Genomic DNA, 57,671 nt, shown 5'->3' on the forward strand with positions numbered 1-57,671 from the left:
AATGGTATCCACTCACCTGTGCCATTGGAATTGAATTTAGCAACGTAGAGAGTACCTTCTTCAAATAACTTACTGTTATCTTTATCACTGAGGCCCCGCAGTTTGCCCTTACTAACATACTTCCAGGTGTGACCACCCCGGCGGTCATCTCCCATGTAAGCAACTAACTTATTACCAGCCTCAGTACGGAAAGTAATATTTTCGTGACGGAAGCGTCCCAACGCAGTGTGCTTCTTAGCACGAACACTAGGGTTAACTGGATCAATCTCTACCATCCAGCCATACTTTTCACCGACCAGACCGAATACAGACCCAGTGGTACCTTCGGTGTAGCCAGTCTGAGTGCCATTAGGTAGCACAGCTTCAGTAACACCATTGAAGAATCTGGCACTACCCTGGAAATTTTCTTCAGTAGTCAAAATGGTACCCCAAGGGGTAGTTCCACCGGAACAGTTGTAAGCAGTACCGATAATCTTGTTCCCTAAGCCATCGGAACTCAGAGAAAACACTTCAGTTGCTGCTGGTCCTGTTCCCACCAGGTAGTTTTGATCCCCTTGCTGATGGCTTCTGGAGCCCCAAGAGGTAACACTCTTAAACTCATCACTCCGCTGAGCATTGATTCCTAAACCAGAAAGACCGTGAATGCGACGGTTCTTGGAGTCATCCTTAACAACTTGGTAACGTTCACCGGAACCATTGCGACGGATGCGAACAATAGAACCTCCTTGGTTGTAGAAAAATTCTCCAAGCAGTTCTATATCATTCACATTAGACGGTAGAGGATAGCCAATCACCGTCTCAAAGCTAGTGGGGAATCCAGCTAAGCTGCTGGAAGTACCGGGAGCTAGGTCAGAAAATGGAAAAGAAACGTATTCGTGATTGACCCAGAGATAGCCATCATTAGAGCTTCTACCTACAGGAACAAAGCCAGTGTAGTCGTTGTTATAGCCAAAATAATCGTCTGGATTAGGGAAAACGCGATCGCCCCATTTGACAATTACATACCGTTCGTACTCCGGCGGTACTACTACATCATCAATGACCGTGTAGGTAGCCAGACTGATGTCAGAACTTGGTTCAAGCAGTTGGCTTTGATTAATGCCAGTGGGTAAGGCACTTTTTTTAGTTTGATAAATCGGCAAGGGATGGGGTAAACGCACCGGGGTAATACCCATAGTACTGGTAGCTGCATTGGCAACACTATAGTCACCACCTAACAGTTTTTGGCCTATCTGAGGAGCCAACACAGTAGCTGCAGTACTCGCCCCAAAGAAAACTAGCAGTTTTCTGCGAGTTAGCTTAGACATTCTAGTATCTCTTTATCTCTCTACAAGAATCAGCGGAATCACAAAGTTTGAGCACCATTACCACCAGAGCTAGCTGAAAAACAATCGTCAAAAGGCTATAACAAATTCAGCCCTGTTGCTAATAATTTTATAGCTATGCTGCAGTAGAAAACCAGTCCAAGCGTGAGAACACCCCTGTTTGAAAGCATAAGTAGTGAGCCAAGGTTATTAAACCCTGATATTTGTCTACTTTTTGATACCCTGGTGTCGCTCATATGGCTAGCATTGATTACTAAAAAAAATTGCGTTGGTAAACGCTTGTACTAGTTTTTAGCTACTGATTAGATATATCTTTTTAAGGTTAAGAGCGGTTAACTGGATGGTTAAGCATGTCTTAACTTTATAGTGTTTTTTCGTTGATATTAAGATTTACCATACCTTAACTATTTATTAGTTAAGTCTTAACCTGTGAAACTAAATTGTGAAAATAATTACCTAAAAAGGATTAACACTGCTACAGTTAAGGTTAACCGTTGCCAAGTTTTTATTTAAACTAGTTAATTCAACTAGTTAATCATCTCGAAAACCTGGATCATCCTCCAATGAAGCTTCAAGTAATACTGAAGATTTAGGTGGATTTGAAGGAGCTGGAGATGAATCAGAAGCTCTGAACCCCAATAGCATTTCAGAATTGCTAAAATAACTCGCCCATCGCTGGATTATGGGGAATTGTTTCCACTGAGAGCGAGAAACTGTTGCAATCATTAAAGGGACTACTTGACCATTGCGTTCACCTAAAATCATCATAGAAATGCTGGTAATATCAGGATTTCCGGTAAATTCCTGATTTAGTTTAGTTTGAGCCAAATTCTCTGTCTGCTGAATTAGGCGTTCAAATGATTGACTGCTATCAGAGTTAAGGATGACGTGGTATTCCTTAATTTCAGCTGAGGCTGTTGGAATCTGTGTAACTAAACTACTGAATACCAAAATAGTACTCCAGAGAAGGCGGCGATAAAGATCCATCAGCTTAGCTATCCTGACGACCTGGTGACTAACTAGTTAATAGTAATAGATAATAATAGATGAATATTAAGGTGACAGTAACTTTTGGTTAAGAATGAATTATCAAGTAAGCAGTCAGCAGTCAGCAGTCAGCAGTCAGCTGTTGGGCATAGGCTGATAGCTGATACGCGACACGCTGATAGCACCTCAAGTAGCACTATCTTTAGCGCATAGGCTAATAGCTGATATAGCACTACGCGCTACTGTTAGGACATTGTCTTGATGCAGTCGCTCATGGGGGAAACCCCCAAGACCGTAATGGTGCGTTTTCCGTTGGCGAATTAAATTCGCCACGGGTCGCACCTCTGCATCGCTCCTAAACTCCGAAACTTAGTCATAGCTTACTTTTGACTTCTGACTTCTAACTTCTTACTTGCGCGTAGCGCTATAAGTGAATGCTTACATTATCAAGGATGTTCGCCCTTAGCAATTCGGTGTAGGGTAAGATTAACGATTAAGGATCTTCGCCTGATAGCTTTACCGTCGGGTAGGATGAATTATTAATTATCAAGTCAAGGATGAAGGGTGAAGGGTTCATCCTTCATCCTTCAGATTAGCGATTGTCAATGTTAAGGACTAAATCAGACTTCAAGGTTACATCTAAATCTGTGTCAGGGTCGATGACAACTACTTCTACGTCTTCCTGACCTCCTGCAAGGAGAAGTTCTGTAACCAAACCGAGTCCAGCACCAGCTAAAACTTCCCAAAACTCAAGCTTACCAAAGATTTCAGAAAGTACAGCCCCGGCAGCTGCACCAATAGCAGCACCTTTGAGCAAATCCGGATCAGTGTTTTTGGTAATAGTTTCAGTTTTGGTGACAACCTCGGAGGTGGCATCAATAGATAAGGATTGATCACTATCCCTGAGAATCAACTCTTCGGCGACAAACTGAGAACCTCTGTTAACTGGACGCACTTCACCTTCAATCTCACTACCGGCTGGAATTAGGAGGGTTCCTGAAAAGGAGACTACATCTCTAGCTACTATCACCGTTATCGGTAGAGTTTCATTACGAGTGACAATGATTCTCTTGGCGTCGTCGGATTCAACTGGTATCAAAGTCCCAGCAGGAATGATGACTTGGGTAAATTGAGCCAACTGTGGCTCGATGTAGAATCTAGACTGGGCAGTAGCTTGAGTAGCCATCAACATTGGTAACGCCACAGTTGAAGTGATCCCCAATGCTGTGAGTAGAGCGATTCTGGACTGCCAACGATGGGAAATAAACATTAAATATATCTTCCTTGAGGATGAGTATAAGCGATTAATTAGACTCAAAAGAGCATAGTTATGTTTCCCGAGGGGCAGGATACCCTACCTAAACCCGGTCACCCTCCCTTTCAAGCTGCTTGTCACCCCATCACCCCATCACCCCCATCTTCTGCTCCCGGAGCGTTCGCGTAGCGTAGCCCTTCGGGCTAATCGCATCCTGTCTCTTTTAAAACCTAAAATTTGAAAACCTAAAATCTGTAGAATTGAGGTAAGATCAGGTTTTTGAGCCCCATACAACTAAAATTAGGTCTGGGACTGCATAGAGCCACTGCGAGGTTTTACCATGAGTCTAGGCACATGGATTGGTCTACTTGCCTTTATCCTTTCGTTATACATCCTGTGGCAAATCCGTAAAGTACTGCTGCTGATATTTACTGCTGTGGTACTTGCCAATGCCTTAAATATCTTGGTGGAAAAATTCCGCCGGGTTGGCATCAAACGGCTTTTTGCTGTGCTGCTGTCAATTCTTCTGATGGTTGCTCTAACCGTAGGGTTTTACTGGCTAATTGTGCCACCCTTTGCCGACCAAGTCCTAGAGTTAACTGATCAAGTTCCTAGGGGTATAGAAAAATTAGGTCAGTGGTTGGAGGTGTTGTCAGCGCGTCTTCCCCCAGATCTGATTACTTTCCCCGAGCTCCAAATAGATCAGCTAATTCAACAGCTACAACCGTTACTTAATCAGTTATTGGGTGGTGGATTCTCCATTGCCTTTAACTCTTTGGCTGTAGTAGCCCAAGTTTTGCTGGTATTAGTTTTGACCATAATGCTACTGGCTGACCCCAACGCTTATCGTCAAAGCTTTATACGACTTTTCCCGTCTTTCTATCGCCGTCGAGTTGATGAAATTTTGACTCTATGTGATCACTCTTTACGGGGGTGGTTAGTAGGCATTCTCGTTAACATTGCTGCCATTTCTGGCTTAAGTTTTGTGGGTTTGGTCATCCTACAAGTTAAACTGGCACTGGCACAGGCGGCTTTGGCAGGTATCTTGACATTTATCCCCAATATTGGCCCTGGATTGAGTGTAGTCCCACCGATTGCGATCGCTCTACTAGATGCACCCTGGAAAGCGATCGCTGTTTTAATTCTCTACATTATTATTCAGCAGGTGGAAAGTAATTTGCTAACTCCCCTGGTCATGAAGCAACAGGTATCCCTGCTACCAGCAGTAACCCTTTTGGCTCAGGTATTTTTCGCGACATTCTTTGGTTTTTTAGGTTTACTGTTAGCTTTACCATTAACAGTAGTTGGTCAGGTTTGGCTCAAAGAAGTTTTAATTAAAGATATCCTCGATCAATGGAAAACTAGTCCGATATCCATCAGACATACCCAGACCCCTTCAGAAATCGTTGCGATCGCATCACCAGATCCTGATTTAGCCAGCCCGACTACATCACAGGATTCCCAGGATAGCACTGAATCGGACAATCACCCCAAATCCGACAAATCAGATCAAATCGAGAAGGAGGAAGAGTAAACCTTCATAAGCCTTCAACCGTTACAACGCGAGCTATGGATTTTAACAACTTAAGCATTCAGCCGTCAGCCGTCAGCCGTCAGCCGTCAGCCGTCAGCCGTCAGCCGTCAGCCGTGGGCAAAAGGTCCACGCTACTTGAGGTGCTGACGTAACTCAGCATTATTCCAATGCTTACCTGTTGTATTCAAAAGCACCTCAAGTAGCGTGCGCATTAGCTGATAGCTGATAGCTGATATAGCGGTTTTTAGCCTCATGAGGTACACATAATTTTTTACCTTTTCCCTCTTCTGACTTTACTGCTCCCTACTCCCTGCTCCCTGCTCCCTAAAACCCAAAAACTTGTACCTTACTAGCTTAAAAAGCGCTATAGCTGATAGCTGATAGCTGATAGCTGATAGCTGATAGCTGAATACTTACTTAACAACTGCCTATGATCACCCTCGGCTGACGGAGGTAAGCTAAGATACCACTGACAAGTGATATTTTGGAAAACCCTTCTCCTCATTCCCAATCCCTATGCGAACCATTGCTCAAATTAATGACAAAATCGAGGGTAACTGTGCCGTAGTGTGGACAGTGGAAGAATTAAAAGCACGGGTGGCAGACATCGGTGTGACTCAGGCGGCGAAAGAAGTAGACATCATTACTACCGGTACCTTTGAGCAGATGGAGTCTTCCGGAGCAATCATGAATTTGGGACATACTGACCCACCCGTGAAAATACGGAAATGTTGGTTAGATGGGGTTCCAGCTTACACTGGCTTCGGAGCAGTGGATTTGTTTTTGGGAGCAACTCAAGTTGTTGACTACCCAGATAACCGTGAGATTCCAGATATGGAAGAACATAGGCAAAGGGGTGGTGGTCATGTCATTGAAGACCTGATTGCTGGGAAACCGGTCAACCTGCAAGCCCTTGGACAGGTGACAGATTGTTATCCTAGAAGCTCCTTTGAGACCACGATCACTAAGGATAGGATTAATCAGTTTTACTTATTCAATCCCCGCAATCTGTATCAAAACTTCATTGTAGGGGTGAATGGAGGCGATCGCCCCTTGTATACTTATCTGGGTTTGCTGCAGCCCAAACTCTCCAATGCGGTTTACTCTAACCCAGGAGCAATCTCACCCCTAATCAATGATCCGGAACTGAAGCTAGTGGGTATTGGCACACGGATTTTTATGGGTGGAGGTATTGGCTATATTGCTTGGGAAGGGACCCAACACTTCCCACTGCAAAAACGCCTTCCCAATCAGACACCCATAGGACCAGCAGCAACTCTAGCTTTAATTGGAGATGCCAAGCAAATGAACCCCAAATGGGTGCGGGGTTGTTACTTTAAAAATTATGGCCCCTCTCTGATGCTGGGTGTGGGCGTACCAATGCCAGTACTGAATGAAGAAGTAGTGCAACGTTGTGCTGTACAAGATCAAGACATTGTTGCACCAGTGGTAGATTTTGCCATTCCTAGACGGGTGCGTCCAACCTTTGGGTTAGTCAGCTACGCTCAGCTGAAGTCTGGTCGGATCACTATTGATGGTAAATTAGTACGTGTAGCTCCTCTTGCTAGTATTTTCCTCTCCCGGCAAGTTGCTATGGAATTAAAGCAATGGATTGAGAGTGGCAAATTTACCCTAACTGAACCAGTAGCACCAATTCCAATGGACCGCTCATTTCTACCTCAAGACCTATGGGGTTCACAAATTAGTTTGGATTGATTGATTTAGTCATTGGTCATTTTAAAATTAAAAACTGAAAATTGAAAAGGTAAGCATATGCGCTACGCGCAGGCTACGCCAACAGCTATCAGCGTGTCGCGTATCAGCTTATGGGGTACATCACAGGCTAGAAGCCTGTGCTACTTGAGGTGCTATCAGCCAACGGCTGAATACTTAGATAGGCAAATCCCCAAACTTTCAATTCTTTAAAATCTCAAACTATTAAATTATCCTGTTCGATGTTTATTTTAAGCATTAGGCTGACAGCTGAATGCTGACAGCTGAATGCTTACTTGAAAAGTAATAATTAGCAATTACCAATTAGCAATTACCAATTAGCAATTACCAATTAGCAATTACCAATTATCTTTAGCTTACTTGAGCTGTGACATTTGCTCGTCTAACACAGCTAATTTTGAGCGGAGTAGAGGATTGTCCTCTACTGCAAGGATTCGACAAATGCGATCGCGCATTTTTTCGTGGTGTCTGAGCGTGGTATCAGTGTCTGCTTGTAAGCCGTAGTGCCGCTCTTTAATTTGTGTCTCTGGCAAGCAGAAGAACACCCCTCCATCAGTGCGTTGAATGCTGCCTTCAAGCAGGTCAAAGATTCGTGCGTTGCTAGTAATCGAGCCCTTGGAGTTTTCGGTCCCGTATACATGAAGGCTAAAAAAGCAGGATTCTCCGGGGTTGCCCATCTGGTGAATCATATCGTCAGCTACCGCCTTTACCTCTCCAGAGCTATAGTCCAGTCGCTTCAGGGTTTGCAGCACTCCATCTGTTAAGGTATACACGTAGTGTTCCGCCTCGCCAAAGCACTGTACTGCTCCCCATTGGGCTGTGCCGTGGTCATGAATCGTGCTGTAGTCTCCTGGAGCCCAAGACATCACCATAATTTCAAAGGAACCACACTCGTACAGTAGCTTTCGACCGTAGCTGTCGGTGATGGGATGATCAAAGTCAGCCCATCCCATCAAGTCTTCCGGTGAGATGCGTGCATCCAAAATGCACAAACGAGCAATTTTCGGTACCAATACCGACTGACTTTGGATATTACTAATTAAGCGCTGGATACTCTTGGGAAGACTTTGGTCGGATACAGAAGTCTTCATGCCAGTAATAATCTGAATCATTTTGCCATCCTCTAATTTTTTAAAAAACTTGATTCTCTGAAAATAGAGACTTAAAAATTGAAAATTAACAAAATCGGATTAACCATCCTACGAATGGATTAACCGAAATTGATAGTATTACTAGGTGGGAGAATGGTGTTAGGGGAATGCTGTTAGAGTTTACTATTCAAAGCCTAATCCCTAATACTTAATCCCTCATCCCTAGATTTACCTAACTAATAATTCCTCACTGGTTGACTTGACTGTATAAACCTTAAAGCTCTAGGCTGAGAGAAAGCTGATAAATTCCTCACTATCGTCTGAAAAAAATTGAGAAATATCTCAGCTTATTTTGATTCAGAACACATGATGATTATTCCTCATATCATCAAAGATTTATTCAAGCTATAGCAAGCCTGATTGAAACGATAAAGAAATCGCTGCACCTCTTCGACCTCCTTCCCATATTGCTATCCGTTACATCCGCTCGAACTATCCGTTGCAAGCTCCTCCCATGCTCAAAACTAAAACACAGAATGTTATAGTTCAGGACGGTAAGGTAAGATATGGGATAAAACAAGCTGCATAATAACCATGTCGTGCCAGCGTCCCTTGAAAAACCCAATTTCTTTTTGAACACCTACAACCTCAAATCCAAATCGCTTGTGAAATTCAATACTCCCTTGATTGCAGCCCAAAATTTTAGCAACGACATGGTGATAGCAAAACTCCTCAACTTTCTTGAGCAATGCTGTTTGTAAAATACTGCCGTAACCCTTACCGGTTTCCGCTAAAGAAAAATAAATCGAAATCTCGCAGCAAACACGGTAGCCTAAGCGAGGGCTATAGCGCTTGATGACACCCCACCCGATAACACAGCTTTCTCGTTCTGCAACCAGTATGGTTTCGCGATCGCCAAACTTATTCGCGAGTACTTCCATGTCCTCAGCGGTATAAAATTGGCAATCCATCGTACTGTTGCCTGCAACGATAGACTCGTTATAGATAGATGCAATTGCTTGAAAATCAGTCTCTTTATATTGCCTTACCAGAATGTTGGGATGCTCTGATAAATCTGCACAGAAATTCTCTTGTTTAGTTGACATTTTTCTGCACTTATTTTGTTGCCCGTAATTATTTGCTCTCTCTCAATTATAATTTAGAGAACTAAACACTCCTAATCCTCAACCAAAGATAACGATAGGTTTTTTCTCGGCTTTCGATAAAACTCAATCATCCAGCTAAACAATCGCTCCATTATCGATTGGTTGGTTAACAGTTCTAATCTAGCAAAGCCACCAATATTTCCTCCATTGATTTCGCTAATGCACCAGTTACCCTCATCATTCATCAAAAAGTCATATCCCAAGGTATGTATACCCCGACAGCGATAGTGTTCAAAGGTAGCGTGAATTGCTTCTTTTTCTTCAGAGCTGATATCTGATAAGAAACATTCTCCATCTACGCTGACATTATGCACCCAATGACCACTTTTCGAACGGCGGATATAGGCACCGTAAATTTCACCATCTACCACAACAATCCGCTTGTCTCCCACATCAACTCGCTGCAAGTATTTCACAAATTGTAGTGGTTTACCTGTGGAACCTTTCAGATAATTCATCACCTCGGAAAAGTGACTAAACTCCCTGGTAGCTGCAAAGGGATTATCCACTAAGAAATGACCGTTGTGATCCCAAATTTTAAAAACTCCTCTACCACCACAACTATTATATCGCTTAGCCACAATAACTTGGTGCTTTTCAAAAAAAGCCAATCCTTCCATCCAGCTACCGGTTACTATCATGTCTGGTGTAAATTTACTGGCTACTTTGAGGAAGAATTCTTGCTGAATTTGCTCATGAATTCCAGTAGGACTGTTAACAAATTTTACAAACGGTTCCCACAATCGTAGTCTATCTAGATATCCTTCAGGAAAAGGCTTTAAGGTGCGACAAAATACCAAGTCAAACTCCTCTAGCGATCGCAAATCCTGGGCTTGTGAATCTAATTCGAGAAAGGTAGTGTAAGGTAGTATTCCCTTCACCGAAGCTACCTGAATCGATTCAGTCTTCGCTCCTTGGGTGAATACGCCCTCAGTAGGGATGTGGAAGAATTCAAATCGTTCGTCGAGGGCTAGCCGTTGGTAAAATATGGGTATGTCCAGTAACGGACTAGAGTATCGAGAAGGATTGCAAATGGAAAGTAATTTCATCTTACATTACTTCTTATATTACTTCTTACTTTCATTAAATTACAAGCTGATTTTACTATGCTGATTTTACTATACCGATTGCTAACTCTTTTCTACTCCTTTTATAGCAATTATCATACTGATGAGGTACAAAAATTTTTGTCCTAATCCCTACTCCCTACTCCCTACTCCCTACTCCCTACTGGGTGCATCTCATCTTTGTAAAAAAGAAGGGAAGTGCCGGAAGTGTCGGAAGCGTGGGGATTTTAGGGAGGGTGGGTAGTGTAGGCAGTTTGGGAATTTTATTAGAATTTTTGTTTAATTGCAAAAATGAGATGCACCCCTCCCTACTCCCTACTCCCTAACCACTCCTAGTAACTACCTCACTGAATTGATAACTGCTATCTACTTACATAGAAGAGGCAGAACTTTCTCCTCTAGCTGCAATTTCCTGTATCGGTTGGGGCTTTTGTTTACTAAAGTTAGTGATCGACACTCCAATCATGATCACAATAAATGCTATTACTTGCATCAGTGAAGGGCGTTCTCCATTGAGAATTAGCGCATAAATTATCCCAAATACGGGGGATAATACAGTCCACTTACCCACCGTCTTGGAGTCTAACTTTTCCAGGGCAGCGTACCAGAGAAATTGGGTAATCACGATGATAATTAGTGCATAGATCCCCATCACCATCCAAAGCTGACCTGAAAAGACATCTCCAAAATGAGACGGACCAAACAAATAACTAGCGATCGCGAAAAATATTACAGCTGATATAAAGTTACGGCTGAAGACAATTACCGACAAACTCTTGTTTTTAGAAAGGGTCAACTTGCCGATAATCGAAGTAACTGCATACAAAAACGTTGAAGCCAGGATTAAAAGGTCACCCTGATTGATTTGATAATTACTGCTTTTAAAAACAATAGCAACAACACCAACGCCAATCAGAGAAAAGCCAATCCATTCCCATTTCAGAATACGCTTGCCAAAGAAAATTGCTCCTGCCAGAGCATAGAGTACCGGACCAAATCGCCCCAATAAGACTGCATTGGTGACAGTAGTGTGTTGTAGCCCCAGGAAAATCAGTGCAGATAGTAAGGCGGCTAAACAACCATTAATAAACAGTCCCAGAAGCAGCTTTACCTTCAACTTTCTGAGTTCATTTAGAATAGGAATCGCTCCAAAAAAAGCCACCACTGCCAAAGACGCACAGAGATTGCCAACAAACAGAACGTTACAAAACGATATTGGTGTTTCCTTCCCGCCACTAAGCATACTAGCGTTGGCAATTAGAAAAGCAATCACCGAGGGTCGCAATGCTGCCAGGGCCCGGGAGACAACTAGCAGCAATTTGGGATTAAGGTTATTGATACTATTGGCAATCATTTCCGTTATTGAGGAAGAGTGGTGTATCGGCGTTGCTGAATTAAGGAATGAATTCGCGATCATCTGGTGAAAGTTAAAGCCCCCTAAATCCCCCAACTTTGCGGTGCGACCCAAGGGCGATTTACTCGCCCTAGGAGGCGCGCACCGGAAGGGACTTTGAAGGTCTTATTCCCCCCAGAATTGGGGGGTTAGGGGGGCAAAACCATACCCAGAATAAGCAACGCCGGTGTATCCTTTCCTAGTAAAGCATTAGTCAAGTAATCATAGGAATGGGTAAATTAATGACGATAGAACACCTAAAAGGGGGGGGCAAGGATACCTAAATCTATCCTTTTCTGTTAATACATATATCAGATCATTTGTCAAATCCTAGACAAGTGTGGCATAAGGGAGGAGTGTGGGTAATTCCGTTACCCATCCGTTGCCCATCATCCCCACCTTTACTGAGTTACCAGCTCATAACTTTCCGGGTCAGCTTTGAGGACAAACATATCCCCATATTGAACTACTTCCCCAGTGATGCGGATAGGGTCAGCTACCTTATCCAAAATCCGAGAGTTAACCGCCTGGTTTTGCCGATCTACTAGGAGCAGATAAAGATTATCCCCCTGCTGATTGTACACGAAGAACACCGGAGGAACACCACCACTGATGCAGCGAATAGCACAGGAGCGATGGGTTTTAGTTTGTCCTGGTTTCATCACCCCGGGGTAGCATTTACTGTCTACAATCTCTCCTAAGAGGGAGAACTCACCAAGAGATTTACCCGCATCCGGTTTCACTGGTTCGGAAGGAGGGTCAATTGCCTCTGCAGAGCGAGCTGCTATCACCGTAAGGTTGTTGCGATAAACTGGACTACCGGTTAGCTTGACCCACTTTCCCACTTGATCCAAGACGCTGGACCTGGGTGAGGTTTTTCCCGGACCCGTCAGCAAGTAGCGAGAGTAGGGGGCTTGGAAGGAGGTATCCCCTGGACGGGGTACCAGCAAGTGAGGAACAGGTTTTCCTAAGAGCAACCCTTCAAACTCTTGAGCCTTATTGACCTTTCCAGAATTAAACTGGTCATGAATTAAGGGGAAGACAGCCCCTAGAATCAGAATCACCAGGGCTAGGACGGGAATCAATATTAACAGAAACCGTTTGATAGCGGTAGGCACCTTACCATAACCGATATAAAATTCATCGGTGTTTTGACCTTGGCTGTTGGTACTCACGTCTTTTCCTCCATGGCGATTACAGCAGGACTAACGCTGGTACCAGGAAGGTTCGGTATAGTTTTCACTAAAATGCGATCGCCCTCTAATTTAATATCAAACGTAGGGATTTTTTCTGTAAACGGTGGCGGGGAAGCACCGTTTTCTGGCAGATACTGGTAGCCGTGCCATGGACAGGTGATGCAGCCATCCACAATTTTTCCCTCCCCTAGAGGGCCATTCTGATGCTGACAGACGTTGGAAACAGCAGAAATCTTACCGTCATACTTAAAAATTGCCACCCGCTCGCCCCCGAGAGTGACTATCTTAGCTCGCTTTTCCGGGATTTCTGCGATGCTGCCCGCATCCACAAATTCTTCGTTTCCTGTAACAAGCTCCTGATTGTCCTGCCCGAACTCCCGAATCCCTGCTGCCAAATGCACTCCCACAATCCACACTAGTCCAACACCAACAGCAAGGGTCAGAACTGGATCCGTGTTAGTTTGCAGTGCTCCTAGCAGGACATGACCTGTCAGTAGTCCGTAGGCAAGATAAACGCTCATATGTAAACCTTTCCAAACCGGAGCCGTTAGGTTAGCCAGCCAGAAATCGTGGCTAGTGGCTGCCATTAGGAACAAGATCACCAGGGGAACAAATCCCAAAACCTGGAAGGGAAAGCGAATAAAGGTAAGATAGTTAGTATTGCTCACAAACAGACTGACCAGAGGTTCGAGATTGCCGAAGTCGTGGTACCATTGCAGGCCAAGGCGGGTGTGCTGGAGAGCCAAGAAGAACATCGTAACCCCCATATGACGCCGATTGTAGAGGAGGGGATAGAATTTTGGACTCAGGCGAGTTAGCGGACCAATGGATAAGATCACATGCAACAGGATGAAAGCAGCTGAGCCAAAGGCGCGAATCCTGACTCCCCTGATGTCGATGTTGCTATCGAACCACTGGGTAACATTGATGAAAAGTACAATATAAAGGGCAACTAGGCTCAGAAGGATAGCATCGTAAATAAACTTCTGGCGGTTCCACAGAACAGCTTTATAGGCAACACTCATTTTTTTACTAAAGGTTAATTGCTATTGCTATTGCTCATTATTCATTAGTTATTAGTTATTATTAACTATCAGTAAACCTTCTTTTATTTACTAAGCACTAATAACGATAAAGTCTAGTCAGTTTGGCTGGCAATGGTAGAGCTGTAATCAGCTTTTGTTGCCCCTGGCTGTATATCAGCAAATGTCCCGCTTTGCCTCGCACACTGGGAGGAAGCAAAAATTGTTTACGAGATAACCCGGCCAGATTGCCTAGCAGTATTGAGCGGACGCTAATTTCTGTGGGGGCTTTTTGCCTAGGGTCCCAATACAGCAAGGGATCGGGAACTTGGAGCAAAGAAAGAGACTTAAGTTCCATCACCAGTTTGCCTTGGTAATTGACAAAGGTTTCAACATGAAACCGAAATGTTCCATCATCAAGTTTAGTTGAGCCAATTGCCTTTCTGGGTTGGGTTTGTGTCACGAACCCTGCCTGTGTAAATAAGTTATTGCTAGCTACATCAACTGGTTCGTAACTAGGACGCAGTAAAATCCCTGCCAAGAAGCACACTGGTAGGACAACTGCTAGTACCACAAAGGAATAAAAGTGAGTTTTACGGCGAGCGAGAATCATAGCATTTCCCTTTCAGGTCAGTCGTTTGGCCGAGATACGGTGAGCATTGCGTTCAGTCGGAAGAGTTTTGCCTCTCAACAGGCGAGTGGCAAACATCGGCCAGAAGGCAGTCACACCGGGAATGATCATAATGCGAAAGCCGATCGCCCATCCCTGGGCATTGGGATCCACCCGTTGCACGCCAAAGATGACGAAAGGAACCGCAAAAATCAAACCTGCGACCAGGTAGACGCGGAACAGTTTTATGATCCACTCGACCATAGCAATGGTGAGGCTTTCCATGTTTCTACTCTTGAGGAGTTATGGATATGATTCAGTTTATACCAAGCTATGATAATGGGTATCTGTTTCTTCTTTAAGATTAGGTAATACCGGAGAATCTGTCTGCCTGAAAAAATCGTATGTTTGTGACACTCCCACCTGGGAAGCCTCTCAAGGCTAGGTTTGTTGAGATAAAGGGCGCTGACTATACCAAGAAGCAAGTCCCGAAAAAATCAGGCAAAAGCAAGCCAAAAGGCAATGTTGATGATTAAGAAAAAATGAGCTAGCAGCAAAACCCAACCCCCAAACCGAGTAGCTAATCAAAAGCTGACTGCATGTAGTGTTGTAGCATCAGCTTATATCCTGCCACCAATACCGGTTGAGCTAGTTCAACTATCGGAAATTCGATCTCTTGATCTGCGGTTGTAGAGTGTAAAGGTTGGTTCAGGCACTGGCAACGGACAAGAGCAACATCAAATCGGCACGGTAAATCAGCTAAATCTGGATGTTCTGACAGAAATAACTCAGCTGTAAGCCGGAGTTTAGCTTGCTTTTGTGGTGTAATTGCTAGCATACCATCGGCATCCCAATTCCCTCGACTGCGAGTTTTAACCTCGACAAAAGCCAATGCCACCGGGTTTCCTTTGGCAATTAGGTCAATCTCTCCCCATCGACAGCGCCAGCTATGGTTTAGGATGATCCAGCCTTGGCTTTGTAACCACCTAGCGACTAACTTCTCTCCCAGTTGCCCAACCTTAGCCATCGTATCATTGTAAAGTCAATTATATCACTGGTATCTTGATTATGATACTTGTAATCGTCATCAACATTATGCTCTCCCTCTTGTGTCTATACATTGCTTGCCAAGTTTGGCGATTGGGACAGTGGCTTTCATCTATCGCTAATCAGTTGGAAAGGGTTGAAGGCCGTATCTCTAAAACGTTACATAGTGCTCCCAAGGCAATTGTTCTTGGGCAAGTAGGTATTCATGGTTTAAGAGAGGAGTATCAACAATTACAGGTTAAGCTACACACACTCAAGCAAATTTTTCTACTGTTGGGTATGCTTCAAAAATTTGGAGGATTTAGGTGGCGCTTTAGTAATAAACCGATGAGCAAGAACAGCTTACTTCCTCAAAAGCGATCGCACTAGTATAGCACTACGCATTCAGATGTTTGACATTCCCAAACTACGAAACGTAAGTAATCGCTGACTTCTGACTTCTGACTTCTGACTTCTGACTTCTGACTTCTGACTTCTGACTTCTGACTTCTGACTTCTGACGCTAAGCGTAGCGCTATATCAGGTAGTGACTAGTATCGGGTTGTAGTATTCCCAGCATAGCCGTCACCAACCCTAAGCGGCAACTGAGATCACCCTCACCGTAGCTCCCGTGATCAACCCACACTCAAGCGCCTACTAACTACTGATTAATTATCAAGCTACTTGTAGGATAATTAATCAAAACCATTTAGTATAAAAGTTTTATCCATCCCATTTATCTAAAATTGTTGGAGGAACACAAATCAAAAGATGTCAAAAAAAAGTGCTGGAACATTTATCGGTGGCATGCTATTGGGTAGTGCCGTAGGAACAGTGGTAGGGTTACTAATTGCCCCCCGTACTGGTCGCGATACGCGCAAGCTATTGAAAAAATCAGCAGATGCCTTACCCGAATTAGCCGAAGATCTTTCTAGCAGTGTGCAACTACAGGCAGATCGCCTTTCCGATTCCACACTGCGTAACTGGGATGATACCCTAGCTCGACTAAAGGTAGCGATCGCAGCAGGTCTTGAAGCTTCTGTCCCTGAAAAAGGTTCTGTCCCTGAAAGCGTAGAGCCTCAAAAGTCCGAGTCGGCAGTTGCCGCAGAGTCCAACTCGTCCGCTAATCAACATTAGCTTTAGGCATCCCGGACGGGGGGTAAGAAGGTTTAGTGCTTTTTTTTGGTGTTACCGATTGACCCAATCTCATGGGTTTTTTCTTACGTGCCCTTCTTCCGCTTCTTCCCCCTCTTCCCCTTCTCCATAAATTATCCCCCTACAAGTGCAAAGTCCTGTTTTTGTGTCGGTTAGCCGACTCACGAATATCGGAAATGGAAAAATTTATCCTATGGTGCAAGTATTAGCCAATAATATTACTAAACGTTGTCAAATACGTTGTCAAATGTCAAGAAAACTGATAGCATACAATTGGTTAAAGTTTGGGCGAGCTTAATGGTGTTTTCTCAAGGGTGTTTTTTCAAGACTCCAAGCTTGCTATTGAATTAAGTTGACTTAAGCTTAATTACTGCAGGCGAGGGCTTGATCAAAAAAGTCGTAAACTCCGATTTTCCATTGCCAGTTACTGAATCATAGCACAGGTTAACCTGTATAATAAATCAACGGTCATCACCCCTCTCCCCCATAGACGGGGCTTCCCAACATCCTAGGATTTTTTGTGATTGATCCTCTATTTTGGCTCGGGCTGTCCTTTCTGCTCGTAGCAGTTAGTTTAACCGCTGTTTTGGTAACGTTATTGCCTGCTGTACAAGAGTTAGCGCGGGCAGCTCGTAGTGTGGAAAAATTAGCTGATACCCTAAATCGGGAATTACCACCGACCCTAGAAGCCATTCGGCTCACAGGCTTAGAAATCAGCGACTTGACGGATGATCTTAATCAAGGAGTCCAAAGTGCTGGTCACGTGGTTCAACAGGTTGATCACAGTATTAGCAGTGCTAAAAACCAAGCCCAAAAAGTCAAAGAGAATACTCGTAATGTGGTTAAGGGTGTCAAAGCTGCCTGGAAAACTTGGAGGGGTACCTCACCAAAATCTTCTAGGTCAATCGATTCCCTACCATCATCTCACAGAAAAGCTCTAGAAATTCCTGAGACTGATCAACGCTCATCAGACGTTAATCAGCCAAGGCTCGGAGATAGTAACTATAACCATAAAGAGGTCAATCACGGGACTCGTGAAACCTCTGGTAACGAAATCCATGATAATTCTATCGATGATAATTCTTTTTAGCGAAGGCAATACCAAGACTCGAACCTGAAGACTATACAGAATAAATAAAGAATAAATGTAATGGCACCCTTTAGTTTATAAATTAAAGGGTGCCATTATACCGTTTTTGTTAATGGATGAGAAATCTAGTTAGTCAGTAATTGAGAACTGGTAAACACCAGCAGATAAAAGTATAGCAATCCTATTCAAACAGGCAGAAAAATCAGTCCGACTCTCGGTAGATGCTTCCCCATCTTCCCTAACTTCGGTCATCTTGCCAATCTTACAACTGGTCAGATTAGGAAAGAAATTCAAGTCTACTGCTGACATCACTCACAGATACATCGTGTAATACTGCAATCAAATCATTCTTAAAATATAAAGCTGTGCTACCGGGTAACCCATTATCAGCGTCAACCAAATCATATTGATCCGCTACACCATAGAGCTGAATGATGTCTTTAGATTCTAAGTCATAAATCTCTGCATAATCATTGTCGCCCTTACCCTGGTAGAAAGCGCGATGATCATCTCCTAGGATAAAAGTATCTGACCAAGCTCCACCAACAAGAACATCAATTTCACCATTACCTCGGGAACCATTTCCAACTCCATTGAGAGTGTCATTACCGGAACCTCCAATCAAATAGTCGTTACCAGAGCCACCCTTAAGGAAGTCATGGTGCTGCCCACCGTCGAGGAGGTCATCACCCGAACCTCCGATCAAATAGTCGTTGCCAGAGCCACCCTCAAGACTATCATGGTCCCGGCCACCGTCGAGGAGGTCATCACCCGAACCTCCGATCAAATAGTTATTCCCAGAGCTACCTTTTAAGGTATCATGGTCACTCCCGCCATCAAGGGTGTCATCACCCGAAGCCCCGATCAAAGAGTCGTTACCAGAGCCACCCTCAAGGCTGTCATTTCCATCGTCTCCTCTAAGGTAGTCATTGCCAGAGCCACCTTTGAGGGTGTCACCTCCCTTACCTCCTCTGAGACTATCATCTTCTGTCCCAGCCTCGATCAGGTCATCACCCGAACCTCCGCTTAGATTGTCCTCACCTGAACTACCTTCTAGGGTATCGTTGCCTACATCTCCCATGATCCTATCATTGCCAACACCCCCAGAAAGGGAGTCATCTCCCTGACCACCTCCGAGAGTGTCATGACCCGAGCCACCATGGAGAGTGTCATTGCCCCAAGTGCCCCTGAGAAAGTCGTTACCGAAACCTCCCACAAGACTGTCATCCCCAGAACCTCCTGAAAGAGTGTCATGACCCGAGCCACCAATTAGTGTGTCATTATTGCGATTACCCCAAAGCCTATCATCACCATGACCGCCTTCAAGGCGGTTATCGTAACGGTCTCCCCTAATCGATTTGCTTTCCCAATTCTGGTTAAGGACTTCAATCGTGAAAATTTTATCGTAGCTTTTACCTCCGGAATCCGTGGTGCGGATTTTGATCGGGTGACTAGAGTTGACATCAAAGTCTAAGAGAGTGCCATCTTTGACTTTTAGTTGATCGTCAACAATTTTAAAGCGACCCTGAGCATCATCTAATAATTTATAAGTATGGCTATCTCCCCAATCAACATCCTTAGTAGTCAGCCTAGCAATGGTCGTGCCATTTTCACTCAATTCCTTGACACTGTTCCCAGAAAGGGTGATATCCGTTGGAGCACTATTCTGGTTTTCGAGGACTTCGATACTGAAAGTTTCCTCGTAGCTTTTACCCCCGGAATCCGTGGTGCGGATTTTGATCGAGTGACTAGAGTTGTCATCAAAGTCTATGAGGTGGCCATTTTTGACTTTTAGTCGATTGCCATCAATTTTAAAGCGACCTTGAGCATCATCTAATAATTTATAAGTATGGCTATCTCCCCAATCAACATCCTTAGTAGTCAGCCTAGCAATAGTAGTGCCATTTTTACTGAATTCTTTGACACTCCTGCCATCAAGGCTGATATCTGTCGGAGCAAAATTCTGGTTAAGGACCTCAATGGTGAAAATTTCCTCGTAGCTTTTACCTCCGGAGTCGGTGGTGCGGATTTTGATCGAGTGACTAGAGTTGTCATCAAAGTCTATGAGGTGGCCATTTTTGACTTTTAGTCGATTGCCATCAATTTTAAAGCGACCTTGAGCATCATCTAATAATTTATAAGTATGGCTATCTCCCCAATCAACATCCTTAGTAGTCAGCCTAGCAATAGTAGTGCCATTTTTACTGAATTCTTTGACACTCCTGCCATCAAGGCTGATATCTGTCGGAGCAAAATTCTGGTTAAGGACCTCAATGGTGAAAATTTCCTCGTAGCTTTTACCTCCGGAGTCGGTGGTGCGGATTTTGATCGAGTGACTAGAGTTGTCATCAAAGTCTATGAGGTGGCCATTTTTGACTTTTAGTCGATTGCCATCAATTTTAAAGCGACCTTGAGCATCATCTAATAATTTATAAGTATGGCTATCTCCCCAATCAACATCCTTAGTAGTCAGCTTAGCAATGGTAGTCCCATTTTTACTGAATTCTTTGACACTGTTGCCATCAAGGGTGATATTCGTCGGAGCAGTGTTGGTAGTTTGAGGCTCCTCTTGAACATACTGAACGTCGCTAATATTTGTTATTGTGTCCGGAATAATAATCTCTTCCCATACAGGTGCTTGACTCTCCTCCTCGAAGATAATCTTAAGGAGATCGCTTTCAGAGACTGTATGGTAGTCTTTGAGGGTAATCGAACTATCCGAGCCTAGACCAAGAATCAGGTCATCACCGCTTTGGGTTTGGGTCACACTAGAGAAAGCATAATTGGAAAGATCTAAAGTATCTAGATAGTTCCAACCTTTAATAAGATCATCACCCGTGGAAATTTCAAGTTCATAACCGCTAAAGATATTGGCCGCACTATTGGCAATGATGTAATCGTTACTGTTGGAGTTGATCAGATTTTCAAAAACTGTACCGAATGCGATCGCAGTCCCAAATTCAGACGTAACGTATTCTCTTCCGCTGTCATCGCTCCTAGCTTTATAAGAGCTATCATTGTAAGCTTCTTGGGTGGTCAGAATACCCCCCTCATTCATATCAAAGTGGTAACCTTTCTCCACAAAAGTCAGGTTTGAAAAGTCTAAGGTATTTACACCACCACTATCCCAGAGGGTTTGCTTAATCTCTTCGATCGGTTTGGTTTTACCATAATACTCACTACCATCTGTGTAGTAATTAACGCTGTCAAAGGAGTAAGTAGTATCCCCGTGGTTATACTCCCTAGCTCCATAGATAGACTGTAATGCTTGAATGTCGTAAATCATTGGGGTAATCGCTGATTTCCCAGCAAAGTTATACGACATTACTGTGTTGGTGGTATTGTCCTCGTTAAAGGGCAAAAATGGACCGTGATCATTATCCTCGTATGGATTCGGATGTTTTAACCCCAGACTATGTCCTATCTCGTGAATCACGGTCATGTAGCCATGATTCCCTGGATCGTCAGCAAATCCGTTATTACCTGTGGTGTCGTAAGCTTGGTTCAAATGCACATCCCCGGCCACATCCGACCAATTGCCAACATTGGTATTAAATCCCTCAGGCAAATAGGTATAGGCATAGCCCGGACCATCAGATACCATGTAGCGCAATAGACCATAGTCTGTTGCTGTATCTGCTACCTCATGGAAATCAACAGCAATGTATCTTTCCAGAGTTTCGAGGATGCTTCTGATATTGTCTTTGGTTTTTTCTGATATCTCTGAAACCCCCGTTTCAGGTCCGTAATAAGAACCACTATTGGCATTGTTATAGAAGCTGTAGGTGATAGTATTAGTGTCCCAATGGTGATGATCCAGAAGTGAATCAGCTGAGGAAAATGTGTTAGACATTGCTTTTAGTTAACTCTTACTGCTTGACAAAGCCTAGTTACGGTAAATGATTTGGCGCTCAGGGAAGTTCCTGATTGTTGATGGTTCATGTTTAATGGCTTATTGCCAGTTGCCATGAATCGTAGCTATAACCCCATTCTATAACTATTAAAAACCACTGAATCTCCTAGGATATTTATGTGAAAAACAATAAATCTTAGATAGTTTTTAGACTTAAATTAATCATGAATTATATATGTTTAAAGTCAAGTTTAATATGTGTATACTTTTGGTTTGGCTTTGGTTTTTTTACGGCTTATATGCCCAAAAAAAACCAAAACGTAAATCCGGACAATAATCAGTAATTAAATAAATTAAATTTAAATAAATTAAGTTAGCATTTTTAAGTATGAAATATGAATTTTTATTGAAGTTTTTGATTGTCAATTAAGCCACATTAACATCAGATAGCGTTTTTATTTTAGTTTTGAACATACTACCTTAGGTAATATACAAAATACAAAATGCAAAACGCAATAGGGGAAACAGCTCCAGCGTTTTATTGTCCACTAAAGACCTCCTAGGTTTACATCTCATTTATAAACCCTATAAATAAAGCCTAGGAATAGGGATAAACTCTCAAAATTTTCCAGTTTACGTCGAACTCCAATCCTAGTTATGTGAAGTTAGTATAAAGTTATAACAAATAGATAGAGGCTAAAATCAGTAGTTTTTCTAGGTCACCGTTTATTGGTAAGCATTCAGCATTCAGCTTAAGCTTTTTTTTGTAGGTGATGTCGCCATGATGCCCTTTTGTTCGGTTCGTTCTGTTGCCAGCATCATGAATGGCTGATAGCTGGCAACCATAGCATGGGCTTAGTTGCGTAGGGTGCGTAGGGTGTGTTATATCATGTCAGGATAATTACCCTTAATAAAAATTTCCCCCATCTCCCCATATTCCCCTCCTGGGAGGTTCCCATCTCCCCATCTCCCCACACTTCCCGCGCCCGGGCCCCAAAATTGATGGGTATTCAACCAGACTTGATATTAGGGGCGGGCTTGCCCTCATCTTCAACCTCGTAGCCAGTGTTGCGACAGCCCGCCCCGTAACCCACCACCCAAGGGCGAGCCCTGATTTTCTTGGTAGCCAGTGTTGGGACAGTCGGTCCCGTAACCCACCACCTAGTAGGCTGAAGGGTTACGTTGATCAAGCCTGCCTTTCAAACATAGAGTCTTTCATCTGTGTATTCTGATTTCTCAAGCTTCCCCTCCCTAAGTTGTTGCTCAAGTCATTGAGTGGGGTTATCTTAGAACGGAATTGTACTCACAGTATGAGTGTCATTATTTGCTAAGGCTCATAATTGAAAGATGTTCAGACCCAAATTCTGGATCAAGATAGGTTTTGTCGAACAGATAGGAGAATTTTTGGCGAAATTTAGAACTAAACCGGCTCCTAACACGGTATTTACTACTGTATTTCTAGGTTTATCTTTAGTTTTAGTCGCCTGTGCCCCCAAAGGTAGAGAAAGTAAAAGCAATACGGTTACTATCCTGGGAGTAATGACAGGGGAAGGGGAGCAAATCATCGAACAGATACTAGAACCCTTCACTAAAGAAACGGGTATCAAGGTGGTGTATGAAGCCAGTAGTGATTTCGCCACCCTCCTACCTGTGTTGGTGGAATCTGGAAATGCTCCCGATCTTGCCATGTTCCCTCAACCGGGTTTGATGGCTGACTTTGCTAGGGAAGGTCAACTGGTCCCTCTAGATACCTTCATGGACAAATCCCAGTTATCTGCTGCTTATTCTCAAAACTGGCTAGATTTGGCAACTGTCGATAGTAAAGTATACGGGGTGTGGATTAGGGCGGCGGTCAAAAGCTTAGTTTGGTACAATCGAGCTGCGTTTAAGGCAGCTGGTTACAAAATCCCTAACACCTGGAATGAAATGATGGCACTGTCCGATCAGATTGTGGCAGATGGCGGTGTCCCTTGGTGCATCGGAATAGAAAGCGGTGCGGCTACAGGATGGGTTGGTACCGACTGGATTGAGGATATTATGTTGCGCACGGTTGGTGGGGAAGTGTATGACCAGTGGGTTGCTCACAACATTCCCTTTAATCACCCAGCGGTTAAGAATGCTTTTGAGCAGTTTGGCAACATTGCCCTTAATCCTAAGTATGTGTTTGGTGGTACTGTTGGTATTATTAGCACTCCATTTGGTGACGCAGCCACACCCTTATTTGATAACCCCCCAGTTTGCTATCTGCATCGCCAAGCTAGCTTTCTTACTAGCTTCTTACCTAAAGATGTAGCCCTAGATAAGGATGTGAGTATCTTTCTGTTACCGGGTATTAAACAGGAATTGGGAGTGCCAGTGTTAGTGTCTGGTATTGCGACTGCTATGTTTAAGGATACTCCAGAAGCACGGAAGTTGATGGAGTATTTATCAACTGCCCAACCCCATACTATCTGGGCAAGTCAGGGAGATTATGTTTCACCCCATAAACAGGTTAGTTTGGATGCTTACCCCAATCACATTCTTAAACGTCAAGCGGAAATCTTAGCCAATGCGGATATGGTGCGCTTCGATGGTTCGGATATGATGCCAGGAGCCGTGGGTACCGGGACATTCTGGAGTGGCATTGTTGATTATATTGGTGGGACAGATGTGGATACAGTTCTGAAAACTATTGAGGAAAGTTGGCCAGATTAAGTATGAGGAATTAGGGATTAGTCATTGTCAAAAAAAATATTTATTTAAAATCGCCTTCTAATGTTACTTTAGCAGAATTGCCTGGGAAATCTGTAACTATAAGATACTGAAATCAAATTAAGTCAGTTATTCGCAACCATTTAGCGAAAGGGACAATAGTGCCGTTTAGGCATTAATTACGATTAAATCTCTGAGTGCAATATCAGCAATTGCGCTTCGCTCCGCTGTAACGGCAATCCCTTGGGGTGTAAGCAGGAAGGATATAGTAGGATGTCAGTGACTACTATAAATTTGGCGTTGCTGAATATTTGGGTACTGTATAGTTGGAGCAGTTACCGATTACCGATTACCGATTACCTTTGGATCTTCCATAATTGAGGAACACCGTAAGTTTAGGATTCCCCCTTTAGGCCAAACTCAAGTTTAAATAAGAAATAAGCTATGGATACTAGTCAGATTGATAAATTTGTTTCCTATTGCCAAGGTGAACAGCCACAAAGTGAAGAAGATATGAGACGTTTTTTTATAGGGGTTATTGGTTTTCCCTATGATAAGGAACTTCTATTACAGGCATATCTATTTTTCAATATAAACTCATTATTTCCAACCTGTAGTCAGCTCATCCTGTTTGAAAAGGCTCTAATCCAAGACTATACAAATTTAGGCAAAGTGGATTTTGTTTATCTTAGTAAAAACAAAAAAATATTTTTAATTGAAACAAAATATATTGATACTGAAGCAACAGGAAAACACGAAAGAACTAGAAGAAATAAGCATAGAAATAAGGTAGTGGAACAAGTCATTGATTGGAAATACAAATTGAGGGATTATTGGAATATATCAACTAACCAAATTAATTGTGGAGTATTTACAACCGATCCACAAGTAGGTGATCGTGCAAGGAGCACTGACATTATCGCTAAATCAATATCTATCTATGAACTGGAACGGTGGCAAAAAAATTATAAATTTTATAAATTAGACCATGGCAAGAAACGGGATTCGGTGAGAGATATATATGAGGTGATCAAGTGATCAAGTGATCAGGTGATGAAGTGATGAGGCAATGAAGGATGGTATTGTTCAAAATTGTTACTTTCATTCTCGCCGTTGTCATAGGCTGTGCTGGGGTGATGGCTTTGTTATATGGCATGAATGGCTTGGTAAATCAGCTACCCAATAAAACGCGATTGACCTTGGCCAAAAGGCCACGCTACGCGAACGGTCACGCTACGCGAAAGCATTTTATGGCTTGGGTATACTTAGCCCCTGCTTTAGCATTACTAACCGCTTACCTGATTCTGCCCACCCTCAATACTATCTATATCAGCTTCTTGGATAAGCGATCGCAAAATTTTGTGGGACTGGACAATTACATCTTTGCCTTTACCAACCCTACTATGCTAATCGCTTTTCGTAACAATGTCCTTTGGTTGGTATTGGTAACAGGGTTTAGTGTAGGATTGGGTTTAATTATTGCGGTGCTGGTGGATCGGGTACGCTATGAACCGGTAGCCAAGTCCATAATCTTTATGCCCATGGCAATTTCCTTTGTGGGGGCTAGCGTGATTTGGCGATTTATCTATGCTTTTCGTCCAGCTGGATCAGAACAAATTGGCTTACTCAATGGCATTATTACCCGTTTAGGATTTGAGCCTGTAGGTTGGTTAGTGGAGCGCGAACTTAATAATTATGCTCTGATTGTGATTATGATTTGGTTGCAGACAGGGTTTTGCTTGATTTTGCTCTCTGCTGCAATCAAAGGTATCCCCAAAGATATTATCGAAGCTGCACGGATAGATGGAGCTAGTGAGTGGCAAATCTTCTGGACAATTACTATTCCGATGATACGAGGGACTATTGCTGTGGTTGTGACTACTGTAGTAATAGCGGTGCTGAAAGTCTTTGATATTGTCTGGGTGATGACCGGTGGTAATCAAAATACGGAAGTGATTGCGTCTCGTATGATTAAGGAAATGTTCAATTATCGGAACTTTGGACGAGGTAGTGCGATCGCAGTTATTTTATTACTAGTTATTATTCCAGTTATGATTAGCAATATCCGTCGATTTCGAGAGCAGGAGAACAGCCGTTGATAGTAATATATAATTATTATTTGAATTGTGAACATACTCCCGCTTGGGAAAGGCAAGAGGCAAGAGGCAAGAGGCAAGAGTTAATCAAGTAGCGATGCAGCAAGGGAACAGGTGAGCCAGTGAGGCCAAAGGGGATTTCCCCCATTCGCGACTGCATCAAGACATAGAAGGATTTTGGTTAAGGTCAAAAACGGTAATTATGATTTATTATTTCTAATTGATTTAGAAATGCTATAGTATTCAGATTAAAGTTAAAATTTGATTCTGATGGCGTCACCGAGTTAAGCAACTGTTCTAGCTATGGTTGAAATTCTATAAGGCTTGGGGTGATGCGATCGCATCTTGCCCAGTTGTTTTGCCCAGTTGTTTTGCCCAGTTGTTTTGCCCACTTGTTTAACCACTGCTGTTGTGGGATTGGTTGCACAAAGCGCTTATCTTGGAAAAAAATCGACTATTCCAGACATGACTTTAACCCAGCTATGGTACCAAAACCGCTCTTTGTAGCAAAATCCCAACATCTACAGCAATTCTTCTGGAAAATCCCGATTCATCTGACCCTGATTATCATCTCTTTGATCTGGACTCTACCCACTGTTGGCTTGTTCATTAGTTCCCTACGCTACCGAGATGATGTGCTCAAAACCGGTTGGTGGTCAGTCTTCCAACACCCCTTCAATTTCACCCAATACCACCTCGGTAACTATATTGATGTGATTACCTCCGAAGGGATGGGACAGGCATTTCTCAATAGTCTGGTTATCTCGATTCCCGCTACAGTCATTCCGATTGTGATCGCTACTTTTGCTGCCTATGGGTTTGCTTGGATGAAATTTCCTGGTCGCCAAGTCCTGTTTATGGTAGTAGTTGGTTTGCTGGTAGTCCCGTTACAGATGACTCTGATTCCGGTATTGCGAGTCTACGGATATCTAGGACTTTCCGGTACATTATTAGGTATTTGGTTAGCCCACACAGGCTATGGTTTGCCCTTAGGAATTTATTTATTGCGTAATTATATTGCTAGTTTGCCTCAGGAGTTAATCGAAGCAGCAGCAGTGGATGGTGCGTCTCATCTGACCATAGTTACCCAGCTGATTGTGCCTCTATCCATGCCTGCGATCGCATCATTTGCCGTGTTTCAATTTCTCTGGGTATGGAATGACTTGCTAGTTGCTTTAGTCTATCTCGGAGTTACACCAGACGTTGCCCCGTTAACGATCCGATTAACAAATATAGTAGGTTATCGTGGGCAGCAGTGGCATCTTCTTACCTCTGGTGCATTTATCACCATGATTGTACCACTGATTGTGTTTTTTGTTCTACAGCGGTACTTTGTGCGGGGGATTTTAGCCGGTTCGGTTAAGGGTTGAAACTCTTATCTATAGCAGTTCTTAATTGGGAGAGGTACTTTCGTCCTGGGTTTTAGGGAGCTTCAACAGCTGGGAGTAGGGAGTAGGGAGTAGGGAGTAGGGAGTAGGATTCAGTTTATCGAGGGTGAGATTCAGGGCTGACCTACTTTAGGTAATTCTGTTTCATTGGAGAGAGCGAAATTATCTAAAGAAACCTTTGCTGAATAGGCAATAGCATCCCGCTGGTACAAAATTAATAGGCTATTTGCGTTTAGAACCTTGTAACCCAAAAATCTATCTACTCCACTTACTACTTCCTGATAGTCATTACCATTGTAATGGGTAAATGCTATTGTGAGCATATCATTGTTTGTTAATCTTCCATCACCATTGGTATCTTGTTTAATAAGGTGGTATAAAACTGCTATAACTGGTTTAGATTCAACCCTGTTATTAGCTCTATCATTAGTTTCTGAAATGAAGCTATCGCTAGTAATTAGATAGTCATTATTAGCAAAGATCCATTTGCTTTTCCCTGTTTCACTATCCAAAAACAAATAGTTTATAGTTGAGCGTGTCGATTTGCTATAATAGGATTGGGTATAAGATTGGTCTGAGTAAAGCGGCACCATTAGATAGGTTGTGCCATCAACCTCCCTGAGATTACCCAGCTCCCACTCTTGAGAGCTTGAGCTATCGTCATTAACATTAACAATGTTAATCCCCTGGCGCTCTCTCGTAGTGCTTTTGACTATCTCGATAGCAGCAAAAGCTAAAACTGCTATTGCTAGCAATCCAGTAGCCATAATAACAATGGCATTAAAGCGCCACACAAAACGAAAAAATTTATTGTCTTCCATGTTTGTTCACCGTTGACTATTGACGGTTGACTATTGACGGTTGACTATTGCTCTGAGGAATAAGACTCAAGATCAGGTAAAATTAGGTAATATTATTATAATAGTCAATTTTTGGGAGAATAATATGATCTCTGGAGCAATCGCTTACTTTGTAATTCTAGCTGGTGCCACTGTTGTGGCTCTGACTCTATTTTTTGGACTTAGAGCAGTTAAGTTGATCTAACTACTCTTGTTTCCAAAACAATTAAAGCAGTATGGCGGGTTGAAACATTTAATTGTTTTGAGTATAGCCGCATACTGTAGCGCTATAGTTAACCGTAAGCATTCAGCAGTCAGCGGTCAATGGTCAGCTTATTTTATTCAAAAGTACTGCGCTACGCGCACCCTGCGCAAAAAGTAGCCTAGTGACACAGGCTTCGACGTTGGGACCACCTAACCCATAAGCTGATACGCGACACGCTGATAGCTGAATGCTTACAGTTAACCAGCTATACTTACACCTAGCTATACTTACCCAGATCAACTCTCTAAGTCAAACAAGCTTCAATTGTTGCTAGCACCGACTGAGCTAGAGCAGTGAGTTCATACCCCCCCTCTAAACCAAAAACAATCCGACGAGTTAGTTGCAGACAATAGTTCGTAAATAGCCCATAATCATCTGGCTGCAAGGCAATATTTGCCAAAGGATCTGCGGCATTAGCATCATAACCAGCACTGACAATCAATAAATCTGGCTGAAATTTGGTTAAAAATGGCATCACTTTCTGTTCAAACATAGGCTGGTAATCTGCTAACGTGCTGCCTGGTGCCATGGGAAGATTGAGGACATTATTGTGAAACCCCTGTTCACTGGCTTGGCCTGTACCAGGATAGCAAGGGGATTGATGAAGGGAGATGTAGGCAATGCGAGCATCTCGTTCCACAACATCTTGAGTGCCATTGCCGTGATGGACATCCCAGTCTAAGATGGCAACCCGTTCGACTTCCGATTGCTCTAAGGCGTAGTAAGCTGCGATCGCAGCATTGGAAAATAAGCAAAACCCCATCCCTCTCTGACGTTCAGCATGATGACCAGGGGGACGGGCTAGAACAAAGGCTGAATTATTGGTAGTGAGGACTTGATCTACCGCATCTAGCCAAGCACTAACGGCGAGTAGGGCAACATCGTAACTGCGGGGGGATATCCCTGTGTCCGCATCTAACCTGCCACCATTACTCCTAGCAATTTTTTCAACTGTCTCAATGTAGCGCTGGCTATGAATTTGTTGTACTAGAGGCATCACTCGACGAGTTTCCACCGCTGTCGGTAACTGCCACTTAATTTGGTCAGCCCAAGGTGCAGCTTTGATGGCATTCACAATCGCCGTTAAACGTTCTGGTCGTTCTGGGTGAAACCGACCGTTATCGTGTTCAAGAAACTCATCGGAGTAAATGACAGGGAACATATTATAGCACGATTCAGCCAAAATTATGGAAAAACGTTTTAAAGCAAGGTACTTGTGAATAGATTAACCTTTCCGATTATTTCATCAGGTGATCCCTAAACAGACCAAACACGACACCAAAAGCGATCAGAGCTAGAGCGAGGCTGGCAGGGATTAAATCTGGTCTCAAAATGAAGGCAAAAATAGCTAAGCCGATCAAAACATAGGATAGTTTCATCAAAAACTCCTTAGTTGTTGGGAACTTCTGAGGTTTAGTCAGGGAAGGAAAACAATCTGGTGGTATAGACCGCCAGTCAACATCAGCAAGAAGAGGTGAATGTCCTAAGCTGCCCTAGGAAATTTTCGGTCTTTTTCCCATAATTTTTGCACAAGAAGCGCGAATCTGCTCATTGTCTAAGGCTTGCCCGTGGTTCTGTTACCGGCTATAGTCGAGATTTTGTGTTAAAATTTAAAAATAACCAGCCAAATTTGGAAAATAAAGGTGTTAAAAGCCTCTTTTGAGAGATTTTAACCGATTTTTTTAGCAAAATCCTCGATAATAAGGGAGTTTGTCCAACTATGAGTACATCCCAAGAACGCATTGTCCCGACAAATTTGCGGAACGAAATGTCCCGGTCTTATTTAGAATACGCCATGAGCGTCATAGTAGGTCGGGCATTACCAGATGCCAGGGATGGGCTCAAGCCAGTACACCGAAGGATTCTCTATGCGATGCATGAGCTGGGATTAAGCCCAGAGCGTCCGTTCCGCAAATGCGCTCGTGTGGTGGGGGAAGTGTTGGGTAAGTATCATCCCCATGGGGATACTGCTGTTTATGACGCTTTGGTGCGCATGGCTCAGGATTTCTCCATGCGATCGCCTCTGATTAATGGTCATGGAAATTTTGGCTCAGTAGACAACGACCCCCCAGCGGCAATGCGTTACACAGAGTGCCGCTTGCAAGCGATCGCTACCAATGCCCTACTCCGGGACATTGAGTCAGAAACTGTAGACTTTGTTGATAACTTTGACGGTTCCCAGCAAGAACCGACTGTCTTACCGGCACGGATTCCCCAATTACTGCTCAACGGCTCATCGGGGATTGCTGTGGGTATGGCAACCAATATCCCCCCTCATAACCTGGGAGAGTTGGTGGATGGCTTAGTGGCCGTGATCCATAATCCCGAAATCACTGATAAGGAATTAAGGCGGTATATCCCTGGTCCAGATTTCCCCACTGGGGCACAGATTTTAGGAACATCGGGTATTAAAGATGCTTACACCAGTGGTCGGGGTTCTATCACCATGCGAGGTGTGGCAGAAATTGAAACCATTGGGCAACGAGGTCGTCCAGACAAGGAAGCCATTATTATTACTGAGCTACCTTACCAAACTAATAAGGCAAGTTTAATCGAAAAGATTGCTGAATTGGTCAATGATAAGCGCATTGATGGCATTTCCGATATTCGGGATGAAAGCGATCGCAATGGCATGCGCATCGTAATCGAACTAAAGCGCGATGCTTATCCCAAAGTTGTCCTGAATAATCTCTACAAGCAAACCCCCCTCCAAACTAATTTTGGAGCAAATATGCTAGCCCTGGTGGGCAATGAACCCCAGTTGCTGACCATAAAGCAGTTCTTAAACGTTTTCCTGGATTTCCGCATTGAAACCATTACCCGACGGACTCAATATCAATTGCGCAAAGCTGAGGAACGGGATCATTTACTGCAAGGGTTACTAATTGCCCTAGATAGCTTAGATGCTGTGATTGCGGTGATTCGGGGGGCGGCGGATACGACTACAGCACGAGGACAATTAGTTACAGAATTTAGTCTATCTGAAGCCCAAGCTGATGCTATTTTGCAAATGCAGCTGCGCCGTCTGACTGCTTTGGAAGCCCAAAAGATTCAAGCTGAGCATGAGGAATTACAAGTTCGGATTGCGGATTTAAGGGATATCCTAGCTCGCCGAAGTCGCATCCTGGAGATTATTGAAACTGAAGCCCAGCAACTGAAACAGAACTTTGCCACACCACGCCGCACACAAATTCAACAGGTTGAAGGGGAACTGGATGATACTGACCTGATTGCTAATGAAAAAGCTGTGATTCTGCTGACTGAGCAAGGGTATATCAAACGCATGCCTGTGGATGAGTTTAGAGCTCAAGCTCGGGCAACTCGTGGTAAAGCTGCTGCCAGGATCAAAGATGATGATGAGGTAGAGCATTTCTTCACTTGCTGCGACCACGATAGCATTTTATTTTTTAGCGATCGCGGTGTAGTGTACTCTCTGCGTGCCTACCAAATCCCGGCTGTATCTCGCACCGCCAGGGGGGTACCGATTGTGCAGATGTTACCCATTCCCCACGAAGAAAAAATTACTTCTATTGTACCGGTATCTGAATTTACGGATGATGAATATCTAGTCATGTTAACTCATAAGGGTTACATCAAGAAAACTGCTCTAGATGCTTTCAGCAAAATTCGGGCAAATGGATTAATTGCTATTTCCCTCGGGGAAGGAGACCAGTTGCGGTGGGTACTTCGTGCTAGGGAAGAAGACAGCATCATAATTGGGTCTCGTCATGGCATGGCAATTCACTTCAAGTGTGACAATGATCAACTCCGCCCCCTCGGTCGTGCGACCAGAGGAGTTAAGGCTATGAAACTAAAGGGTGATGATGAATTAATCGGTATGGATATTTTGTCCGGTCAAATCATCGCTAGTCTAGCTGCTGCTGAGGATTCAGAGGAAGAGACAGAAGACCTTAGTGATTCTGAGATGGTGGAAACAGCAGCTCAAGGTCCTTGGGTATTAATTGTCACTATGGGAGGCTATGGTAAGCGGGTACCGGTATCCCAATTCCGGCTACAAAACCGTGCGGGTATGGGAGTTCGCTCAACCAAATTCCGTTTACCCAAAGACCAACTGGCAGCCCTACAGGTAGTTAATGAAGGGGATGAATTGATGATAGTCACTAGTCGAGGGATTATCATTCGTCAAGCTGTTGATGCTATTTCTCCCCAATCTCGCATGGCAACTGGGGTCAGAGTGCAAAAGTTAGATGATGAAGATGCGATCGCAGCGGTTGCTTTGGTTCCCATTTCAGATCAAGAGCAGGAAATCGAAGAGCAGGAACTCCCAGACCAGGAACTCCCAGACCAGGAAGAGTCGGTAGATTCAGATAAATAAACCACTAGAAATAAACCTACAATAGGTTTTTGTAGACGGTTAACCGTCAACCGTCTACAAAACCCACCTTAACTACACTAAGAAAACGGTTTTCTAGGAGGCAACTCAAATGATTCAAACTGCCAAAAAGTTTTACACATTTGAAGACTATCTTTCCTACCATGATGACACTGACTACAAGTATGAGCTTGTTAATGGAGAGCTTATTGCTATGCCACCTGCTAGTGGACTACATGCCCTGATTATGCTTTTTTTATTCAAGCAATTTGATAGAGAAATTGAGAGGGTTAGTTTAGATTGGGTTGTTATGCCTGGTAATCTTGGGGTTCGCACAGCTGAGAATAAATCTAGAATTCCTGATTTAGTCATTATCTCAGAAAATCAGCGGCAAGCTATCAGTTCCATGTCATCAGCGGTGCTGGAATCAGCACCACTACTAGCAGTAGAAATTGTTAGTGCAGGTAATCCCCAAGATGATTACCGCTACAAGCGTTCTGAATACGCGGTGCGGGAAGTGCCTGAATATTGGATTGTTGATCCAATTAAGTCTAAGGTTTCGGTTTTGCGTTTAGTTGATGGGTTTTATGATCTGACAGAATTTACAGGAAATAAAAAGATTGAATCACAAACATTTCCCGAGTTAGCTTTGACAGTTGAACAAGTATTTGCAGTTTAGACTAATTGTTAATGATTAAGTATTAAAATTAGCTCTTGAACCAAGTTTAAAATTTATCTGTATTTCTATCACTCATAAGTTTACATAGCAAAAAATACTATAGCTATAGTAGACTTACTATTACTTCTCAACCCGATATCCCAACTCTAATAACCGTAAGCGAGATTGTCGCCATTTCGGTTTTACTTTCACAAACAATTCCAGGTAAACTTGACCAGCAACTAACTTTTGAAGTTGTTGACGAGCCGCAGTACCAATTTGTTTGAGCATATTACCCTTTTTTCCAATTAAAATACCTTTTTGGGAGTCTCTCTCTACATTGATCGTAGCAAAAATACGGGTAATTTTTGGTTGCTCCTCTACTAAATCAATAGTAATAGCAACCGAGTGGGGGACTTCCTCACGAGTTAGGAGTAAGATTTGCTCTCGAATCAATTCCCCCATGATAAACCGTTCTGGCTGGTCGGTTAAGAAGTCAGGGGGATAATAATATGGCCCTGGTTCTAAGCGTTCAATTAATTTCTGCTGCAATAGGTCTAAGCGATCAGCTGTCAGGGCAGAAAATTTTACGACTTCCCAGCCTTGAGCAGTAGCTAGTTTAGCATAACTAGCATCGATTGATTCTCCCCTACTGTGTCGAGGTTGTATATCTGATTTGTTCACACCCAAAATTACTGGTGTCTTAGTATGGCTCAGTAGATCAACAATAAAGCGATCGCCTCCTCCCGCCTCCACCGTACTATCCACCACCAACAGCACCACATCCACTAACTCAATCGCTATTTGGGCATTTTTCACCAAGACCTTACCCAGTTGATGATGAGGTTTGTGAATCCCTGGCGTATCCACAAAAATCAACTGAGCTTCCGGTGTGGTCAAGATACCTCGCAGCCGATTTCGGGTGGTTTGAGCCACGGGCGAAGTGATAGCAATTTTTTGCCCTACCAGTTTATTCATCAGTGTGGATTTCCCCACATTCGGACGTCCTACAATCGCCACGAAGCCAGACTTAAACCCATCTGGAGCAACCGGAATAGTTCCTAGAACTGATGGCTTGATAACTTTTTCCTCTAGGTTATCTTGGGAAGAGTCTATGGTCGAATCATCTTGGTCTTGGATTTTAGAATTGTCAGTCATTGAACCAATCGTAGTTTTTATTGTTTTATTATGAAATTTATGTTAGCAACATAGATAAGGACTATGTTGAGTATGTTGTTACAGGGGATAACACCCCGGTTAATTGACCAACAATATCATAAATAGAACTGATCGTGGGCTTGAAGTAAAAAATTCCAAGTTAGTTACCCACACTCAAGCAGTTTAGACTACATACTACTTATGACCAATACCGCTACTTTCCCTGACCTGGAAAATCATTGGGCGAGAGATTGTATCAACCAACTGCGGGATCGTAAGTTGGTCAGTGGTTACCCGGATGGTAAATTTCGTCCTAATTCTAGAATTACCCGCGCTGAGTTTGCCGTCTTAATGCTGAATGCCTTTCCCTCAGCACCGATTCAGCGGGGTGGTATTCGTTTTAAGGACGTACCTAGTAATCATTGGGCCAAAAATGTGATTCAAGATGCCTACAAGCGAAGATTTTTTTCGGGCTATCCTGGCAGACGATTTAAACCCAATGAGTCCATTTCTCGAGTGCAAGCGATCGCAGTTTTAGCAGGAGCAAAGAATTTCCCTATCCCGTCAGATCCCGATGGAACTATCAGACGGTATTTTACTGATGCTACCCAGATTCCCCAGTATGCTAAAAATGCGATCGCATCCGCAGCAATTAATACTATTGTGGTTAACTATCCCAATATCAAACAGGTCAAACCAAATCAGAGTGCTACCCGTGGTGAAGTAGCGGCTTTGCTGTGTCGGGCGTTAAACATCTATGCTGTTCCACCTCAGTATATTGCTGGAGTGGAAGTTTATCCTGATGATGTTCGTAGTTTACCAGGGCAATTGGATCAGGTGCCTGTCTTTAATAGCAATAGTCCAGAACTAGTCAGAAGTGAGGGAATTTTGCTGTCTACGTTTTCACCGGAAGGGAAACAAGTTGCTTCTGCCCACCTTGACTATGGCTTTAATGGACGGTTTGATATCTTTAGCCACCATATTGCTAGAGCAGAGACTCAGGCGGAAACCCATCCCCTTTACCAAGGATTGATAGTTTATAATCCCAATGACACACCTGTTACAGTGGACGTCTTGCAAGGGGCGAGTTATCTGTCTACCCCAGATGCACCGTTTATCTCGTTGCCGGATATGGTAGATAATCCCAACGGTACAGTCTATGCTGGTCCTGGCAGTCGGACAATGAATGATGTACTCAGGGGAATTCTCAAAGAAATGTTTCCCGCTAAACTGGTGCTGAAGGCAAAACAAAGCCAGATGTTAATGAATCAGCCAATTCCAGTTAAACGATCACCAGCTTCCAATGGTCGTTCTACCATGATGCGGTTACGAAGTGATGGGATGGTGTATCTGGCTAACTTAGCGATGAAAGCCCCTCGTGATGGCAATGGAAACTATCGGGAACCTACGGTAGCAGAATGGCAAAACCTACTGGATACGGGTAGCTTAGCTCAACCCCGTGGACCGATACCCACTCCTCTCGAACCACCTCAAGAACCGACGGTGTTTGGTCGGGTGGCTGGTGTTTCCCAAGGTTCTCAATGGCAAGTGCTGATTCAAGATAATCCAAATGTTAACTATTTGAGTATTCCTCAGCTCGGGCAGGCATTTTCTTATGTGTTGGGGACCCTACATCTGATTACTCTGAGTACAGGGCAAATTCAAAGTGCACCGATGTTAAGGCGCTATCCCGATACGGCCTACTTTGCCCACAGTAATTATGGGGTAGAATACAATATAACTTTACCATTGAAGAATACTACTAATCAACCCCAAACGGTGACGGTATCGCTGCAAACGCCATTGAAGGATGAGGGGGGTACTGATCGACTGCTGTTTTTGAACCCACGGGTTGAAAACGTGTTCTTTCGGGGTACACTCAGAATAAATTATGATGATGATGATCGAAAGGCTCAGACGCGCTATGTGCATTTAGTGCAGCGACGAGGACAGCCAGGGCATCCATTGGTGACGTTGAATTTAGCCCCTGAAGAAGTTAGGCAGCTACAGGTGGATTTTCTCTATCCCCCGGATTCGACACCACCCCAGGTGCTTACAGTTCGGACTTTGGAGGGTTAGGAGAGTTGGAAATCGGCTCACAAATGCAAGGTCGCAATGGCGCGTACGCACAATCAAATATTAATCTCGATTCTAGTAGTCTGACGGATTTAGCATGAATCTGCTATTGTGTAACGTTAGCACCATACTAAACTTTATCAAAAATAGCTGATGCGAGCAAAAGCGATCAGTATTAACTATTTAGGAGTTTAGTTATTGCTGACGAAGTTTTGCCTAAGATCATCAAACAAGCAGAAATGCTGACTCTAGATGATAGAGATGATCTAGTTACGGCAGGTACTGCCTAGGGATATACCTAGAATTGCTGTCGGCACCAGAACAACTATATCACACTCAGGTTGCTAGATAACTGTTGCTAGATAACTATTGATACGTTGATCACTTATGCCTTCTCAAACCTTTATCGTGCGTGCTCATACTCGTACGATCCATACCCGTCCAGTTACCTTTTTCTGCCCGAAATGCAATCATATGACTACTCGTGAGTGCTATCCTGGTAAGCCTCCTAAATACTGTCTCGAATGTAGTCCGAGGCGGAAACGTCAGCAAGATGAGCTGTATATACCCGAAAAGGGGATGTTCAAGCCAACACACAACTTGGTTAATCTTACCAGTGGTCAGAAGACACCAGTATGTCTGGAGAAGTCCCCCCAAGCTGGGTGGCTTTTTGTGAGGACAGCCCTAGATTGGTTTAGCGGGGAAAGCATCATCAAGTATCACACAACTAAAGGGGTTTACAGCCAGGAGGTGCCGTTGGCAGATTATATCGTCGAAGCTCTACCAGCTGGCGAGATCACCACAGCATTTCCATCAGCTACCTCTGCTAAAAAGAAGATTACTCCTGCTAAATCTTCATCAGAGCTAATTTTAGTAGAACCCTACAGTGTGAAGAAGATGTGCGATCGCTTCCGGTGCGGGGACAGGTTACTCAAGAGGATGCGCACTGACCCAAACTTCAGCCAGTGGAGTCGCTCTCGGGATCCCGAGGGCATCACTTGGGAGTATCGGCAAGGAAAATATTTTCCTTTAGTTGATCAGGTTAATCAGGTTCATCAAGAATCATCAGACACCTTTGAACCTGAGATCGATGAGACTACTCCCACCACTAATGGGTCATCCCAGGGTATTTTAGTAGAACCCTACAGTGTGAAGAAGATGTGCGATCGCTTCCGGTGCGGGGACAGGTTACTCAAGAGGATGCGCACTGACCCAAACTTCAGCCAGTGGAGTCGCTCTCGGGATCCCGAGGGCATCACTTGGGAGTATCGGCAAGGAAAATATTTTCCTTTAGTTGATCAGGTTAATCAGGTTCATCAAGAATCATCAGACACCTTTGAACCTGAGATCGAGGAGATTACTCCCACGACTAATGGGTCATCCCAGGGTATTTTAGTAAAACCCTACAGTGTCAAAGAGATCTGCGATCGCTTCCGTTGTGGGGACAGGTTACTCAAGAGGATGCGGACTGAGCCAAACTTCAGCCAGTGGAGTCGCTCTCGGGATCCCGAGGGCATCACTTGGGAGTATCGGCAAGGAAAATACTTTCCTTTACTTAATCAGGTTAATCAGGAATCACCAGCCACCTTTGAACCTGAGATCGAGGAGACTACTCCCACGACTAATGGGTCATCCCAGGGTATTTTAGTAAAACCCTACAGTGTCAAACAGATGTGCGATCGCTTCCGTTGTGGGGACAGGTTACTCAAGAGGATGCGCACTGACCCAAACTTCAGCCAGTGGAGTCGCTCTCGGGATCCCGAGGGCATCACTTGGGAGTATCGGCAAGGAAAATATTTTCCTTTACTTAATCACCAATAGTTCATTAGTCTCAAACGGAGTCAGCAGATGCGTTCGCGTAGCGTGGCCGTAGGCCAATCGCGCCCCGCGTGACCTACGGTCAATCGCATCTGCTTTACCAAAAATTTTGGGTCTAAAGCCCCGTCCTTCTAGGACGGCTTTTTTCTTGGACTATTACTTTACAGTTTTATACAACTCTGCTAATATAAAAGTATATAAAATAGGGTCGAAATTCGGTGATTATTTTAGAGTTTAAAGCGAAAGGGAAAGAGTCCCAATACTCAGCCATTGACGAGGCTATTCGGACAGTTAAATTTATCCGAAATAGCTGCATCCGTTTATGGATGGACAATAAAGGGACTGGAAAAGGTGATTTGAGTAAATACTCTAAAATCCTTGCCAAGAATTTCCCTTTTGCGAATGAGTTAAACTCTACTGCTCGACAAGCTGCGTCTGAGAGAGCATGGTCATCGATAGTTCGCTTTTACGATAATTGTAAGAAAAAAGTCTCAGGCAAAAAGGGTTTTCCTAAATTCCAGAAACGCGCTAGATCTGTTGAATACAAAAAGTCGGGATGGAAACTGTCACCTGACAAAAAGTCAATAACATTTACGGATAAAAAAGGGATTGGGAGGCTTAAGCTCAAAGGTACCTGGGACTTGTGGCGCTTTGATAAGAAGCAAATTAACCGGATTCGGATAGTCAAGAGAGCTGATGGGTACTATGTTCAATTTTGCGTTGCAGTCAACGTGAAAGAAGACGTGGAGCACACTGGCGAAATGATCGGATTGGACGTAGGACTTAAAGAGTTCTATACAGACTCCAATGGTCACTCAGAACCTAACCCCCGATTCTACCGGAAGGGAGAAAAGCGACTAAAGTTTTATCAACGTCGAGTATCTCGCAAAAAGAAAGGCTCGTCCAATCGCAGGAAAGCCATTAATAGACTGGATAGGCATCACCTCAAAATAAGTAGGCAACGTGAAGAGCATGCTAAGAGACTGGCACGTTGCGTAATCCGATCTAACGATTTGGTCGCCTATGAAGATTTGAGGGTCAAGAACCTAGTTAAAAATCATTGTCTAGCTAAGTCTATTAATGATGCAGGTTGGTATCAATTCAGAAAATGGTTAGAGCATTTTGGTACTAAGTTTAGCAGGATAACTGTTGCGGTGAATCCTGCTTACACCAGTCAAAACTGCTCTGATTGCGGTGAGGTAGTCAAAAAGTCTTTATCCACTAGGACTCATGTCTGTGAATGTGGATGCGAACTTGATCGCGACCACAATGCTGCAATCAACATTCGCAATAGAGCCGTAAGTACGACGGGGCACGTCGGAACTTGGGTTATCGACCCGAACGCTTCAGGAGATTTGGCCTCTACTCTTCTTGGTTCCGGCCAGGTTGAGCAAGTCGGATCGTTGAGTGAAGAATCCCCGCTCTTATAGGGCGGGGAGTGTCAATTGGACCATCTACCGTTGGCTGGGTAGCAGTCATGGCATGGATGGTAGTCATTAACCCTTCCGCTAGCCCAAAATTGTCATTAATCACTTTAGCAATGGGAGCAAGACAGTTAGTTGTGCAACTGGCATTGGAAACGATACTATCAATACCTGGGTTATAGGTATCGTGATTGACACCCATCAACAGGGTGGGAACCAAATCAGGGTTTTTAGTAGGAGCAGAGATTACCACCCGCTTCGCTCCCGCTTGTAAATGCTTAGATGCCCCATCATAGGTGGTAAATAGACCCGTAGATTCTACTACATATTCCACACCGAGTTTCGTCCAAGGCAGTTCCTCTGGGTTTTTAATTGAGACACAGGGGATTTTCTTGCCATTGACCACAATTCCATCAGCTTCAGCTTCTACGGTACCCTTGAAACGACCATGGGTTGAGTCGTATTTGAGTAAATAGGCGATAGTCTGTGGTGGAACTAGGTCATTAATGCCCAGCACTTCGATTTCTGGGTAGTTGAGGGCAGCACGGAATACGAGTCGTCCGATACGACCAAATCCATTGATACCCACTTTGACAGTTGCCATGGACAAATCTCCTTTAAGAGGTTTACAAATTTACGTTTGTCGATAATTAAGAATCCTGATCCAGCGATGCAGCCTAGTCTTGGGGAAACCCCCACTCGCGCTCTGCATCAAGACAATGTCATCCAATAGAGAAGATTAATTCTTCCTTTATTGTTGACAGCTGGGAGCATCAAAACTATCATTAACGGATTGCAAAGCAACCAGATGTGACTCAATGATTTTTGCTAGGCATCCAAGCTATTGTTTATAGCTCACTCTACTCATTATTTGTTAATCCTTTAACTTAATTTAAGACTGTGGTAATTGGTGTCAATCTCTCCCACTGATCTGTGTTAAACTTCAAATAAATAAAAGAGAAGGTAAGCATTTATAGCGCTACGCGCAAGTCAGAAGTCAGAAGTCAGAAGTCAGAAGTAAGCTATGACTAAGTTTCGGAGTTTAGGAATGTCAAACACCTTAATGGGTAGTGCTATACATGACCGCTGATAGCTAACTGTTAAATGCTTACCAGAGAATTAACCTTTTCTTTAAACCTAGTCTTTAAATTTTTATCTAAAATTTAATTAAGCTTGTTTTGGCATTACATCTATGAAAGTCGCTGTCTTTAGTACCAAAGTCTACGACCGACAGTTTCTGGAAGCTGTTAATTCCCAATATGGTCATGAATTAACTTTTTTTGAACCGCACCTCGATACTCAAACGACTATTTTGGCATCAGGATGTCCAGCAGTATGCGTTTTTGTCAATGATTCCCTCAACGGACAAGTGTTGGAAAAGCTGGCGCAACAGGGAACTCGTCTAATTGCTCTACGCTGCGCTGGTTTTAATAATGTGGATGTCACAAAAGCGACAGAATTGGACATGATAGTAGTGCGTGTTCCGGCTTACTCCCCTTACGCGATCGCTGAACATACGATTGGCTTAATGCTAGCCCTGAATCGCAAGATACATCGTGCTTATTCTCGAGTACGAGAAGGAAATTTTTCCCTAGATGGACTCTTGGGATTCGATATGCATGGTCGCACTGTAGGCATTGTGGGAACTGGTAAAATTGGTGTTGTGGTAGCCCAAATTCTCAATGGTATGGGGTGTCAATTAGTGGCATATGATCCCTATCCCAACCCGGATTGTCAAGCTTTAGGGGTCAAGTATGTAGAGCTAGCTGAACTCTTTGCTATCTCTGATATTGTCACCCTACACTGTCCCTTAACTACTGAAAACTATCATCTGATTAATTCCGAAGCTCTAGAGCAGATGAAACCAGGTGTGATGCTCATTAATACTAGCCGAGGGGGATTGATTGATACCAAAGCCATTATCGCTGCCCTCAAGTCCAAGAAAATTGGCTATCTCGCTCTGGATGTCTATGAGGAAGAATCTGAATTGTTTTTTGAGGATTTGTCTAATGAAGTCATTCAAGATGATATTTTTCAACGTTTACTGACTTTCCCTAATGTAATCATTACTGCTCATCAAGCTTTTTTAACTGAAAATGCCCTCCATAACATTGCTGAAACTACACTATCTAATATTACTAACTTTGAGCAAGGTCTTCCTTGTCCGAATAAAATTATTAATAGGGAATAGGGAATAATATCAAGTCAGGTTTAATACCTATAATTAGAGGGAGAGTGGGAAGTGTGGGGAGATTGGGGGGGTTCCTAGGGAATGCGTTCGCGTAGCGGCTCTTTCATAGCATCCCATTATATCGAATCCCATAATTTTGAAGTTGGAAGACTTATCCAAAATAGTTCAAAACTATGATATGATTCCCTATTTTAACCAAACCTTAACAACTAGTGACCTCGGCAAAATTCAATCAAGATTTTAGTAATCGGTAATCCTAATCCAATTACCAATTACCGATTACCAATTACTAAATTGGCCTAAAACGCACTAGGAGGAGCGGTAACAAAGGAACGAGGAGGGAAGACTTGTAAATCAATATGCTGCTCTGGACTGAAATCAAGACCTGCTTGTAGTTGAGCAAATTGTTGCTCTTCAAAAGACAGAGCACCTGTAGTTTTATTGTAGGAGATTTGATCAATATCAAGTTCCCCAAAACTAACAATTTCAATCCTATCTCCCTGTTGGACATTGAAATCTGTAATCCTGTCAATTCCGCTTTCAGGTCGTGGCACTTCCGAGTCATCGTTCCTCGGCAATAGGAAACTATCAGTTATGTTGATTCCCCTTGAAAATTGTAGCGGTTGTGATGGAGGCATTGAAGGCGGGAAGATTGGTAATGGACGATTTGTAAATGTGAACTTAAAGATATCAGATCCGTGACCACCAGTCAGGGTATCGCTTCCGTTGCCACCTACTAGAGAATCATCACCATTGCCACCAATTAGATAATCATTCCCACCACCAAAGACATTTTGATCATCACCATCACCAATCAGGGTATCATTGCCAGTGCCACCAATGAGAGTATCACTGCTACCCCCACCTTCGAGCACATCATTTCCGTCTCCACCATCCAGGATGTCACGACCTGGATTATAGTTGATGGGAATTCCAGTCAAACGTCTACGAACATCACCTAAAAGGGAATCATCACCAGCTCCGCCTTTTAGGGTATCATTACCATCTGCTCCGTTGAGAGTGTCATTTCCTGTGCCACCGTCGAGGAAATCATGATCAGATGTCTGTTTAACCTCAAACAAACTCAAGCCAAAGCTAGGACCCGGTCCACCAGTAAGGACATCATTCCCTGAGCCACCAATCAGAGTATCATTACCCTCTCCACCGTTGAGAACATCTGAATCCTCCTCCCCTTCAAGACGGTCATTACCCCCTCGACCATTGAGAATATCATCCCCAGCTCTACCTTTGAGGGTATCATCCTGTGAGCCACCGCTGAGAGTATCGTTGCCACTATCACCTATGAGAATTACACTAGTATTTGTAGTATTTGTTTCCAAGTCCACTAAGTTCAAGTTAAACATTTCTTCGAGCACCTATTCCTATCCAACTCCGACCTCCTTTATTGTCTGGTCTTAGGTATGGTAAGGCTAGCCAATTTTGCAGTATTTAGCCAATTTGACCGATTTATTGGTGCCCGTTGACGCTTCTCGGTAAACCCGACCGGGGTCCCAGCGCAAAATACCATTAAAAATGCTCAAAAATTATTCACGTTTTCCGAAAATCTTGCTTCCTAGGCGAATCATCGTTGCTCCTGCTTTAATAGCCTGCAAATAATCTCCCGACATTCCCATTGACACTTCTTTTAAATTTAACTGAGTTGTTTGATTAAGCTGTTCCTTGAATTTAGCAACTTCTACAAATGCATCAAAAATTTCAGCTTCCGATAACTCCAAGGGAAGAATTGTCATTAACCCTTGAATATCTAAGGAATCGCAAGCTTCCAATTCTGGTAACGTTTCTAATAACTGCTCAACAGACCAACCATATTTATTAGGATCGGGCAATATCTTAATTTGTAAACAAACCTTAGGTCGTTTATTTAACTCATTAGCCCGCCGATTTAAACTCTGGGCTAACTTTAAATCATCAACGGAATGGATCCAGTCCATTGTTTGAACAGCTAGTTTAGCTTTATTTTTTTGTAAGTGACCGATAAAATGCCAGGAAATCCCCTCTAAATCTTTTAACTGCTCCTGCTTAGCACAAGCCTCTTGCAATCGATTTTCTCCGAAATCCCGAATTCCCGCACCATAGGCTTCCCGCATTTTTTCCACAGATACGGTTTTGCTCACTGCAATTAAACGGACATTAGGCTTTAACTGTTGAAGAATCTGCTGGATATTATCAGTAATAGGTGTAGTGATAGTTAAAGGTATTTTTTCCATAGTCTTCCTCTTGCCTTTTTCCTCCATGGCTTCACCCACCAATCACTTTGGACAAATCTTGTAGGATTACCTCAGCTGACTGGTATCTGTCAGCGAAATGATAGGTTACCATCTTTTCTATAATTTGGGCAAATTCTTCAGGTACATCTGCCAGATTACGCCAGATCACTTCACCACTTTCTGGAGAAATGGGCAATTGATAGGGACGAATGCCAGTTAATCCTTGAATCCCAATCATACCTAAAGCATAAATATCACTATTGAAACTAGGGTGTCCCGCTAATTGCTCTGGTGGGGCATAACCGCGAGAGCCAATGGCAACCGTAGCATTTTCTTCCTGACTCTGCTCTGGGCTTTTAATCTGTTTAACTGCTCCGAAATCAATTAGTACCAGTTGACCATCAGTTTCACGACGGATAATATTGCCAGGTTTGATATCCCGGTGGATGACGCCGTATTTGTGGATAAAGACAAGAATTTCTAAAATATCTTTCAGGATATCCGCGACTTCCTTTACTCCAAGCCGTTTATCTACGGGCAATTCGTCACTCAGGGACTGACCGGGAATATATTCTTCCACTAAGTAAAATGCTTTATCTTCTTCAAAATAAGCTAGTAGTCGAGGAATCTTTAAATGATTACCCAAGATTTCTAATATTTCTGCTTCAGTGCGGAATAGCCGTCTGGCAATTTTCAAGAATTGCGGATCGCTACGAGCCGGTTTCAATTGCTTGACCACACACTGGGGTGAACCAGGTCGCTGAGTATCTTCTGCTAAATGGATTAGACCAAACCCACCTGAACCAAGAACACGCTTGGTTTGGTAGCGTCCAGCTAGGAGGTTATGTTCGGGTCGGTACTCTACCGATGTGCCATCAGGGTCTGCACCAGCTGTTGGGTTCCAAATTGCTGTGGCATCTTCTTGAGATAAATCGGTTTGTGGTATCGGTATAGTTTTGGTGTTAGTGCTGGAGATGGTTTTGTTTTGTTCTTTCAACAACGCCTGTAACAAGGCCAAGTTCTGTTCCTGTTCTTGAGCTTTGGCTTCAATTTTGCGGCGCTCTTGCTCTGCTTTTATGCTCTCCTGTTTAGCCTTGTAACCGGTGTAAGTCATTACACCAGTACCCGAAAGGATTAATGCCAACGCAGGTGCCACAACAGGTATCCATCCTGAGTTGAGAAATAGCAGGTAGGATGTTCCGAGCAAAATACCTAGAGCAATACTCTCAGATAGTACTAACTGTCGAGTGTTGCGGCTTACCCCAACTAACACGCCCCCTATTAGTGTCCAACCCCAAATCCACAAGCCTTCTGTCCACTCAGACCAAAACCAAAACTGTGCTCTTCCCTCTCCAAGTGCGCCACTGAGCAGTTGACTCACGATTTGACCATGTATCATGACTCCTTGCATATGCTTGCTTTCTTTTTGAGCAAAACTGTAGGGTGTTAAGAAGTCATCATCTTTGATACTAGGAGCATTCATCCCGATTAGGACAATCCGGTCTTTGACCAAGTCCGGTTCAATCTCCTCATTCAGAACCTTAGTTAAGGTAACGGTATCGGCAAGGTGATCAGCAGAGCGGTAATTCAATAAAATTTGGTAGCCTCCCGTATCTCCCTTTTGGTAACCTCCAGCAGTAGGAGATATCTTGTTATAGACTGTTTTTCCTAGCTTCATCTGTTTTCGGGAGATGTTTTCGGGCTTGATTCCCCGCTGTTCCAAATAGCTTCGGGCTAACTGAAAGCCGAATGATAATCTGGTGGTGCAACCCACGATGCTGGTATTATCACTGGTATTGTCAAAAAATAATGGAGCCCGCCGGACGATTCCATCGGGATCTTCAAGTAGATTAACAAAGCCTACACGATGCTGAGAAATGTTTGGGGGGGCTGCAACACTGGATGCTTCTGATTGACCCCGATAGCAAATTGGGATTATGCGATCGCTACTTTGCAGTAGTTCAGAAAATTCGCCATGACCCGGTTCTACTGGACTGTCTCGAAAGATATCGACACCAATGACAGCGGGTTGATGTTGCTCCAACTTCTGTAATACCTCATACATTACAGCATCTTTGATTGAAGACCCTCCTGGAGCTGTTGTGCCTTTTAAATCTGGCTCAGTCACCTCTACTACTAAGAGGCGGTCATCGGGTGGTAAAGCTGGTCGCAGCTCTATCATCCGGTCGAAAGCCTTTAACTCAAAAAACTGTAACATTCCTAGGTGCTTAGACCCTAGCATTAAACCAGTTACCGCCAAACTCGCTACCAATGCTGGGTTTATCCCAACATATTGCCCCAAGCGTTTCAGCCGCGACCAAGCTTTCGCAGATTTTCGGGGCGGGGGGGAGGGATTTTCCACCTGGGGGCTAATAAGTTTTGATTTGTTTGGTGACTCTTCTGTCGCCACTTTTACCAGCTGAGCACTCATATATAATAGTTATTACTAGAAACGATCACCCTTGATGTTCACCCTTGATGATTCTATAAATAATACGATCAACGGTTCGATCACCCTGTAGAGTAGTGACTCATTCCTTGATTCAATGCCCTGACCTAAGTTGGAAACGTTGCTCTTTGTATTTTCCCGATCGATTTAATCGATTGAGCAGAAGCAATGGAAGCGAAGTTGCTTACACTACCATTTGGCTTTTTTTTGGTTAGGAAGCAAGTCGTGCTTATTGTGTCAAGCTATCAATCGGATTATCTGAAATTTGTCTTCAACTTCGCCGTGGTCAACCACCCTTATCCCAATTATTGATGCCCACCTGACTAATATCTTGGGTAATTCTACATTGATAGTTTTGACAGCAAAAACTGGCATTTAGCCTATACAAACAGCTTCCTGCATTTTAGCTTAACAACCGGTGGATAGTCTTCATCCAACATATCGGCAAGTTTTACTACTCACAGGATGCCCTATCGCCAACTTTTCTTTTTTTGATTGCTTTATCAACACTAGAAAATCTGGCTACTGTCATGCTTCAAGTACAGTTTCGGCTTTGGTTATCTACTTGAAAAGACTTCCAATTCGCCGTTGCTTATCTATTGTCACTTATTAGTTAGACAAAAAAAGACAAAAAACACCTATAACTATCAGCCTGGCTTCAATCGCAGGTTGATAGTTCGTACACCCCTACTGCTAATCTATACCGTCATCAACCCTGCCAAGTCATCATCCCACCCTGACCTAACCGGTTCATAGGTGGGATGAATCGTAGGGATTATTGATCACATAGTCTTCCGAGAGACAAACGTTGGTCAGGTAGTGAGGTTACTTTCCCCCGGATTCATCCGTCGGGTTTGTACTACTCCTTTCTGACACAACCTAGAGCTTTTTGGTAGATATGTCTAAATTTGTAGATATTTTCTGATCAAACCAACCCCTAGAGCCAAACCGGTTTTCTAGCGGGGGAGAAGTTTACCGGAAGCCCACGGCGGCTTGCCAGACAAAGGCTAGCAGCAAGAAGAACACAGGGATGACTGGTAGAACGTCCACCACTGGACCAAAAATAGAGTAAGCTTCGGGTAATGTTCCTAACAGGAGTGCAGCTTCCATATCTTAAATCTTCCTTTCCAACACAGATTTAATAATTGACATGTATCTTAACATGAAGTGAACAGCCATTGAGCAAATTGTGTAGTGAATTGATCACTTAAGATGGCTGCCCTGATCGCTTGAGTAAACCGAATTAGCTCAGTCACATTGTGGTGAGAGAGTAACATATAGCCTAGAGATTCACGCGATCGCACTAAATGGTTCAGATAAGCACGACTGAAATTCTGACAGCAATAGCAAGGACAACTGGCATCTAAGGGGGAAAAATCTTCCCGAAACTGGGCGTTTTTCAAGTTCCAGCGTTCCCCCTGGACTAAGGCGCTACCATGACGTCCCAGGCGAGTGGGAATAACGCAATCAAACAAGTCTATGCCAGATGCGATCGCTAAAACCATTTCCCTGTAGGTACCGACCCCCATCAGATAACGAGGCTTATGCCATGGCAGTAATGGAGCGGTTGTCTGGACAATTTGGTGAATCAATTCAGGCGGTTCCCCCACACTGACACCACCAATGGCATAACCTGGTAAGTCCAGCTCGACCAAGGATTCGGCAGCCCTTTGACGCAAATCTAGGTACACCCCACCCTGAACTATACCAAACAAAGCTTGTTGTTCAGGGCGATTGTGGGCAACAATACAGCGTTTGAGCCAGCGATAGGTTCGTTGAGTTGCTAATTCTACCTCAGTTCGCTCAGCTGGATAGGGGGGACACTCATCAAATGCCATGATCACATCTGCTCCCAAGGCATGCTGAATTTCCATACACCGTTCTGGGGTTAGATCAATCATCCGCCCATCCCGAGGAGATCGAAACCTCACCCCCTCTTCAGTAATAGTACGGAGCTGGCTTAAGCTAAACACCTGAAAGCCACCAGAATCAGTTAAGATTGGTCCGTGCCAACCCATAAATCGATGCAGACCACCGGCTTGTTTAATGATGGCTTCTCCCGGTTGCAGATGGAGATGATAGGTATTAGCCAAAACCATTTGCGCCCCAGCTACCTCTAACTGGGCTGGTGTTAGAGTTTTTACCGTTGCTAGGGTGCCTACTGGCATAAACCTGGGAGTTTCCACCACACCATGGGGGGTCACAAACACCCCAGCTCTTGCCTTAGTGTGGCTACAGGAAGCCTGACATTGAAATGAAAAATTAATTTTCTGTTGATTCAAGTTGATCTAGGTCTTGAAATATCGTTAACTAGACCATAGCTTCTAATTCGGTTAACCCAGGTTAAACTCTTGCGTCTTCGATATTTTGTATTAGATGCATCCAACTTGGAGCAAGCCAATACTTATACCCTTGAATTTCATTAATCAACCTGTAACCTTCTAACCTTCTAACCTTCTAAGCTAAAAAGGACTATCTGCATCATCATCAATTTGCACATCCCATTTCGCGCTTAGAACCTGTGTGACCATAGCTTCAAGGGCTTCCGCCTGAAGTTGATCAACACACTCTTGTTGCAAGGGATTCAACAGCGGAATCAGCCGCAACTGACGATTTTCATTAATTAGGTCAAAGTATGCTTCTTGGGTTGGAGACTGACTCAGTTGTAAATAGTCAAAACTATGGACATTGATGTAAAGTGTCCGATTGGCAATCAGGGTCGAGCAATGGGGATCAGCAAATACTTCCTGAACTAACCCTTCCCCCTGGTTCTTTAGTTGACCATCGAGAGTGTGGATGTAACGGACGCAACCTAAATCACCAAGCAAGCGTTTCATATCTCGCTTGTTGATGATAATGCCAGTTTCAATGATGCAAGGAGCTGGGAGTTGGTGTCGAGATTGGTGGTGACTCATGGATAAAAGCCTATAATGCTTTTCAGGGCTGATATTGACATGCAACTGGTATATTTAATTGATTGGCGAGGCAACCCTAAAGGTTAAACCAATTGATGAGAACATAGCTACGGCAACGGGTTAAAACCAACAATAAAGGTTAATGGTTATCGTACTTAATACCTAATCTAAGCATGCTTAATGGTTAATACAAGCGTATAAGCGTGTAAACCTACAAGCGTTTAAGGGTGTAAGGGTGCCTAGTAAGCAGCAAGAGATAATTCCAATAGATGCAGGGGATAATCTCTGTTAGGTGTTTATCTTTAAATAGTTCACAGTAAACTCGTCAAATCTAGTCAACTAGATTACTCCTGTTTAAGGTTTTACCCTTATTGAGTGAACACCAACAGCTTATATCCCAAATGGGGTCAACCCATTGCCAACTACTTTTTATTGATGCAGTCGCGCTATAGCCAGGGGCCGTGTGGAGCACATTCGAGCACCTTGTCAGCCCCGTGGAAACCACGGCAGTTGCTCATAGGGGAGACCCCCTTTGGCCGCACTGCCTCCCCGTTGTTGGCGCTGCATCGCTTCTACCAAGGAATGTTGATTGAGCCGTTTTGGTCGGAACGAACTAACTAGATTGGCAGCCCGTTGCTGTTGAGACCTAACCCATAGGGTGGAGTAACTTGCTGCTTATAACAACAGCTTATGACACCATACTATCCCAATCTTTCGATGGTGCTCAAAGGAAAATTCAGTGACATCCTCCCGGCGCTGATGCTACGCATACAGCGCGGGCTTCCAAGAATCACTTCAAGGATTTCCTGGTTGCTCCCTTGTGGGGTTTCGCCTCTGACCTAGATTGGGTTGCCCCAACCCCCGGTAGACCGACTGCACAGGCAATTTCGATTCCCGACTGTCCATCGGTACTGATCAGTTGTATCCCTCTATTTTTTATGACTTGACCGCTAGCTACATCCCTATCGGTTTTATACCCACAATCAGGGCAATTGTGAACTCTAACACTCAAGTCTTTTTTGACTTGCCCACCACACTCAGGACACTGTTGAGAAGTCCTCCTGGCATCTACTTCACCAAAAAACTTTCCACGCTTCCAGCACACATACTTAACGATGGTTCGGAATTGTCCAAACCCAGCATCAAGCATATACTTACCCAACATCCCTTTGGCACTAGTTTGATAGTCCAAATCTTCCATGAAGATCATATCTCCAGCATCACAAAGAGCATGAGCTTGTTTGAAGTGAAAGTCCTTCCGAGTGTTATCAATTTTGTGGTGAAGTCTAGCAATCTGCATCCGCTGTTTCTCGTAATTCTTAGACCGTTTCTGCTTTCTAGACAACCTACGTTGCAGCACTTTCAGCCTACTTTGCCGGGTCTTAAAAAACTTCGGCGGCTTGACGAGAGCACCATCACTTGTTGCTAAGAATTTTTCCAGCCCGACATCGACGCCAATGGGATGACCATGTGGCATAGGGTCTGGAACACTGACATCACATTGAATGTTGATAGATGCATACCATCGGTCAGCTTTCCGTATGATTCTCACTTGCTTGACCACAAACCCGTTAGGGATTGGGCGATGCAAGTTAATTGGAATCAGTCCTATCTTGGGCAATTTGATGTGCAAGTCCGTAACCGGATTGTCTTTAAACTGAGGGAACAGCAAAGACTTGAACTGCCCATGCTTTTTGAACCGTGGAAAGCCAAAACCACGGGACTGAAAGTACTCCCAACCTTTGTGCAACTGCTTGATAGCTTGCTGAAGAACTTGAGAAGGAACCTCCTTGAGCCTGGGAAATTCTTTCTTAGCGTTGGGCAGGTTGTTCAGTTGATTAATTTCGTTAGGAAACTTTGCTTCAGATGAAATGATGTACTCTTTTTCAAGAGAGCATCTGTCTATCAAGCATTTGCGACTATCACACCAATCTTTGATCTCCCGCAACGCATAGTTGTAAGCACTGCGACAAATTTCCATCGACTCAATTAATCTTTGTTCTTGAGTGGCGTCTGGGTAGATTCGGTAGCGATAGTTCAGAGTCAACATCCTAATATTCTAGAGGATTTACTGGCTGTAGCGCTACTGTTAAATGTTGTTAATTGAGGGGGTGTTTAACCCCCTCAATTAACCTGGGGGAGTCCATGTATCCCGGCGCTAACAAGATCAGATATAGCGCGGGTCTTATCGCTCCCCCAGGTTAATTGATTAGTTGAACCTCCCCACCCTGAAGAGGGATGGGGTATCCTTTGCACAACAACGCTCGTTGCTGTTCTCGACCTGGGCGTGACTTTCCCCCGCACGGTCGGTAGCTGAGTGGGGTCAATACCCAGTTTTTTTTGAGACCCTTACTTTTTATATTAACACTATTTGAGAGGGAAAAGAATACCCCGTCCTCTTAGGTCGGGGATGAATTTTCCCTCTCAAACTCTCCCACTCTGATCAATTTCAGTAACAGCAGTAACCCATGAAGTATTTTACCGGACAACAATTTAAACAATGGGGACGTCAACTTTTCTGTTCAATGAGCAGTGCTGTAACTTTTTATACCTGTATTCCCCTACCAGCTAGCTGGGGGATGGAGTTTCGGGGCATTGCCCGTTGGGCACCGATGATTGGATTGCTGATTGGGGGGATACTGGTAATATTAGATACTTTATTGCAACAGTTGGGGATGCCAGTATTCACTCGCTCTGCTGTAGTTGTGGTCAGCTGGCTTGCCCTGACTGGAGGATTACACTTAGATGGGGTGATAGACACAGCGGATGGTTTAGCAGTTCCAGATCCCCAGCGCCGTTTAGATGTGATGGCAGATAGTGCTACAGGAGCGTTTGGGGCAATGGCAGCCTGTACTCTATTACTGTTAAAAACAGCTGCCCTAACTGATATCGGGGCTTATCGGTGGGCAGCTTTGATGGGAGCAGCTGCTTGGGGACGCTGGGGACAAGTAGTAGCGATCGCATTTTATCCCTATCTCAGACCCACCGGTAAAGGAGCATTTCACAAACCATGGATACGTATTCCCCAAGATATTCTCTTGGGATTATTCGTTGTCTTAAGTTTATCTATAGTGCCAGTGTTGCTTGACCCGACAAATGCTTGGTTCTCCTTAACCATGGCCATCGGAGGATGTGCGATCGCTCTACTGACTGGCGGCTGGTTCCACCGCCAGCTGGGGGGACATACTGGAGACACTTACGGAGCAGTGGTGGAATGGACAGAAGCCCTGTTTCTGTGCTTACTGACCCTCATCCTTAACTAATTCTTTCGCTAATTCTTTGGCAAAGACGACCTGTTGGTTAATCGAGTACTTACCGACTCGACCACTAACCCCCTAAATTGGTTTAAGTCGGGTTATCTTTAATCTGAACGTGCCACCGCCCGTTGAGCCAAAGGCACGCACCCTGATAATGTACTCATCTGTCTCAGTGATGCGAGCAAATAACAAGGAGTTAGTACTCCCATCTGGTCCATCATCATTTTCCGCTACCGTAGAACCATCAGAAGCAATCACAGAGATCATCGTGTCAAAGTTGTCTGAGATCAGGTCGATGGCAACTTGGTCTCCCGCATCAAGATTTACTACATAGTCTCGGGCAAAGCCACCGTCCCCGATCGGAATATCTTTTTGAGTCAGGGTGTCAACAATTTCTTTGCTATGGGAAATCGGCTGCGGATTGTACAGGTTTTGTGCTCTGGCTACCGGTGCAGTTAAGCTCGTTGCCAAGAAAGTTGCTGCTACAGGTATAACCCAGCTAAACCAAGCAGCAAAAGCTTTACTCATCTAAACTAGATATCTTTTAGTTGCTAACATTTCTAACACTGTACCCTAACCCCCTTCAAAAAGCAGGGTCGTGTCGAGTATGGGATTGAAGTAGACCCAGGCTATCCCCTGACAATACAACCAGCTTAATCTATTGCTGACGGGATGTTCCACCGCCAAATTTTTGAGATTTTTCCTACTTTACTCTAGTCATTTTATAAGCACAAAAAAGCATAAATTCAACGCGATCGCTATTTCAACCTCACTTCGAGATAACCAACTTTATCCAGGAATTAAAAGCTTTGAGTCTGTTCTGCTCTCTCCTCAAAAAAATCGCCAATTTATGACATCAAACTGAGGTTATTTCACTCAATATTTACTTCGGAAGAGATTTTTTTTACTAGAACTTGTCAATGATTCATTTATCCTATATAATACTGTTATAGGAAGATTTAAATAAAACCGACAAATGAACAAGTGCGTTTGTACTACCGAAGCAGCATCTCTCTTAGGTATTTCTTCTCGGCGATTGCGCCAACTTCTAGAGAAGGGTCGGGTTCGGGGTGCCTATAAAAGTGGGAAATTCTGGATTATTCCCTTGTTCAACAATCTCCCCCAAATCACCAAGGGCACTAGAGGACCAAAAGGCAAATGGCGCACTAATCGTCCTCCGGCTTTAGCTAAGATCAATGTCAACCGCAATAACATTGGCTCGAATATCCACAAAAGCCCCGAAGAACGGAAGCCAGTGATTTCCGTAAAACGAAGCGGCAACAATATATACGGCAACCAGGTAGAAATCCTTGGTCCGTGTCGGATTGTCTATAATCCAGATAACCCACTATCTTGTGGTGCTCGTCTATGGATCGAGACCTTTAGTGATGTCCACTTCATTGGTGGCCGTTTCCCTGCCAGCTAATGGTCGATTTTTGAGGGTCCGCTCACCATAGTGCAATAATCGTTGGATTGCTTCCAGACGGTTGTCCCATACCTGGACTTGATAGGGTTGCTCAACCGATTGTCCAAACATCCACGTCTGAAAGCGAGTACGGAAGGATGACATGGACAATTGTGCTGATAACAAGCTCATCATGGATGGCTTGTCCGCTAGTCGATTCAGCAATAGGGAGAGGGTATCGGCTTGTTGTCCCCAGTCTGAAAGGTCTGGTTCTCCAATCACGATTTGATTATTTGCCAACATAAAACTCCATTCCTGTTGCAGAGCCTGATAACGTTCTGCTGCAGTTAGGAACGGTTGACGGTAAGGTACTTGTATTTCAGTGGTAGCCTCTTGTTCTCCTTGAGTGCGTGTCAAGATACCCCTGAGATTATCATTGAGATTTTCTACTGCAAATAGGGCATAGCCAGGAGCTGGTAAATCTCGCAGCAGTTGGATTTGGTCAACAGCTACAATATCGGGTAAATTCAATAGACGAATCCCTGGCAAAACTAACGCTGAGCTGAGGGATGATTTTTTTAGCCATGGCTGGGCTAATTTCTGTAACTCTTCCGTTTCCAATGCATAAGTCATCGGTACCATCAGGTCAATCTCACCCCGAGATGCCCAATCTTCCCAGTTTTGTTGGATTTTTTGCAATCGGTCTTCCCGAGGCATGGGAAATACAGCAGCAGATATAATCAAGTCGGGACGTTTCTGGCGCAGCATCTGTGACACTGACTTGACTAAAGTGTCAATTTGCTTTATACGGAAATCTGTCCACTGTCGCCATAACTTCTGATTCCTTGGGTCAATCTCAATGGGGTCAACACCGGTCAATTCCTGAAACTGTTCACGGGCTGCCTTACCATAGCCAAAGGTATGACCAGCTTTGGGGTCTTGAAACGGGTAGCGAATATAGTCGAGTTGAATCCCATCCACTTCATAGCGGCTGGCTATCTCTTCCAATAGCTTAGTTAGATAATCCCGCACTTCCGGATTAGCCGGGTCAAGAAATGCCTTTCTAGTTCTTTTGTGAAACACACGTTTTTCGTTATCCAAGATTGCCCAGTCTGGATTCTTGGATAGCACTGGTCCGAGATAGTCTGCTGGTTGATCTAAAACCGCATTGTGACGCTGGTTAGCTGCAGCAAACATCCAAACCCAAGCGTGCAATTCCATCCCTCGTTCATGGGCTAACTTGACTGCTGCTTCTAGGGGATCCCATCCTTCAACCAAGGGATTTTGCTCTGGTGCGATCGCACTCGGGTAAATCGTATAACTAGCGTTAACCGTTTCAAAAAAGATGGTGTGAAAACCAGCTGTAGCCAATTTGTCAAAAATCTTAGCTAAATCTTTTTCAGACTTCGCCTTAACAATAGTACCCCGGTCTAGCCAAATTGCTCGAATCTCTGACTGGGCTAGTTTACGATCAATTGGGTAGTTTTCCCACAGGGTATTTCGTGCTGTCATCCACAGCTGACTAGCCTTTTGATACTCCCTGCGAGCCACTGCTCGACGATAATTTTCCAAACCCACTCTGGCCTGATTCAATGCCTCAATAGCTGAGTAAGTAGCTGAGTCAGTTTCATCCGTTGTTTCCTCAGAGGTTTCCGACACTTGCTTAGCACCAGCAGTGACAAATTGTTCGATAGCAGCGCCTGTCGATAAATTCAGATTACTGTTAGCTGCATCGGCTCTTAGCAAAGCACTTTCAAACCGACCAATCAGATTTTCCAACTCCCGCTCCATCGCAGTAGCTTGCTTTAGGGTTAGAATTCGTCTTCTATATCTTGGTGGTGGCGCTTTTGCTGGCTTGGGTGATGGGGCTAATCGGGAATTGGTAGGCTTGGCTGAAGCATCTGTGTTATTGCCAGACTCTGCATCTTCTGTTTCCACCTGTTTCTGGGCAATAGTAGTATCAATATCCCCACAATTCTGTGGTGAGTGATCAGAGGATTGAGAAGATGTAGATGAATCACTAGTGAGTTGGGCATCAGTGACATTGACATCAGTGACTTGGACATCATAGCGACCAAGAGCCGCTCGTAACCAAGCACTATCAACTTCCGCCGGAGCTACGCGATCGATACCCCAGCGCCAACCAAAAAAGGTAGCATTATTAGAGGTTACTACAGCAGGGGGCTTGTCAACCTGACTCCAGACCGCAACAGTAGTGGAATTAAGATCAGTAGGAATCAGAGTGCCACCCTGAATGATACCTGTAATTCCAGTATCCTGCACCCATGTTTGGTTACTGTCTGGGGAAGGGTGGAGGATAGAGGGTTGGGTCATCGCAAACCCCCAATAGGCACCCAAAAGCTCACGCAATTGTTTGCGGATGTCAGGTTTGGAAAGTAACCCAGTCGGACCGCTGACAATAACTTTTCCTCCTTGTGCAATCCACTCCTGTAACGCTTGGAATTGTTTTGGGTGGAGGAACTCGACATTGGGCAAAAATAGCAAGTTAGTGTTATGGAAGTCAGAGGCTTTCTTAACTTCAGTCAAGTCAACAATACAGTAGTTAACTCCAATTGAATGCAAGCGTTCGGTAATTCCAGACCAATGCCCTTGATTATCCCGACTTTTAACTACTCCTAGCTGCACCGTTTCAGCTCTAGCAGCTGGTAACCATGGTAGAGAATTGAGCAAAAGCCCGATTAAGGTACTAACTACAATAGTCTTGAGATCGATAGGATTAGATTTGACTCTGCTTAAATCTCCGATCAAGGGGGTTAGCTGCTTGGACAAATACCACTGCCAATTGGAACTATTACTACTACTGAACACCGTTCACTCCTTAAATTAATTATCCAAATCCTAACCTCTCTTGGTAATTAAGAACGTTAGCGAGAAGTGCGGATTTAGATCACACAGATGGTGGTAGGTATAGGGCTACGCGCCAGGCAAGAGGCAATAGGCAAGAGGCAATAGTGA

Annotated in this window: 49 protein-coding genes and 1 pseudogene (1 of these 50 only partly in view); 19 read left to right on the plus strand and 31 right to left on the minus strand. The window is 43.9% G+C overall.

Features of this window, described 5'->3' with window-relative positions; translation table 11 throughout:
- The 4 genes from F6K63_RS20350 to F6K63_RS20365 form a co-directional block, all read right to left on the minus strand.
- On the minus strand, positions 1-1,307 hold the 5' portion of the coding sequence (locus tag F6K63_RS20350; RefSeq protein ID WP_287313014.1) for a PhoX family protein. The gene continues 1,069 nt to the left of window position 1, outside the view; 1,307 of the gene's 2,376 nt are visible here — the first part of the coding sequence; it begins with the start codon at positions 1,305-1,307; the stop codon falls past the left edge of the window.
- 549 nt (positions 1,308-1,856) lie between these two features.
- The gene (locus F6K63_RS20355; RefSeq protein ID WP_008177747.1) at positions 1,857-2,312 is read right to left on the minus strand and encodes a hypothetical protein; all 456 of its coding nucleotides are present in this window, start codon (positions 2,310-2,312) and stop codon (positions 1,857-1,859) included.
- A 186-nt stretch (positions 2,313-2,498) separates the two neighbouring features.
- On the minus strand, positions 2,499-2,645 hold the full coding sequence (locus F6K63_RS20360) for a hypothetical protein (RefSeq protein ID WP_154659632.1): 147 nt from the start codon (positions 2,643-2,645) through the stop codon (positions 2,499-2,501).
- Positions 2,646-2,904: 259 nt separating this feature from the next.
- Positions 2,905-3,582, minus strand: a complete 678-nt coding sequence (locus F6K63_RS20365; protein WP_008177749.1) for a TraB/TrbI/VirB10 family type IV secretion system protein — start codon at positions 3,580-3,582, stop codon at positions 2,905-2,907.
- 325 nt (positions 3,583-3,907) lie between these two features.
- Here F6K63_RS20365 and F6K63_RS20370 point away from each other — a divergent pair, with 325 nt between their 5' ends.
- Both F6K63_RS20370 and F6K63_RS20375 read left to right on the plus strand, forming a co-directional pair.
- The gene (locus F6K63_RS20370) at positions 3,908-5,101 is read left to right on the plus strand and encodes an AI-2E family transporter (protein ID WP_008177751.1); all 1,194 of its coding nucleotides are present in this window, start codon (positions 3,908-3,910) and stop codon (positions 5,099-5,101) included.
- A gap of 516 nt (positions 5,102-5,617) precedes the next feature.
- Positions 5,618-6,817 (plus strand): homocysteine biosynthesis protein, encoded by a 1,200-nt coding sequence (locus F6K63_RS20375; RefSeq protein ID WP_008177754.1) that lies wholly within the window; start codon positions 5,618-5,620, stop codon positions 6,815-6,817.
- 374 nt (positions 6,818-7,191) lie between these two features.
- On the opposite strand, the gene F6K63_RS20380 is transcribed toward F6K63_RS20375, so the two are convergent.
- From F6K63_RS20380 to F6K63_RS20390, 3 genes are all read right to left on the minus strand, one after another.
- The gene (locus tag F6K63_RS20380; protein ID WP_008177756.1) at positions 7,192-7,947 is read right to left on the minus strand and encodes a cysteine dioxygenase family protein; all 756 of its coding nucleotides are present in this window, start codon (positions 7,945-7,947) and stop codon (positions 7,192-7,194) included.
- A gap of 518 nt (positions 7,948-8,465) precedes the next feature.
- Positions 8,466-9,032, minus strand: coding sequence for a GNAT family N-acetyltransferase (locus F6K63_RS20385; protein ID WP_008177758.1), 567 nt, complete (start codon positions 9,030-9,032; stop codon positions 8,466-8,468).
- A 71-nt stretch (positions 9,033-9,103) separates the two neighbouring features.
- Positions 9,104-10,141, minus strand: a complete 1,038-nt coding sequence (locus F6K63_RS20390; RefSeq protein ID WP_287313015.1) for an ATP-grasp domain-containing protein — start codon at positions 10,139-10,141, stop codon at positions 9,104-9,106.
- A gap of 121 nt (positions 10,142-10,262) precedes the next feature.
- On the opposite strand from F6K63_RS20390, the gene F6K63_RS20395 reads away from it, so the two are divergent.
- Entirely contained in the window at positions 10,263-10,403 is a 141-nt protein-coding gene (locus tag F6K63_RS20395) for a hypothetical protein (RefSeq protein ID WP_154659633.1), read from the plus strand.
- Positions 10,404-10,529: 126 nt separating this feature from the next.
- Here F6K63_RS20395 and F6K63_RS20400 read toward each other — a convergent pair whose 3' ends face one another.
- The 6 genes from F6K63_RS20400 to F6K63_RS20425 form a co-directional block, all read right to left on the minus strand.
- Positions 10,530-11,627 carry a DMT family transporter gene (locus F6K63_RS20400; RefSeq protein WP_287313016.1) on the minus strand — a complete coding sequence of 366 codons (1,098 nt, stop codon included), beginning with the start codon at positions 11,625-11,627 and terminating at the stop codon, positions 10,530-10,532.
- Positions 11,628-11,953: 326 nt separating this feature from the next.
- Entirely contained in the window at positions 11,954-12,727 is a 774-nt protein-coding gene (locus tag F6K63_RS20405) for a hypothetical protein (protein WP_071106027.1), read from the minus strand.
- Positions 12,724-13,773, minus strand: a complete 1,050-nt coding sequence (locus F6K63_RS20410) for a Rieske 2Fe-2S domain-containing protein (protein ID WP_008177765.1) — start codon at positions 13,771-13,773, stop codon at positions 12,724-12,726. Before F6K63_RS20410 ends, F6K63_RS20405 begins: the two co-directional genes overlap by 4 nt.
- Positions 13,774-13,870: 97 nt before the next feature.
- Complete coding sequence (locus F6K63_RS20415) at positions 13,871-14,383, minus strand: hypothetical protein (RefSeq protein ID WP_008177767.1); 513 nt, start codon at positions 14,381-14,383, stop codon at positions 13,871-13,873.
- Positions 14,384-14,395: 12 nt separating this feature from the next.
- Positions 14,396-14,665, minus strand: a complete 270-nt coding sequence (locus tag F6K63_RS20420; protein ID WP_008177770.1) for a hypothetical protein — start codon at positions 14,663-14,665, stop codon at positions 14,396-14,398.
- A 295-nt stretch (positions 14,666-14,960) separates the two neighbouring features.
- Complete coding sequence (locus tag F6K63_RS20425; protein ID WP_008177774.1) at positions 14,961-15,407, minus strand: YraN family protein; 447 nt, start codon at positions 15,405-15,407, stop codon at positions 14,961-14,963.
- 41 nt (positions 15,408-15,448) lie between these two features.
- Between F6K63_RS20425 and F6K63_RS20430 the strand changes: the two genes are divergently transcribed.
- From F6K63_RS20430 to F6K63_RS20440, 3 genes are all read left to right on the plus strand, one after another.
- Positions 15,449-15,796 carry a hypothetical protein gene (locus F6K63_RS20430; RefSeq protein ID WP_008177776.1) on the plus strand — a complete coding sequence of 116 codons (348 nt, stop codon included), beginning with the start codon at positions 15,449-15,451 and terminating at the stop codon, positions 15,794-15,796.
- A 381-nt stretch (positions 15,797-16,177) separates the two neighbouring features.
- Positions 16,178-16,543 carry a YtxH domain-containing protein gene (locus F6K63_RS20435; protein WP_008177778.1) on the plus strand — a complete coding sequence of 122 codons (366 nt, stop codon included), beginning with the start codon at positions 16,178-16,180 and terminating at the stop codon, positions 16,541-16,543.
- Positions 16,544-17,081: 538 nt separating this feature from the next.
- Positions 17,082-17,651 carry a DUF948 domain-containing protein gene (locus tag F6K63_RS20440; RefSeq protein ID WP_008177780.1) on the plus strand — a complete coding sequence of 190 codons (570 nt, stop codon included), beginning with the start codon at positions 17,082-17,084 and terminating at the stop codon, positions 17,649-17,651.
- Positions 17,652-17,780: 129 nt separating this feature from the next.
- Here F6K63_RS20440 and F6K63_RS20445 read toward each other — a convergent pair whose 3' ends face one another.
- The gene (locus tag F6K63_RS20445) at positions 17,781-17,903 is read right to left on the minus strand and encodes a hypothetical protein (protein ID WP_267873721.1); all 123 of its coding nucleotides are present in this window, start codon (positions 17,901-17,903) and stop codon (positions 17,781-17,783) included.
- Positions 17,904-17,928: 25 nt separating this feature from the next.
- Positions 17,929-21,504 (minus strand): reprolysin-like metallopeptidase, encoded by a 3,576-nt coding sequence (locus tag F6K63_RS20450; RefSeq protein WP_287313017.1) that lies wholly within the window; start codon positions 21,502-21,504, stop codon positions 17,929-17,931.
- Between the two features lie 1,347 nt (positions 21,505-22,851).
- Between F6K63_RS20450 and F6K63_RS20455 the strand changes: the two genes are divergently transcribed.
- From F6K63_RS20455 to F6K63_RS20465, 3 genes are all read left to right on the plus strand, one after another.
- Complete coding sequence (locus F6K63_RS20455) at positions 22,852-24,198, plus strand: ABC transporter substrate-binding protein (protein ID WP_008177789.1); 1,347 nt, start codon at positions 22,852-22,854, stop codon at positions 24,196-24,198.
- A 441-nt stretch (positions 24,199-24,639) separates the two neighbouring features.
- On the plus strand, positions 24,640-25,233 hold the full coding sequence (locus F6K63_RS20460; protein ID WP_008177791.1) for a hypothetical protein: 594 nt from the start codon (positions 24,640-24,642) through the stop codon (positions 25,231-25,233).
- Between the two features lie 212 nt (positions 25,234-25,445).
- Entirely contained in the window at positions 25,446-26,294 is an 849-nt protein-coding gene (locus tag F6K63_RS20465; protein ID WP_008177794.1) for a carbohydrate ABC transporter permease, read from the plus strand.
- Positions 26,295-26,310: 16 nt separating this feature from the next.
- Here the strand turns inward: F6K63_RS20465 and F6K63_RS20470 are convergent, their stop codons facing one another.
- Positions 26,311-26,439 (minus strand): hypothetical protein, encoded by a 129-nt coding sequence (locus F6K63_RS20470; protein WP_267875714.1) that lies wholly within the window; start codon positions 26,437-26,439, stop codon positions 26,311-26,313.
- Positions 26,440-26,592: 153 nt separating this feature from the next.
- A complete protein-coding gene (locus tag F6K63_RS20475; protein ID WP_287248805.1) occupies positions 26,593-26,718 on the minus strand; it encodes a hypothetical protein in 126 nt (41 codons plus the stop codon).
- Positions 26,719-26,773: 55 nt separating this feature from the next.
- Between F6K63_RS20475 and F6K63_RS20480 the strand changes: the two genes are divergently transcribed.
- On the plus strand, positions 26,774-27,661 hold the full coding sequence (locus F6K63_RS20480) for a carbohydrate ABC transporter permease (protein WP_044491826.1): 888 nt from the start codon (positions 26,774-26,776) through the stop codon (positions 27,659-27,661).
- A gap of 131 nt (positions 27,662-27,792) precedes the next feature.
- Here the strand turns inward: F6K63_RS20480 and F6K63_RS20485 are convergent, their stop codons facing one another.
- Positions 27,793-28,500 (minus strand): hypothetical protein, encoded by a 708-nt coding sequence (locus F6K63_RS20485; RefSeq protein ID WP_008177798.1) that lies wholly within the window; start codon positions 28,498-28,500, stop codon positions 27,793-27,795.
- A gap of 124 nt (positions 28,501-28,624) precedes the next feature.
- Between F6K63_RS20485 and petL the strand changes: the two genes are divergently transcribed.
- Complete coding sequence (petL, locus tag F6K63_RS20490; protein ID WP_071106406.1) at positions 28,625-28,723, plus strand: cytochrome b6-f complex subunit PetL; 99 nt, start codon at positions 28,625-28,627, stop codon at positions 28,721-28,723.
- Between the two features lie 304 nt (positions 28,724-29,027).
- On the opposite strand, the gene F6K63_RS20495 is transcribed toward petL, so the two are convergent.
- Positions 29,028-29,945: a histone deacetylase family protein gene (locus F6K63_RS20495; RefSeq protein WP_008177803.1), complete on the minus strand. Its 918-nt coding sequence runs from the start codon at positions 29,943-29,945 to the stop codon at positions 29,028-29,030.
- 76 nt (positions 29,946-30,021) lie between these two features.
- Positions 30,022-30,162 carry a hypothetical protein gene (locus F6K63_RS20500; RefSeq protein WP_008177807.1) on the minus strand — a complete coding sequence of 47 codons (141 nt, stop codon included), beginning with the start codon at positions 30,160-30,162 and terminating at the stop codon, positions 30,022-30,024.
- A gap of 341 nt (positions 30,163-30,503) precedes the next feature.
- Between F6K63_RS20500 and gyrA the strand changes: the two genes are divergently transcribed.
- A complete protein-coding gene (gyrA, locus tag F6K63_RS20505; protein ID WP_044491792.1) occupies positions 30,504-33,119 on the plus strand; it encodes a DNA gyrase subunit A in 2,616 nt (871 codons plus the stop codon).
- Positions 33,120-33,228: 109 nt separating this feature from the next.
- The gene (locus tag F6K63_RS20510; protein WP_008177811.1) at positions 33,229-33,795 is read left to right on the plus strand and encodes a Uma2 family endonuclease; all 567 of its coding nucleotides are present in this window, start codon (positions 33,229-33,231) and stop codon (positions 33,793-33,795) included.
- A 120-nt stretch (positions 33,796-33,915) separates the two neighbouring features.
- On the opposite strand, the gene era is transcribed toward F6K63_RS20510, so the two are convergent.
- Complete coding sequence (gene era / locus F6K63_RS20515) at positions 33,916-34,932, minus strand: GTPase Era (protein ID WP_008177814.1); 1,017 nt, start codon at positions 34,930-34,932, stop codon at positions 33,916-33,918.
- Positions 34,933-35,133: 201 nt separating this feature from the next.
- Between era and F6K63_RS20520 the strand changes: the two genes are divergently transcribed.
- From F6K63_RS20520 to F6K63_RS20530, 3 genes are all read left to right on the plus strand, one after another.
- Complete coding sequence (locus tag F6K63_RS20520) at positions 35,134-37,011, plus strand: DUF3370 family protein (RefSeq protein ID WP_008177816.1); 1,878 nt, start codon at positions 35,134-35,136, stop codon at positions 37,009-37,011.
- A gap of 471 nt (positions 37,012-37,482) precedes the next feature.
- Positions 37,483-38,829 carry a hypothetical protein gene (locus tag F6K63_RS20525; protein ID WP_287263093.1) on the plus strand — a complete coding sequence of 449 codons (1,347 nt, stop codon included), beginning with the start codon at positions 37,483-37,485 and terminating at the stop codon, positions 38,827-38,829.
- A 215-nt stretch (positions 38,830-39,044) separates the two neighbouring features.
- Positions 39,045-40,256, plus strand: a complete 1,212-nt coding sequence (locus F6K63_RS20530; RefSeq protein WP_008177823.1) for an RNA-guided endonuclease InsQ/TnpB family protein — start codon at positions 39,045-39,047, stop codon at positions 40,254-40,256.
- Here the strand turns inward: F6K63_RS20530 and F6K63_RS20535 are convergent.
- A pseudogene (locus tag F6K63_RS20535) lies at positions 40,243-40,854 on the minus strand (type I glyceraldehyde-3-phosphate dehydrogenase); the annotation flags it as partial. The gene F6K63_RS20530 and the pseudogene F6K63_RS20535 overlap by 14 nt on opposite strands.
- Positions 40,855-41,442: 588 nt before the next feature.
- On the opposite strand from F6K63_RS20535, the gene F6K63_RS20540 reads away from it, so the two are divergent.
- On the plus strand, positions 41,443-42,441 hold the full coding sequence (locus F6K63_RS20540) for a 2-hydroxyacid dehydrogenase (RefSeq protein WP_008177826.1): 999 nt from the start codon (positions 41,443-41,445) through the stop codon (positions 42,439-42,441).
- 299 nt (positions 42,442-42,740) lie between these two features.
- Here F6K63_RS20540 and F6K63_RS20545 read toward each other — a convergent pair whose 3' ends face one another.
- From F6K63_RS20545 to F6K63_RS20575, 7 genes are all read right to left on the minus strand, one after another.
- The gene (locus F6K63_RS20545) at positions 42,741-43,805 is read right to left on the minus strand and encodes a calcium-binding protein (RefSeq protein WP_008177828.1); all 1,065 of its coding nucleotides are present in this window, start codon (positions 43,803-43,805) and stop codon (positions 42,741-42,743) included.
- A gap of 180 nt (positions 43,806-43,985) precedes the next feature.
- Positions 43,986-44,669, minus strand: coding sequence for a YggS family pyridoxal phosphate-dependent enzyme (locus tag F6K63_RS20550; protein ID WP_044491833.1), 684 nt, complete (start codon positions 44,667-44,669; stop codon positions 43,986-43,988).
- 31 nt (positions 44,670-44,700) lie between these two features.
- Positions 44,701-47,100: a CHASE2 domain-containing serine/threonine-protein kinase gene (locus F6K63_RS20555; protein ID WP_008177832.1), complete on the minus strand. Its 2,400-nt coding sequence runs from the start codon at positions 47,098-47,100 to the stop codon at positions 44,701-44,703.
- A 990-nt stretch (positions 47,101-48,090) separates the two neighbouring features.
- The gene (locus F6K63_RS20560; protein WP_008177837.1) at positions 48,091-48,228 is read right to left on the minus strand and encodes a photosystem II reaction center protein K; all 138 of its coding nucleotides are present in this window, start codon (positions 48,226-48,228) and stop codon (positions 48,091-48,093) included.
- Positions 48,229-48,275: 47 nt separating this feature from the next.
- A complete protein-coding gene (gene tgt, locus F6K63_RS20565; RefSeq protein WP_008177840.1) occupies positions 48,276-49,400 on the minus strand; it encodes a tRNA guanosine(34) transglycosylase Tgt in 1,125 nt (374 codons plus the stop codon).
- 180 nt (positions 49,401-49,580) lie between these two features.
- A complete protein-coding gene (locus tag F6K63_RS20570) occupies positions 49,581-50,033 on the minus strand; it encodes a hypothetical protein (RefSeq protein ID WP_008177841.1) in 453 nt (150 codons plus the stop codon).
- A gap of 790 nt (positions 50,034-50,823) precedes the next feature.
- The gene (locus tag F6K63_RS20575; protein WP_287313018.1) at positions 50,824-52,083 is read right to left on the minus strand and encodes an RNA-guided endonuclease InsQ/TnpB family protein; all 1,260 of its coding nucleotides are present in this window, start codon (positions 52,081-52,083) and stop codon (positions 50,824-50,826) included.
- A 418-nt stretch (positions 52,084-52,501) separates the two neighbouring features.
- Between F6K63_RS20575 and cobS the strand changes: the two genes are divergently transcribed.
- Positions 52,502-53,296, plus strand: coding sequence for an adenosylcobinamide-GDP ribazoletransferase (gene cobS, locus F6K63_RS20580; RefSeq protein ID WP_044491793.1), 795 nt, complete (start codon positions 52,502-52,504; stop codon positions 53,294-53,296).
- A gap of 72 nt (positions 53,297-53,368) precedes the next feature.
- On the opposite strand, the gene F6K63_RS20585 is transcribed toward cobS, so the two are convergent.
- The gene (locus tag F6K63_RS20585; protein ID WP_008177847.1) at positions 53,369-53,818 is read right to left on the minus strand and encodes a PPC domain-containing protein; all 450 of its coding nucleotides are present in this window, start codon (positions 53,816-53,818) and stop codon (positions 53,369-53,371) included.
- A 448-nt stretch (positions 53,819-54,266) separates the two neighbouring features.
- Between F6K63_RS20585 and F6K63_RS20590 the strand changes: the two genes are divergently transcribed.
- A complete protein-coding gene (locus F6K63_RS20590) occupies positions 54,267-54,716 on the plus strand; it encodes a MerR family transcriptional regulator (protein WP_287313019.1) in 450 nt (149 codons plus the stop codon).
- Here F6K63_RS20590 and F6K63_RS20595 read toward each other — a convergent pair.
- Positions 54,657-57,524 carry a glycoside hydrolase family 10-like protein gene (locus F6K63_RS20595; RefSeq protein ID WP_287313020.1) on the minus strand — a complete coding sequence of 956 codons (2,868 nt, stop codon included), beginning with the start codon at positions 57,522-57,524 and terminating at the stop codon, positions 54,657-54,659. The genes F6K63_RS20590 and F6K63_RS20595 overlap by 60 nt on opposite strands.
- Between the last annotated feature and the right edge of the window lie 147 nt (positions 57,525-57,671).

The organism is Moorena sp. SIO1G6 (genome assembly GCF_010672795.1).
GTDB classification, from domain to species: domain Bacteria; phylum Cyanobacteriota; class Cyanobacteriia; order Cyanobacteriales; family Coleofasciculaceae; genus Moorena; species Moorena producens.

Bases quoted from the DNA above. Each gene is read 5' to 3' on its own strand.
- F6K63_RS20465 (WP_008177794.1), top strand. From the start codon at position 25,446: ATGGCTTGGGTATACTTAGCCCCTGCTTTAGCATTACTAACCGCTTAC.
- F6K63_RS20380 (WP_008177756.1), bottom strand. From the start codon at position 7,947: ATGATTCAGATTATTACTGGCATGAAGACTTCTGTATCCGACCAAAGT.
- F6K63_RS20385 (WP_008177758.1), bottom strand. From the start codon at position 9,032: ATGTCAACTAAACAAGAGAATTTCTGTGCAGATTTATCAGAGCATCCC.
- F6K63_RS20540 (WP_008177826.1), top strand. From the start codon at position 41,443: ATGAAAGTCGCTGTCTTTAGTACCAAAGTCTACGACCGACAGTTTCTG.
- F6K63_RS20450 (WP_287313017.1), bottom strand. From the start codon at position 21,504: ATGTCTAACACATTTTCCTCAGCTGATTCACTTCTGGATCATCACCAT.
- gyrA (WP_044491792.1), top strand. From the start codon at position 30,504: ATGAGTACATCCCAAGAACGCATTGTCCCGACAAATTTGCGGAACGAA.
- F6K63_RS20545 (WP_008177828.1), bottom strand. From the start codon at position 43,805: ATGTTTAACTTGAACTTAGTGGACTTGGAAACAAATACTACAAATACT.
- F6K63_RS20355 (WP_008177747.1), bottom strand. From the start codon at position 2,312: ATGGATCTTTATCGCCGCCTTCTCTGGAGTACTATTTTGGTATTCAGT.
- F6K63_RS20560 (WP_008177837.1), bottom strand. From the start codon at position 48,228: ATGGAAGCTGCACTCCTGTTAGGAACATTACCCGAAGCTTACTCTATT.
- F6K63_RS20590 (WP_287313019.1), top strand. From the start codon at position 54,267: ATGAACAAGTGCGTTTGTACTACCGAAGCAGCATCTCTCTTAGGTATT.
- cobS (WP_044491793.1), top strand. From the start codon at position 52,502: ATGAAGTATTTTACCGGACAACAATTTAAACAATGGGGACGTCAACTT.
- F6K63_RS20520 (WP_008177816.1), top strand. From the start codon at position 35,134: ATGACCAATACCGCTACTTTCCCTGACCTGGAAAATCATTGGGCGAGA.
- F6K63_RS20410 (WP_008177765.1), bottom strand. From the start codon at position 13,773: ATGAGTGTTGCCTATAAAGCTGTTCTGTGGAACCGCCAGAAGTTTATT.
- F6K63_RS20555 (WP_008177832.1), bottom strand. From the start codon at position 47,100: ATGAGTGCTCAGCTGGTAAAAGTGGCGACAGAAGAGTCACCAAACAAA.
- petL (WP_071106406.1), top strand. From the start codon at position 28,625: ATGATCTCTGGAGCAATCGCTTACTTTGTAATTCTAGCTGGTGCCACT.
- F6K63_RS20485 (WP_008177798.1), bottom strand. From the start codon at position 28,500: ATGGAAGACAATAAATTTTTTCGTTTTGTGTGGCGCTTTAATGCCATT.
- F6K63_RS20425 (WP_008177774.1), bottom strand. From the start codon at position 15,407: ATGGCTAAGGTTGGGCAACTGGGAGAGAAGTTAGTCGCTAGGTGGTTA.
- F6K63_RS20375 (WP_008177754.1), top strand. From the start codon at position 5,618: ATGCGAACCATTGCTCAAATTAATGACAAAATCGAGGGTAACTGTGCC.
- F6K63_RS20570 (WP_008177841.1), bottom strand. From the start codon at position 50,033: ATGAGTCACCACCAATCTCGACACCAACTCCCAGCTCCTTGCATCATT.
- F6K63_RS20585 (WP_008177847.1), bottom strand. From the start codon at position 53,818: ATGAGTAAAGCTTTTGCTGCTTGGTTTAGCTGGGTTATACCTGTAGCA.
- F6K63_RS20495 (WP_008177803.1), bottom strand. From the start codon at position 29,945: ATGTTCCCTGTCATTTACTCCGATGAGTTTCTTGAACACGATAACGGT.
- F6K63_RS20370 (WP_008177751.1), top strand. From the start codon at position 3,908: ATGAGTCTAGGCACATGGATTGGTCTACTTGCCTTTATCCTTTCGTTA.
- F6K63_RS20575 (WP_287313018.1), bottom strand. From the start codon at position 52,083: ATGTTGACTCTGAACTATCGCTACCGAATCTACCCAGACGCCACTCAA.
- F6K63_RS20550 (WP_044491833.1), bottom strand. From the start codon at position 44,669: ATGGAAAAAATACCTTTAACTATCACTACACCTATTACTGATAATATC.
- F6K63_RS20445 (WP_267873721.1), bottom strand. From the start codon at position 17,903: ATGACCGAAGTTAGGGAAGATGGGGAAGCATCTACCGAGAGTCGGACT.
- F6K63_RS20435 (WP_008177778.1), top strand. From the start codon at position 16,178: ATGTCAAAAAAAAGTGCTGGAACATTTATCGGTGGCATGCTATTGGGT.
- F6K63_RS20395 (WP_154659633.1), top strand. From the start codon at position 10,263: ATGAGGTACAAAAATTTTTGTCCTAATCCCTACTCCCTACTCCCTACT.
- F6K63_RS20365 (WP_008177749.1), bottom strand. From the start codon at position 3,582: ATGTTTATTTCCCATCGTTGGCAGTCCAGAATCGCTCTACTCACAGCA.
- F6K63_RS20455 (WP_008177789.1), top strand. From the start codon at position 22,852: ATGTTCAGACCCAAATTCTGGATCAAGATAGGTTTTGTCGAACAGATA.
- F6K63_RS20525 (WP_287263093.1), top strand. From the start codon at position 37,483: ATGACTACTCGTGAGTGCTATCCTGGTAAGCCTCCTAAATACTGTCTC.
- F6K63_RS20390 (WP_287313015.1), bottom strand. From the start codon at position 10,141: ATGAAATTACTTTCCATTTGCAATCCTTCTCGATACTCTAGTCCGTTA.
- F6K63_RS20420 (WP_008177770.1), bottom strand. From the start codon at position 14,665: ATGGAAAGCCTCACCATTGCTATGGTCGAGTGGATCATAAAACTGTTC.
- F6K63_RS20460 (WP_008177791.1), top strand. From the start codon at position 24,640: ATGGATACTAGTCAGATTGATAAATTTGTTTCCTATTGCCAAGGTGAA.
- F6K63_RS20470 (WP_267875714.1), bottom strand. From the start codon at position 26,439: ATGGGGGAAATCCCCTTTGGCCTCACTGGCTCACCTGTTCCCTTGCTG.
- F6K63_RS20510 (WP_008177811.1), top strand. From the start codon at position 33,229: ATGATTCAAACTGCCAAAAAGTTTTACACATTTGAAGACTATCTTTCC.
- era (WP_008177814.1), bottom strand. From the start codon at position 34,932: ATGACTGACAATTCTAAAATCCAAGACCAAGATGATTCGACCATAGAC.
- F6K63_RS20480 (WP_044491826.1), top strand. From the start codon at position 26,774: ATGGTACCAAAACCGCTCTTTGTAGCAAAATCCCAACATCTACAGCAA.
- F6K63_RS20430 (WP_008177776.1), top strand. From the start codon at position 15,449: ATGATACTTGTAATCGTCATCAACATTATGCTCTCCCTCTTGTGTCTA.
- F6K63_RS20500 (WP_008177807.1), bottom strand. From the start codon at position 30,162: ATGAAACTATCCTATGTTTTGATCGGCTTAGCTATTTTTGCCTTCATT.
- F6K63_RS20415 (WP_008177767.1), bottom strand. From the start codon at position 14,383: ATGATTCTCGCTCGCCGTAAAACTCACTTTTATTCCTTTGTGGTACTA.